The 57,140-nt window shown below is 43.7% G+C and carries 52 protein-coding genes and 1 tRNA gene (1 of these 53 running past the window's edge); 37 read left to right on the forward strand and 16 right to left on the reverse strand.

Going from position 1 to position 57,140, the window contains the following annotated elements:
* Positions 1-281: 281 nt before the first annotated feature.
* Positions 282-1,277 carry an FKBP-type peptidyl-prolyl cis-trans isomerase gene (locus tag HMPREF3216_RS04180; protein ID WP_060787071.1) on the reverse strand — a complete coding sequence of 332 codons (996 nt, stop codon included), beginning with the start codon at positions 1,275-1,277 and terminating at the stop codon, positions 282-284.
* 233 nt (positions 1,278-1,510) lie between these two features.
* Between HMPREF3216_RS04180 and HMPREF3216_RS04185 the strand changes: the two genes are divergently transcribed.
* The 5 genes from HMPREF3216_RS04185 (at position 1,511) to HMPREF3216_RS04205 (ending at position 5,935) form a co-directional block, all read left to right on the forward strand.
* Positions 1,511-3,163 carry a hypothetical protein gene (locus HMPREF3216_RS04185; RefSeq protein WP_060787072.1) on the forward strand — a complete coding sequence of 551 codons (1,653 nt, stop codon included), beginning with the start codon at positions 1,511-1,513 and terminating at the stop codon, positions 3,161-3,163.
* Between the two features lie 16 nt (positions 3,164-3,179).
* Positions 3,180-4,205 (forward strand): hypothetical protein, encoded by a 1,026-nt coding sequence (locus HMPREF3216_RS04190; RefSeq protein ID WP_060787134.1) that lies wholly within the window; start codon positions 3,180-3,182, stop codon positions 4,203-4,205.
* A gap of 55 nt (positions 4,206-4,260) precedes the next feature.
* On the forward strand, positions 4,261-5,310 hold the full coding sequence (locus HMPREF3216_RS04195; RefSeq protein WP_060787073.1) for a tetratricopeptide repeat protein: 1,050 nt from the start codon (positions 4,261-4,263) through the stop codon (positions 5,308-5,310).
* A 95-nt stretch (positions 5,311-5,405) separates the two neighbouring features.
* On the forward strand, positions 5,406-5,660 hold the full coding sequence (locus tag HMPREF3216_RS04200) for a hypothetical protein (protein WP_060787074.1): 255 nt from the start codon (positions 5,406-5,408) through the stop codon (positions 5,658-5,660).
* Positions 5,661-5,662: 2 nt separating this feature from the next.
* Positions 5,663-5,935, forward strand: a complete 273-nt coding sequence (locus HMPREF3216_RS04205) for a CopG family transcriptional regulator (protein WP_060787075.1) — start codon at positions 5,663-5,665, stop codon at positions 5,933-5,935.
* Positions 5,936-5,986: 51 nt separating this feature from the next.
* Here HMPREF3216_RS04205 and HMPREF3216_RS04210 read toward each other — a convergent pair.
* A tRNA-Met gene (locus tag HMPREF3216_RS04210) sits at positions 5,987-6,060 on the reverse strand.
* A 361-nt stretch (positions 6,061-6,421) separates the two neighbouring features.
* On the opposite strand from HMPREF3216_RS04210, the gene atpB reads away from it, so the two are divergent.
* The 19 genes from atpB to HMPREF3216_RS04305 all read left to right on the forward strand — a co-directional run bounded on the left by atpB (position 6,422) and on the right by HMPREF3216_RS04305 (position 28,037).
* A complete protein-coding gene (gene atpB / locus HMPREF3216_RS04215; protein WP_060787076.1) occupies positions 6,422-7,276 on the forward strand; it encodes a F0F1 ATP synthase subunit A in 855 nt (284 codons plus the stop codon).
* 76 nt (positions 7,277-7,352) lie between these two features.
* A complete protein-coding gene (atpE, locus tag HMPREF3216_RS04220; protein WP_004126223.1) occupies positions 7,353-7,586 on the forward strand; it encodes an ATP synthase F0 subunit C in 234 nt (77 codons plus the stop codon).
* Positions 7,587-7,650: 64 nt separating this feature from the next.
* Entirely contained in the window at positions 7,651-8,193 is a 543-nt protein-coding gene (locus tag HMPREF3216_RS04225; RefSeq protein ID WP_060787077.1) for a F0F1 ATP synthase subunit B, read from the forward strand.
* Positions 8,194-8,300: 107 nt separating this feature from the next.
* Positions 8,301-8,882: a F0F1 ATP synthase subunit delta gene (locus HMPREF3216_RS04230; RefSeq protein WP_060787078.1), complete on the forward strand. Its 582-nt coding sequence runs from the start codon at positions 8,301-8,303 to the stop codon at positions 8,880-8,882.
* Positions 8,883-8,898: 16 nt separating this feature from the next.
* Positions 8,899-10,575: a F0F1 ATP synthase subunit alpha gene (atpA, locus tag HMPREF3216_RS04235; protein WP_060787079.1), complete on the forward strand. Its 1,677-nt coding sequence runs from the start codon at positions 8,899-8,901 to the stop codon at positions 10,573-10,575.
* Positions 10,576-10,578: 3 nt separating this feature from the next.
* Entirely contained in the window at positions 10,579-11,583 is a 1,005-nt protein-coding gene (locus tag HMPREF3216_RS04240; RefSeq protein WP_060787080.1) for a F0F1 ATP synthase subunit gamma, read from the forward strand.
* A gap of 6 nt (positions 11,584-11,589) precedes the next feature.
* A complete protein-coding gene (gene atpD, locus HMPREF3216_RS04245; RefSeq protein ID WP_060787081.1) occupies positions 11,590-13,077 on the forward strand; it encodes a F0F1 ATP synthase subunit beta in 1,488 nt (495 codons plus the stop codon).
* A 2-nt stretch (positions 13,078-13,079) separates the two neighbouring features.
* Positions 13,080-13,394 carry a F0F1 ATP synthase subunit epsilon gene (locus tag HMPREF3216_RS04250; protein WP_060787082.1) on the forward strand — a complete coding sequence of 105 codons (315 nt, stop codon included), beginning with the start codon at positions 13,080-13,082 and terminating at the stop codon, positions 13,392-13,394.
* A 293-nt stretch (positions 13,395-13,687) separates the two neighbouring features.
* Positions 13,688-15,172, forward strand: a complete 1,485-nt coding sequence (locus tag HMPREF3216_RS04255) for a hypothetical protein (protein ID WP_060787083.1) — start codon at positions 13,688-13,690, stop codon at positions 15,170-15,172.
* 440 nt (positions 15,173-15,612) lie between these two features.
* Positions 15,613-16,575, forward strand: a complete 963-nt coding sequence (locus HMPREF3216_RS04260; protein ID WP_060787084.1) for a Fic family protein — start codon at positions 15,613-15,615, stop codon at positions 16,573-16,575.
* A gap of 278 nt (positions 16,576-16,853) precedes the next feature.
* Complete coding sequence (locus HMPREF3216_RS04265; protein WP_060787085.1) at positions 16,854-18,104, forward strand: Fic family protein; 1,251 nt, start codon at positions 16,854-16,856, stop codon at positions 18,102-18,104.
* A 23-nt stretch (positions 18,105-18,127) separates the two neighbouring features.
* Positions 18,128-19,168 carry an FAD:protein FMN transferase gene (locus HMPREF3216_RS04270; RefSeq protein ID WP_060787135.1) on the forward strand — a complete coding sequence of 347 codons (1,041 nt, stop codon included), beginning with the start codon at positions 18,128-18,130 and terminating at the stop codon, positions 19,166-19,168.
* A 750-nt stretch (positions 19,169-19,918) separates the two neighbouring features.
* On the forward strand, positions 19,919-21,676 hold the full coding sequence (locus HMPREF3216_RS04275) for an FTR1 family iron permease (protein WP_060787086.1): 1,758 nt from the start codon (positions 19,919-19,921) through the stop codon (positions 21,674-21,676).
* 94 nt (positions 21,677-21,770) lie between these two features.
* Positions 21,771-22,403: an iron transporter gene (locus tag HMPREF3216_RS04280; RefSeq protein ID WP_060787087.1), complete on the forward strand. Its 633-nt coding sequence runs from the start codon at positions 21,771-21,773 to the stop codon at positions 22,401-22,403.
* A gap of 116 nt (positions 22,404-22,519) precedes the next feature.
* Entirely contained in the window at positions 22,520-23,791 is a 1,272-nt protein-coding gene (locus HMPREF3216_RS04285; RefSeq protein WP_060787088.1) for a DUF2318 domain-containing protein, read from the forward strand.
* A 12-nt stretch (positions 23,792-23,803) separates the two neighbouring features.
* Positions 23,804-25,183: an ABC transporter permease gene (locus tag HMPREF3216_RS04290; RefSeq protein ID WP_060787089.1), complete on the forward strand. Its 1,380-nt coding sequence runs from the start codon at positions 23,804-23,806 to the stop codon at positions 25,181-25,183.
* On the forward strand, positions 25,173-26,474 hold the full coding sequence (locus HMPREF3216_RS04295) for an ABC transporter permease (RefSeq protein ID WP_060787090.1): 1,302 nt from the start codon (positions 25,173-25,175) through the stop codon (positions 26,472-26,474). Before HMPREF3216_RS04290 ends, HMPREF3216_RS04295 begins: the two co-directional genes overlap by 11 nt.
* A 53-nt stretch (positions 26,475-26,527) precedes the next feature.
* A complete protein-coding gene (locus HMPREF3216_RS04300) occupies positions 26,528-27,373 on the forward strand; it encodes an ABC transporter ATP-binding protein (RefSeq protein ID WP_081090965.1) in 846 nt (281 codons plus the stop codon).
* A 55-nt stretch (positions 27,374-27,428) separates the two neighbouring features.
* On the forward strand, positions 27,429-28,037 hold the full coding sequence (locus HMPREF3216_RS04305; protein WP_060787091.1) for an FMN-binding protein: 609 nt from the start codon (positions 27,429-27,431) through the stop codon (positions 28,035-28,037).
* 11 nt (positions 28,038-28,048) lie between these two features.
* Here the strand turns inward: HMPREF3216_RS04305 and HMPREF3216_RS04310 are convergent, their stop codons facing one another.
* Positions 28,049-28,285 (reverse strand): hypothetical protein, encoded by a 237-nt coding sequence (locus tag HMPREF3216_RS04310; protein WP_032813307.1) that lies wholly within the window; start codon positions 28,283-28,285, stop codon positions 28,049-28,051.
* Between the two features lie 235 nt (positions 28,286-28,520).
* Here HMPREF3216_RS04310 and HMPREF3216_RS04315 point away from each other — a divergent pair, with 235 nt between their 5' ends.
* Entirely contained in the window at positions 28,521-28,868 is a 348-nt protein-coding gene (locus tag HMPREF3216_RS04315) for a hypothetical protein (protein WP_060787092.1), read from the forward strand.
* Positions 28,869-28,909: 41 nt separating this feature from the next.
* On the opposite strand, the gene HMPREF3216_RS04320 is transcribed toward HMPREF3216_RS04315, so the two are convergent.
* Complete coding sequence (locus tag HMPREF3216_RS04320) at positions 28,910-29,413, reverse strand: hypothetical protein (RefSeq protein WP_060787093.1); 504 nt, start codon at positions 29,411-29,413, stop codon at positions 28,910-28,912.
* A 193-nt stretch (positions 29,414-29,606) separates the two neighbouring features.
* Between HMPREF3216_RS04320 and HMPREF3216_RS04325 the strand changes: the two genes are divergently transcribed.
* Complete coding sequence (locus tag HMPREF3216_RS04325) at positions 29,607-30,347, forward strand: response regulator transcription factor (protein ID WP_060787094.1); 741 nt, start codon at positions 29,607-29,609, stop codon at positions 30,345-30,347.
* Positions 30,341-31,573, forward strand: a complete 1,233-nt coding sequence (locus HMPREF3216_RS04330; protein ID WP_060787095.1) for a sensor histidine kinase — start codon at positions 30,341-30,343, stop codon at positions 31,571-31,573. The genes HMPREF3216_RS04325 and HMPREF3216_RS04330 overlap by 7 nt, the downstream gene beginning before the upstream one ends.
* A gap of 40 nt (positions 31,574-31,613) precedes the next feature.
* On the opposite strand, the gene HMPREF3216_RS04335 is transcribed toward HMPREF3216_RS04330, so the two are convergent.
* Positions 31,614-31,889 (reverse strand): type II toxin-antitoxin system RelE/ParE family toxin, encoded by a 276-nt coding sequence (locus tag HMPREF3216_RS04335; RefSeq protein WP_012913985.1) that lies wholly within the window; start codon positions 31,887-31,889, stop codon positions 31,614-31,616.
* Complete coding sequence (locus HMPREF3216_RS04340) at positions 31,882-32,151, reverse strand: type II toxin-antitoxin system RelB/DinJ family antitoxin (protein WP_016636887.1); 270 nt, start codon at positions 32,149-32,151, stop codon at positions 31,882-31,884. The genes HMPREF3216_RS04335 and HMPREF3216_RS04340 overlap by 8 nt, the downstream gene beginning before the upstream one ends.
* 176 nt (positions 32,152-32,327) lie before the next feature.
* Here HMPREF3216_RS04340 and HMPREF3216_RS04345 point away from each other — a divergent pair, with 176 nt between their 5' ends.
* Positions 32,328-32,639, forward strand: a complete 312-nt coding sequence (locus HMPREF3216_RS04345; RefSeq protein ID WP_060787096.1) for a type II toxin-antitoxin system RelE/ParE family toxin — start codon at positions 32,328-32,330, stop codon at positions 32,637-32,639.
* Positions 32,633-32,920, forward strand: coding sequence for an addiction module antidote protein (locus tag HMPREF3216_RS04350; protein ID WP_060787097.1), 288 nt, complete (start codon positions 32,633-32,635; stop codon positions 32,918-32,920). Before HMPREF3216_RS04345 ends, HMPREF3216_RS04350 begins: the two co-directional genes overlap by 7 nt.
* Before the next feature lie 78 nt (positions 32,921-32,998).
* On the opposite strand, the gene HMPREF3216_RS04355 is transcribed toward HMPREF3216_RS04350, so the two are convergent.
* Positions 32,999-34,249, reverse strand: coding sequence for an ATP-binding protein (locus HMPREF3216_RS04355; RefSeq protein WP_060787098.1), 1,251 nt, complete (start codon positions 34,247-34,249; stop codon positions 32,999-33,001).
* Between the two features lie 275 nt (positions 34,250-34,524).
* Here HMPREF3216_RS04355 and HMPREF3216_RS04360 point away from each other — a divergent pair, with 275 nt between their 5' ends.
* The gene (locus HMPREF3216_RS04360) at positions 34,525-35,976 is read left to right on the forward strand and encodes an ATP-binding protein (protein ID WP_060787099.1); all 1,452 of its coding nucleotides are present in this window, start codon (positions 34,525-34,527) and stop codon (positions 35,974-35,976) included.
* 228 nt (positions 35,977-36,204) lie between these two features.
* Here the strand turns inward: HMPREF3216_RS04360 and nrdF are convergent, their stop codons facing one another.
* The 4 genes from nrdF to HMPREF3216_RS04380 form a co-directional block, all read right to left on the reverse strand.
* The gene (nrdF, locus tag HMPREF3216_RS04365) at positions 36,205-37,284 is read right to left on the reverse strand and encodes a class 1b ribonucleoside-diphosphate reductase subunit beta (RefSeq protein ID WP_081090967.1); all 1,080 of its coding nucleotides are present in this window, start codon (positions 37,282-37,284) and stop codon (positions 36,205-36,207) included.
* 82 nt (positions 37,285-37,366) lie between these two features.
* Complete coding sequence (nrdE, locus tag HMPREF3216_RS04370; RefSeq protein ID WP_060787100.1) at positions 37,367-39,601, reverse strand: class 1b ribonucleoside-diphosphate reductase subunit alpha; 2,235 nt, start codon at positions 39,599-39,601, stop codon at positions 37,367-37,369.
* Positions 39,602-39,666: 65 nt separating this feature from the next.
* The gene (nrdI, locus tag HMPREF3216_RS04375) at positions 39,667-40,167 is read right to left on the reverse strand and encodes a class Ib ribonucleoside-diphosphate reductase assembly flavoprotein NrdI (protein ID WP_060787101.1); all 501 of its coding nucleotides are present in this window, start codon (positions 40,165-40,167) and stop codon (positions 39,667-39,669) included.
* A gap of 57 nt (positions 40,168-40,224) precedes the next feature.
* Entirely contained in the window at positions 40,225-40,485 is a 261-nt protein-coding gene (locus HMPREF3216_RS04380) for a glutaredoxin family protein (RefSeq protein ID WP_004131604.1), read from the reverse strand.
* 432 nt (positions 40,486-40,917) lie between these two features.
* On the opposite strand from HMPREF3216_RS04380, the gene gndA reads away from it, so the two are divergent.
* Positions 40,918-42,378 (forward strand): NADP-dependent phosphogluconate dehydrogenase, encoded by a 1,461-nt coding sequence (gene gndA, locus HMPREF3216_RS04385; protein WP_060787102.1) that lies wholly within the window; start codon positions 40,918-40,920, stop codon positions 42,376-42,378.
* A gap of 102 nt (positions 42,379-42,480) precedes the next feature.
* On the opposite strand, the gene pgl is transcribed toward gndA, so the two are convergent.
* The 4 genes from pgl to HMPREF3216_RS04405 are packed head-to-tail and all read right to left on the reverse strand — an operon-like array spanning position 42,481 to position 48,236.
* Entirely contained in the window at positions 42,481-43,302 is an 822-nt protein-coding gene (pgl, locus tag HMPREF3216_RS04390) for a 6-phosphogluconolactonase (RefSeq protein WP_060787103.1), read from the reverse strand.
* 41 nt (positions 43,303-43,343) lie between these two features.
* Complete coding sequence (locus HMPREF3216_RS04395) at positions 43,344-44,342, reverse strand: glucose-6-phosphate dehydrogenase assembly protein OpcA (protein WP_060787104.1); 999 nt, start codon at positions 44,340-44,342, stop codon at positions 43,344-43,346.
* Positions 44,339-45,919, reverse strand: a complete 1,581-nt coding sequence (gene zwf / locus HMPREF3216_RS04400) for a glucose-6-phosphate dehydrogenase (protein ID WP_060787105.1) — start codon at positions 45,917-45,919, stop codon at positions 44,339-44,341. Before zwf ends, HMPREF3216_RS04395 begins: the two co-directional genes overlap by 4 nt.
* 58 nt (positions 45,920-45,977) lie before the next feature.
* Positions 45,978-48,236, reverse strand: a complete 2,259-nt coding sequence (locus tag HMPREF3216_RS04405) for an acyltransferase family protein (RefSeq protein ID WP_060787106.1) — start codon at positions 48,234-48,236, stop codon at positions 45,978-45,980.
* Between the two features lie 502 nt (positions 48,237-48,738).
* Here HMPREF3216_RS04405 and HMPREF3216_RS04410 point away from each other — a divergent pair.
* Positions 48,739-49,233: an inorganic diphosphatase gene (locus tag HMPREF3216_RS04410; RefSeq protein WP_060787107.1), complete on the forward strand. Its 495-nt coding sequence runs from the start codon at positions 48,739-48,741 to the stop codon at positions 49,231-49,233.
* Positions 49,234-49,346: 113 nt separating this feature from the next.
* Here the strand turns inward: HMPREF3216_RS04410 and HMPREF3216_RS04415 are convergent, their stop codons facing one another.
* Positions 49,347-50,075, reverse strand: a complete 729-nt coding sequence (locus tag HMPREF3216_RS04415; protein ID WP_060787108.1) for a hypothetical protein — start codon at positions 50,073-50,075, stop codon at positions 49,347-49,349.
* Between the two features lie 157 nt (positions 50,076-50,232).
* On the opposite strand from HMPREF3216_RS04415, the gene HMPREF3216_RS04420 reads away from it, so the two are divergent.
* The 5 genes from HMPREF3216_RS04420 to argS form a co-directional block, all read left to right on the forward strand.
* Positions 50,233-51,048 (forward strand): winged helix-turn-helix domain-containing protein, encoded by an 816-nt coding sequence (locus HMPREF3216_RS04420; protein ID WP_060787109.1) that lies wholly within the window; start codon positions 50,233-50,235, stop codon positions 51,046-51,048.
* A gap of 52 nt (positions 51,049-51,100) precedes the next feature.
* The gene (gene nth, locus HMPREF3216_RS04425; RefSeq protein ID WP_081090977.1) at positions 51,101-51,727 is read left to right on the forward strand and encodes an endonuclease III; all 627 of its coding nucleotides are present in this window, start codon (positions 51,101-51,103) and stop codon (positions 51,725-51,727) included.
* A gap of 125 nt (positions 51,728-51,852) precedes the next feature.
* Positions 51,853-53,445 carry an ABC transporter substrate-binding protein gene (locus tag HMPREF3216_RS04430; RefSeq protein ID WP_060787110.1) on the forward strand — a complete coding sequence of 531 codons (1,593 nt, stop codon included), beginning with the start codon at positions 51,853-51,855 and terminating at the stop codon, positions 53,443-53,445.
* Positions 53,446-53,526: 81 nt separating this feature from the next.
* Positions 53,527-56,283 (forward strand): valine--tRNA ligase, encoded by a 2,757-nt coding sequence (gene valS / locus HMPREF3216_RS04435; protein ID WP_060787111.1) that lies wholly within the window; start codon positions 53,527-53,529, stop codon positions 56,281-56,283.
* 121 nt (positions 56,284-56,404) lie between these two features.
* A protein-coding gene (gene argS / locus HMPREF3216_RS04440; protein ID WP_060787112.1) for an arginine--tRNA ligase crosses the window boundary here: on the forward strand, positions 56,405-57,140 show its 5' portion. The gene runs 1,061 nt beyond the window's last position; only the first 736 of its 1,797 coding nucleotides appear in the window; it begins with the start codon at positions 56,405-56,407; its stop codon lies off the right edge, out of view.

The raw sequence follows: 57,140 nt of genomic DNA on the forward strand, positions 1-57,140 counted from the left end.
TTGGCGCATAAAGTCCACTGGACTTTATGTTTAAGCCAAATCACGCTTTGAAGGAGCTTGAAACGCATTATGCAATTTCAAGCTCAGTCAAAGCGCTTTACTTGCGTTGAAAGCACACCGTGCTTTCAACTTTGAGCAAGCTCAGCGCTCCGAATTGCCTTTTCGCGCTACGCTTTAAGCGAAAAGGCAGGTCGGAGCGCGTACAAAAATGCCGCGCAAGATTTATTCAAGCGCGGCATAACATTAATCGCAGTTTAATCGCGAGTTAAATCGCAACTAAATCACGAAGCGTAGAGAATGTCTACAACAAAGTAAAGCGTTGAATTTGCAGGAATTGTTACGTTTCCTTGTGCGTCCTTCTTATCTTCTTTGCCATAGCCATCTTCTGGAGGAATTACCAAAAGAACTTGGGATCCAACTTTCTTTCCAGCCAGACCCTTAGTCCATCCTGGAATCACTTGACCAGCTAGCGAGAAGTCCGCAGGTGTTCCGCGCTTCCATGACGAATCAAACTGATGTAATTTGCCGTCTTTATCGGTAGTCCAGCCAGTGTAATGGGCGGTTACAGTGCTTTCTTTGGTTACCTCTTTGCCAGTTCCCTCAATCAAAGTTTGAGCAACAAGCTTTCCGTCTGGAACATAGTTATTTTTATCTAACGATGGCTCTCCAGATTTACTAAGAGTTACCTTTGGCAAGTTTTCAGGAATATCCGTAACCTTGCTGCCCGTTGCGCGGTCAAGAGTCTTCATTGAAGAAACAAGAGTTAACACCATTACGTACGCGTCTTGCTTAGTTTGAGGATTTGCCGGCACGCCAAAGGCGATTGTGGAATTAATCTTCCTTCCCCTAAGCAGCGTGTAGTAAGACTTGTTTGTAACGCCCTTTTTAACAACGATTGAGCAGTCTGGCTTGCCTTGCTTCCAGGTGCTCATAAGTTCTTTGCCATTTTTAGCGTTGTACACAATGCCATTAGCGCATACGCGACTATTTTCTGGGATTTTAGCGCCATTGCCGTTTTGCAAAATGGCGTAAGAATTTGGCTTAACATCTATAGGGGTTGTTAATTCAACTTTTGGCTGCTTGCCTAAGTCTCCACTTGCCTTAACGCCGTTTAAAACTTGCATTCCAGCAGCGTTTGCGGCAGCATCTGCCATACCATTGCTTGACTCGCTGTTTGCGCTGCAAGATGCCAAGCAGAAGCACATAGAAATCGCGCTTGCGCCACAAATTGCTCGAGCTATAACGGATTTAGTTAAATTTAATCTGGTTTTTGTCATAAGTTTAAGCCTATAACTTGCGCATGATTTTAAATGTTTTAGCGCCAAAATCGCTTAAGCAAAATCGCTTAGTCTTATAAAAGATTAATGAGGATTGTAGAATAGATAAAAGTAGATACAATATAACGAATTTAGAATCAGCTTTAATACGCCTGCGTGCGTTGCTGCGATTAGCGGCAGTGCAGGTTTAAGAAAGAGGTTTAATGCAACATCCTACAAAACGAGCTAAGGTCATGCGGGGCATTGTGGCGCCTATTTTTGGTCTACTCGCTGTTCTTAGTATTGTTCTTGGTGTGCTTAATGCAACGGTTTGGAAGCCGAGTTCGATTGTTTCGGCGCATACAAACGTGTATGGCTCTAGATACATTGTTACGGATCCAGGTGTTTTAAACCTTGTTGATTATCGCGTAAGAATCAGCGTTGCGGCGCTTAATACTCGCAAGCCTATTTGCGTTGCGGTTGGCTTGGCTAAAGACGTGCGCGGATGGGTGCAGGGGCATTCCGTGCAAAGAATAACTGGTCTTGATAATTGGAGTAATCTTTCTACCGCTGTTATGAAGGTAGATAACGCAGGTGCAGATGGAGGCAATGATTCGGCTGCTGCTCAAACTAGTGCGAATGCTACTGATTCTAAGGCTTCTAAAGATGTTGATTTTAAAGATTCAGATTTGTGGACTAATGCCACTTGCCAAATGGGCTTGGCAAAGCTGTTTGTAAATGCTGCCGATTTTGAGCAGGCGGGCAATGCGGCGGATTTGGCTATAAAACAGGAATCGCAAGATAATACGCAATCTCATGTATCGCATCAAAAATTGCCATCGGCTTTGCGGGCAAAAATTGCCCGTAGAGCTTTGATTATTGACCTTGGCAAGAATTCTCCCGAAGCTTTTGTTGAATTGCGCTGGCGCAGGCATAATCTACCTGATTTTGCAACTCCTTTGTATTTTGTAGGTGCGCTGTTTATTCTGCTTTGCGGACTTTCGGCTTCTGTGTTTGCAATGGCGCCGCATCGCAGGCGAAATAAGCGACTTGTTGCAAGCAGAACGGGCTTGATTAGCGTTGAGAATGTTAGCCAAGAAGAAGTTAAGATCTCGGAGGCCTTGGCTGGAACTTTGGCTGGCATTTTTGGCAGCGCAAAGCGCAAAAAGTCTAAGCACAAGGGCAGTTCTGGGGCGCATGCAAGGCACGGAGTTCACGCAAGAACGCGTACCGCAAAGTCTCAAGCGGCTGCTGATTCTTCTATAAGTGTAAAGTCTGGTCTAAATTCTTCCCCTACTGCGGCTTTAGATGAAACAACTGTTATTTCTAAAGACGATTTGCAGTCTTACTTTGCTAGGTTTGCTAGCGAATCTGGGGTTGCTTTTAATGGCGATTTGGCTGGCGAGGCTAAGGTGGCGGTGGCTGGCGATTCTTCCGCGGAGTCTGGCGATGTTGAATCTGCGGGAAATTCAGCGGGTAGCTCAGATGGTAGCTCGGCAAACATCTCATCTGTTAGTTCAGCGGATAGTAAGGAAAGTGCTCAGAAAGAGCCAAACTCACAAAACTCACAAAAAGCACAAAAATCCGAAAATGGCCGCGCAAAAAATCGCTACAAGAATGAGTCCCGTTACGGCAGTGGCAGTAGCAGCGGCAGCGGCAACCGCAATCGCAAGGCCAATCGCGGCAAGGCTGCGGCGGCTGGAGATTCGGCATCTGGCGATTCGGCTAGTGCAAAGCCAGGCAGCAAGCGCGATGCTCGCAGTCAAAAGCAAGGAAGAAATCGCAAGTACAGAGATAGAGGATTTGATAACCGCTCCAACAGGGGCTCCAATAATGGCTCCAACAGTGGCACTAACAACGGCTCCTCCAACACCAACTCAAAATCTTCAAAAAACCGCAAAAAGTAACGTTATTTTGGAAAGTATGATTATGTTTTATGCGCATAAAATCAAGCATTACGCACGTTTTGCATGTGCGTCGGTAATTGCTTCGGCAATGTGCCTTACGCTTTGCGCTTGCGAAGGCCAAGTTCCTAAAGCAGAAGAAGGCTCTAGCATTAAGGAGATTCCAGACGTAACTCCAATCAAAGAAAAAGATATACGTTTAAGAGTTTTGCGCTCCTTAGAGAAGGCCAACGAAGAGAAAAACGCAAGCAACCTTGAGGAATACATGAGCGGCCCTTCGGCTCTTGTGCGTGCAAGCGAGCTGGCGATTGCTGCAAAAACAGGCAAATTGGACGCAAAAACCACTATTCCGCGCGAAGTTGCTCAAACAATTGTGCCAACAAACGCAAGCTGGCCGCGCGATTTAATGACGATTACCACAACAACAAAAGATCAGCAATCTAAGCGCCTGTTGGTGATTCGCCAAGATAGCGCGCGCTCAAATTACAAACTTTGGGCGGTAGCAAGGCTTTTCCCAGGCGTTCACTTGCCAAAATTCCCAGTTCCTTCAATCGGAGCTTCTATGGGGAAAGCCAATGACTCCGGATTGATTATGACTCCGCAGGCGGCTGCAACTGCATATGCAGACGTTTTACAAAGAGGCGAATCAAGCAAGTTTGCAAAGTATTTTGCTGCAGACTACTTGCGATCAAAGTTAGAGGAGCTTTCTAAAACCGTTCAAGCGGGAATGGAGCGAAACAAGGGCTCTCAGGAGCAGGTTTTTGTTCCCGTAACAAATCAGATTAGCGTTATGCGCGCAAGCGATGGAAGTGATTTGGTTGTTGCTCGTATTGATTCAGTCTGGACTAGAAAAGCTGGCGAAGGCCGAGAATCTAGGCCAGCTTCCGATGAAGAAAAAGCCCTGTTTGGCGACGCTAAGGCCACGTCCACAATGCGCGTAACCTATGTGAACGTTATAGCTATGGTTGTGCCTCCTGCTGGGTCTGGTGCAAGTATTATTCCGGTTGGCGCGGAACGTCAGCCTATAAAAGTAGAGGCGTTGTAGAGTTTTAGCATGTACAGCGTTGAATCGCGTACAAAATTCAAGTAAAAGAGGAAATATGGTTGATTCGCAATCCATGGGTATGAATCCGGGTGGATTTTCACTTGCTGGTGCAGTAGATTTAGAAGGCGTAAAGCGCAAAGCGGAGGCCCTTGCAAAGCGCGAAGCCGCCGAAAAATCTGGCAAGCCGCAGTCTAAAATGCCACTTGCAGGCGGGTATGTGATTGATGTTAACGATCAGACTTTCCAGGCAATGGTTCAGACTTCCGTAAGTTTTCCAATTATCTTGCTTGTTTGGCAAAAAAGTGATGAAACTTCTTATGATTTAGCGCAAAATCTTGCGGATTCTATTACTGCCCTAGATGGTCGAATGCAACTTGCGAGAATTGACGCGGATCAAAGCCCATCGATTGCTCAAGCTTTGCGAGCTCAGCAACTTCCTGCGATTTATGGTCTTGTTGGTGGAAGGCCAATGCCTATTTGTCAAGGTTTGCCTAGCGCGGATGAATTGCAGCAAATCTGTAACGAAATTTTGCCGCAGCTGGTTAAGGTTGCAGAAAAGTCTGGTGTAGCTGGAACTGCTCCATATGTTGATTCAGCGGAATCTAAAGCAGATTCTTCAGATTCTTCAGATTCTTCAAATTCGGCAGATGCTGACGCAGACGATAATTCTGCGGATTCTGGCGATTTCTCCAACGTTCCTCCTGAGCATAAGGCAGCTCGTGCTGCGGCTGTTAGTGGCGATTATGCGCTAGCTGCAAGTGAGTATGAAAAAGTATTGCAGGCTAATCCAAATGACTTATTAGCTGCTCGCGAACGTGCTAAAGCCTTGCTTCTTAGCAGGAATACAAACACAAATGTAGAGGCTGTGCGCAAAGCTGCTGGAGATAATCCTAGCGATGTTTCCGCTCAGCTTGCTGTGGCAGATGTAGATATGATTGATGGCCACATTGACGATGCTTTTGGCAGGCTGCTTGATTTTCTTGCTTCTCACAAAGATTGCGCAGATGCGATTAAAGACCGCATGCTCGAGTATTTTGCAATGCTTCCCGCCGGCGATGAGCGTTTGAATCGCGCTCGCCGTCGTCTTGCAATCCTTCTCTATTGATATATCAGATAGCTGTATTACTTGAGTAATTTTTTGGTAATACCTCGGTGATAATCTAGTATCAATAGTCTTCGGCTTATGCGAGGTGTTTGTGAATGAGGGTTTATATATTGCCGCGCGTTCATAAGAGGCATCCAGAACTCACCGATGAAGATGTTCTTACAGCATTTCATAGTGTGATGGTTGATGCGCGCAGAAATAATGAAACCTGGGTATGTATTGGTCTTGATTCTCGTGGTAGAAATGTTGAGATTGTATACAAGCAGATTGGTGAAGATGTGTTGATATATCACGCAATGACTCCGCCAACTAAAAAGATTAAAACTGAGTTAGCTAAAAGAAGGTATTGAAAATGAACGAGGAGAATCTTCTGAGAAAATTTGGAATGACATCCGAACAAATTGATAAGGATGTTGAGGTTTTGGAAGATGAGAACCAAGATGATGGAGTAATAGGACCTGTATACTATGGTCTGCATATGGCTTCTGCACAAGATGAACCTTTAGTTAGTATGACAATAAAACTCCCTAAAGCTCAGCTTGAAAGTATAACGAGGGCATCGAAAAATTATCATATAAGTAGAAGTGAATATGTTCGCCGAAAGCTTGCAGGTGCTGTTAGCTAATAAAAAAGCCAAGACGCGCATTCGTGAGAAGTATGCGATTCTTGGCTTTAGTAGCGGGGCATGGATTTGAACCATGGACCTCTGGGTTATGAGCCCAGCGAGCTACCGAGCTGCTCCACCCCGCGTCGGCTGCTTTTTAGCAGCTCTATCTACGATAGGGGCAAATTTAGATTTGTCAAGTCTTCGGCGTGTTTCCCGCAAAAGCGGTTTAATTCTAAACAAATGTGGAGTACAATAAACAAGTGACTAGAGATTTGCATACTTTATAAGCGCAAAACTCGTTAATAATCAACAATATAACTCAAATGTACAAACCAAGAGTAGAATCAGCATTTTAGAGATATATTTTCGTTTAGTATCACACCAACGAATAGATTTACAGAGTTTGCCGTTTATGCAACCCAGCTTTAAGAGGATTAGTATTAAAGGTTTAGTATTAATTAAACGTGAGTAGCGATATAAACGACGCCTTACAAGGAGGAGCTGATGAGTGGAGCTATTGAAGCGTTAGCTAACACTGTGCATTCGGCAACATTGCTGGCTTCAGAACAGCCAGAGTTGCCTAAGATTGATGAGTTTTTGCCTCCAGAGATTTTATTCCAAGGCACGCCATTTGCAATGAACCGCATTATTTTGGTGCGCGTGCTTATGGCTGTAATCGTTATGATTATTTTTGGCATTGGTGCCGCTCGCGCAAAAGTAGTTCCTACGCGATTCCAAAGTGTGCTAGAAATCCTAATGGATTTTGTGCGATTTAACATTGTGTATGAGATGATTGGCGAAGAACGTGGCAAGCGCTATGTGCCAATGATGTCTACATTATTTATAACAATTTTCTTCTTTAATCTTTGTTCTGTGATTCCAGGATTGAATATGGCTGCAACCGCAACCATTACTGGTCCGCTTGTATTTGCTTTATGGGTTGTGTGCCAATATCTTATTGCTGGCATTCGCGAAAAAGGTTTTTTGCGATTCTTCCGTGAAGCATTATTCCCAGCGGGCGTGCCATGGCCGATTTACTTTATTCTTTCGCCATTGCAGCTCATAGAATTAATAATTGTGCGACCACTTTCGCTTACAATCCGTTTGTTTGCGAATATGATTGCTGGCCATTTGCTGGTGGCCACTTGCCTAGTATTCACCAACTTCTTTGTGGTGGATTCCAGCAATAAACTCCTTGCCTTCGGCGGTGCATTATGGCTGCTTGGTGGCATTCTGTTTACCCTATTCGAAATTATGGTAGCAGGATTGCAGGCATTTATTTTTACCGTGCTTGCGTCCGTCTACATTTCGGAAAGCTACCCAGAGGAAGAAGAAAAATCTGCTGTTGCTGTTGCCTGATAGCATAGCTTAAATCTTCAGATTTTACACATCTTACGGGTTTATACTGGTTACTGTTTTAACAGAAAGGAAACCAATGAATAACATCATCGCTCTAGCAGGATTGGTCGGTAACCTGAGCATCCTTGGCTTTGCTGTTGCAACAATCTCTCCTGCACTTGGTATGGCAATCGTTGTTGCTAAGGCTATGGAGTCCACTGCACGTCAGCCAGAAGTTGGCAATCGTATTCAGCTGTTTATGTTTGTTGGCTTGGCATTTATCGAGGTTCTGGGCTTGCTCGGATTCGTTGCCTACATTATGGGAAAGTGAACCGAACGAAACAACTCGTTCCAGCACAAATACAAAAGTGTTGAAGGAATAGAAAGGACAAGCCATGGCACATGCATCTGAGAGTAATGGTTTGGCGTTGTTCTTGCCTGAGCCTTATGACTTAGTGTGGTCGTTAATTGTTTTGGTAGTTCTTGCAGCATTTTTCTACAAGTTTGTTATGCCTAAATTCCAGGCAATTCTTGATGAGCGTGCAGAAAAAATCGAAGGCGGAATGGCCAAAGCAGCAAACGTGCAGCGTGAAGCGGATGAATTAAAGAGCAAGATGGAAGAAGAGCTTGCTCAGGCTCAAGCAGATGCTGCAAAGACTCGTGAACAGGCTCGTGCACAGGCTTCTAAGATTGTTGATGAAGCAAGACAGCGCGCAGAAAAAGATGCTGCAAAAATCATTAGTGAAGCTCAGTGTTCCATTGAAGCTCAGCATAAGCACGCCATGTCTAGCCTCCAAGGAGAAGTCTCGGTTCTCGCTGCAGCGTTAGCTGGCAAGATTCTTGCATCTAAGCTAGATGACGATGCCGTAGGCTCTAAAATCATTGATCATGTGATTGATGAAGTCTCAAGTGTTAAGGATTCGGGTCAAAACAAGTAGCTAAAACAAGCGGTTTCACTAAGTTTTACATTTTAGTTTTAATCTAAGTTAAATCTTGGTGATGCTTGGTTCCGCTACTTAAGTTTTGCATAAATGAGGAGGTACGGATGCCAGAAAAGGCATCGCGAGTAAGCGAAAACTTGTCGCGTTCTTCGCTTGCGCAAGCCATTTCAGATGCTCACGACGAAGCTCAGCGTATATCTGATGAGCTTTCAACAATGATGGATATGCTGGAAAAATATCCTGAGCTTTCTGACGCCATTACCGATCCAAATAGGTCTTCGGAAGACAAATCAAGATTGATTGATGAGCTTATTGGAGGTAAGGCGCATCCTGTTGTGTTGCGCATTATGCACTATCTTGTAGGAACATGGCATGGTGGCGCTGAAAGCGGCAAAACGGGCAGCTTTGGCGGCGCGTGGTCTGGTTTTGAGCGTGAAGCGGGCGAAACTTTGGTTACTGTTACAACCGCTCAGCCTCTTACAGATAAGCAGATTAAGCGTTTGATTGAGATTTACAGCAATAAGTTGGGTCATCGTGCATACATAAACCCAATCGTAGATCCAAACGTGCTTGGCGGTATGCGTATACGTATCGGCGATCAAGTAACAGATCGCACAATGCTGATGCAGCTTAAGCAGTTGCAGCGTTCTGCGCGCAATGGCGCTTGGACACAGGCAGTGAAATAGTTAAATAAGGAGAATTATGGCGGAACTATCTATTGATCCCGCCCTTATACGCAAGGCTCTTGACGGGTTTGTTGACTCGTACAAGCCGGCAGACATGCCAACGCAAGAAGTTGGCTATGTTGTTACGGCTGGTGACGGCATTGCGCATGTGGCTGGTTTAACTGGCTGCATGGCAAACGAGCTGCTCACCTTTGAGAACGACACCTTAGGCCTAGCGTTTAACCTTGATGCACACGAAATCGGCGTTGTTATTCTAGGCGATTTTACGGGCATTGAGGAAGGGCAGGAAGTTTACCGCACTGGCGAAGTGTTGTCTGTGCCAGTGGGAGACGCCTATCTTGGTCGTACCGTGGATCCATTGGGTAATCCGATTGATGGTCTTGGTGCGATTGAGTGCAAGGAGCGTCGTATTCTTGAAGCCCAGGCTCCAGACGTGATTCATCGTCACCCTGTTGACGAGCCTTTGTCTACCGGTTTAAAGGCCATTGACGCAATGACGCCAATTGGTCGCGGTCAGCGTCAGTTGATTATTGGCGATCGTCAAACTGGTAAAACAGCAATCGCAATCGATACGATTATTAATCAACGCTCAAACTGGGAAAGTGGCGATCCAAAAAAGCAGGTTCGTTGCATTTATGTAGCAATCGGCCAAAAGGGTTCAACAATTGCTTCCGTGCGTCAAAGCCTCGAAGAAGCAGGCGCTATGAAGTACACAACAATCGTTGCAAGCCCAGCTTCGGATTCTGCAGGCTTTAAGTACATTGCTCCATACACTGGTTCTGCAATTGGCCAGCATTGGATGTACAACGGCAAGCACGTTTTGATTGTTTTCGACGACTTGTCTAAGCAAGCAGAAGCATATCGTTCGATTTCTTTGCTTCTTCGTCGTCCACCTGGGCGTGAAGCATACCCAGGCGATGTGTTCTATCTTCACTCTCGTCTGCTAGAAAGATGTGCAAAGCTTTCCGACGATATGGGCGGCGGCTCAATGACTGGCTTGCCAATTATTGAGACCAAGGCAAACGACGTTTCTGCATACATTCCAACCAACGTAATTTCTATTACAGATGGTCAGATCTTCTTGCAGTCCGATTTGTTCAACGCAGGTCAGCGTCCAGCAGTCGATGTTGGTATTTCTGTGTCTCGTGTTGGTGGCGCAGCTCAGGCTAAGGCTTTGAAGAAGGTCTCTGGCATGCTTAAGATTTCGTTGGCTCGTTACAAGTCTTTGGAATCCTTTGCAATGTTTGCTTCCGATTTGGATGCGGCCTCCAAGGCTCAGCTCACTCGTGGCGCTCGCTTAACCGAGTTGCTTAAGCAGAAGCAGTTCTCGCCTCGTTCCATGGAGCAAGAGGTTGTTTCTGTGTGGGCTGGTACTCACGGCAAGCTAGATGACATTCCTGTAAAAGACGTGCTTCGCTTTGAAAGCGAAATGTTGGACTACCTCGATAAGGGAACCGACATTTTGCAAGTGATTCGCGATACCGAGGACTTTACCAAAGAAACAGAAGCAAAGCTTGATGCCGCAATCGAAGATTTCCGTAAGTCATTTAAGACTTCTGCAGGAAAGCCTTTGATTGTTAAGGATTCTTTGCCTCCTGCCGAAAATCCTGCTCCTGTTGAGAAGGAAAAGCTTGTTGCAAAGCCAAAGTCGGATGGTCGCGATTCAAGTAATCACGAGTCTGAGGGGAAGTAGCGTATGTCTTCCCAACTTGCATTGAAATCGAGAATTATTTCCACACAGTCTTTGGGCAAAATCTTTAAGGCTCAGGAAATGATTGCGTCTTCGCATATTGCAAAAGCGCGAGATATTGCGCTTAATGCTAAGCCATACAGTGACGCAATTTTCGATGCCGTGCAGGCGTTGGTAGCTCATCACGAAGCAAACATTAAGCATCCAATCTTTGGAAAAGAGCGTGCGGGTAATCGCGTAGCCGTGTTGGCGTTGACTTCCGACCGTGGAATGGCTGGCGCGTTTACGTCTTCGATTATTCGAGAAACCGAGGCGCTGCTTACAAAGCTAGACGCCGAAGGAAAGCACGCCGAGTTGTACGTGTATGGTCGCCGAGGCGCAACCTACTACAAGTATCGTAATCGCGACGTTGCAGGCACTTGGGAAGGTTCTACGGATCATCCTGATGTAACAATCGCAGAGCGAATCTCCGATACTTTAATGGATGCGTACATGACTCCCGAAGAAGAAGGTGGAGTTAGCGAGCTTTACATTGTGTTCACCGAGTTTGTAAACATGGTGAGACAAAAGGTTCGTACGCTTCGCATGCTTCCAGTTGAGCTGGTTCCGTTAAAAGACGGCGAAGAGTTTGCTATGCATAGGCCAGATTACGAGGCAGCCTCGGGTCCTTCGGCTTCGCTTTCGTCTACGGGTGCGGTTTCGGCTCGAGAAGAAGCGGTTAGTCGCAGCAACCCAGACGCTGTGGAATATTGCTTTGAGCCTAGCCCAGACGAGGTTTTGGATGCGGTTTTGCCAAAGTATATTCAATCGCGTATTCACGAGTGTTTGCTTACATCTGCAGCATCCGAAACAGCTAGCAGGCAGAACGCTATGCATACGGCTACAGACAACGCCCGCAACTTGGTGGATGATTTAACGAGAAAGCTAAATGCTTCTCGCCAGGCTTCCATCACACAAGAACTTACCGAGATTATCGGCAGCGCTGATGCGCTGAACAATGAGGAGGAATAGGAGCATATGGCTGAAAATCAGACCACAGCACCTCCAGAAGATGCAAAGGAAGACGACCCAACGGCTGGTCGCGTAACCCGTGTTCAGGGTTCCGTGATTGACGTTGAGTTCCCAGTTGGCTATCTTCCAGATATTTACAATGCTCTCAAGGTGGATATCAACACCGTTGGAAACACGGAGGGAGATACCGTCCACGAGATTACTCTGGAAGTTGAGCAGCATCTTGGGGATTCAACCGTGCGAGCAGTGGCGCTTAAGCCTACGGACGGTTTGGTTCGTGGCGCTTTAGTTAGAGACACTGGCGGTCCAATTTCGGTACCTGTTGGAGATGTTACTAAAGGTCACGTTTTTGACGTTACCGGCAATATTTTAAACGCCAAACCAGGTGAGCATATTGAGGTGACTGAGCGCTGGCCAATCCACCGCAATCCACCTGCTTTCGATCAGCTTGAGTCTAAGACTCAGATGTTTGAAACAGGCATTAAGGTTATCGATTTGCTTACCCCTTACGTTCAGGGCGGAAAGATTGGTCTGTTCGGCGGCGCAGGCGTTGGTAAAACCGTGTTGATTCAGGAGATGATTCAGCGCGTTGCACAGAACCACGGTGGTGTGTCTGTGTTTGCTGGCGTTGGCGAACGTACCCGTGAAGGTAACGATTTGATTGGCGAAATGGCAGAAGCTGGCGTTTTGGAGAAGACGGCGCTTGTCTTTGGCCAGATGGATGAGCCTCCTGGGACTCGTCTTCGTGTGCCTCTTACCGCTTTGACTATGGCTGAGTACTTCCGCGATGTGCAGAATCAGGATGTGTTGCTGTTTATTGATAACATCTTCCGCTTTACTCAGGCTGGTTCCGAGGTCTCCACGTTGCTTGGCCGTATGCCTTCTGCAGTTGGTTATCAGCCAAACTTGGCAGATGAGATGGGTGCGTTGCAGGAGCGAATCACTTCTACTCGCGGCCATTCCATTACCTCGCTTCAGGCAATTTACGTGCCTGCAGACGATTACACCGATCCTGCACCTGCAACAACATTTACGCATTTGGATGCAACCACCGAGCTTTCGCGTGACATTGCAGCTAAGGGTATTTACCCAGCTGTGGATCCTTTGGCTTCTACTTCTAGAATTTTGGATCCTCGTTATGTTGGCCAGGCTCACTACGATTGCGCTAATCGCGTAAAGGCTATTTTGCAGCGTAATAAGGAGCTTCAAGATATCATCGCTTTGATTGGTATTGATGAGCTTGGTGAAGAAGATAAGACCACTGTGAGCCGCGCTCGTAAGATTGAGCAGTTCCTTGGTCAGAACTTCTACGTGGCCGAAAAGTTTACTGGCCGTCCAGGTTCGTATGTTCCAGCTGATGAGACGATTGAGGCGTTTACGCGCATTTGCGATGGCGTTTACGACGAGATCCCTGAGCAGGCGTTCTCTGGCATTGGTGGCATTGACGATCTTGAGCGTCGTTGGCACGATATGCAGCAAGAGTTTGGTGCGTGATTATGGCAGAAAAGCAAGTGAAAACGCTGCACGTTAGCGTGGTTGCAGCCAGGCATCCTGTTTGGGAAGGTGCTGCTAAGTTTGTTGTTATTCCTTCTGTGAATGGCACAATGGGCGTGCTTCCTGGGCATGAGGCTGTGCTTGCGTTGATTGATCACGGATTTGTAAAGGTTGACGATTTGCAAGGCGTTCGTCACGTTTTTAAGGTGACTGACGGCTTTTATTCCGTTGACAACGATCACATTACGATTGCTGTTGAGCACAGTTGCAACGTTGATAAAGACGGCAACGTTTTGCCTAATGCAAAGGTAATTTAAGCCTGACTCTTACGGTTTTATAAACCTAAGCTTAATCGGCTTGTATATTGCAGGAGTTTGCGATTATTTATCGCAGCTCCTGCTTTTGTTTTATCTGTGTTTTGTTTATGTCTTATTTTTGTTTAATTGGTCTGTTTTATCTGTTATGGAAAGGTTATAACAATACGTTACGGGGGTAGGGTATCTGTATACTTTGTAATGATTTAATTTAAGCCTAAATTGAATCACTTATTGTGCTGTTTTAGCAAATAGGCTCTTCGCACGATGATTCGTGATGGGAGGAAAGGAAAAGTATGTTAAGTAAAAAAGCAATCGCCACATTTGCGGCGATGGCAACTTTTGTTTCGGGAATTGCGTTTGCCATGCCAGCGTTGGCTAATAGTGAGACTAATTTCAATGATAAGTTTGCCGCTAATAGAGATTACGTGAATGCTTTGAGAGGTAAGTCTGCAGACGGTAAAGCTGATAAGACGTATACTCAGCAAGATCTTGATGAGCTTAAGAAGATTGCCGCTTCCAAAAATCCTGTTGAAACTAAAAAAGAGATTGAAGATAAAAAAGAAAGAGAGATGGATACTCTGATCCAAGTTATGGCAGACCTTGGTGTTTCGGAGGAAGATTTTAAGAAGGAATTAGAGAAGAACAACAAAAGCATTGATTCTTCAAAACTTGAAATATTTAAGGAAAAATTGCAGAAGCATCGAAGTGCACAAGAAAAACCTTATGCTAATGCTGTTGAATTAGCAAAGCTTATTAATGGCGGTATGTTTACGCCTACTAGAGATGAGTATGCTGCTGCTGCAGAGTTCCTAGAAGATATAAAGAGTTTTGCCAATAAGCCTTTTGGTGATTTGAGCGCCGCTGAGGTAAACAAAGCTGGTGCTGCTGCTTTGAAATTAAATAATAAGATTTCTGCAGCTCTTAAGAAGTCTGTTAAAGAATATAATGAAGAAAAGGAAGATTTAGCTAAGCAGGCAGAAGCAAAAGGACTTAGCTTTACCGCTAAAATAATTCGCGATTCTAAGAAGTCTAATTTGGATCTTTTAAAGAATCTTCTTGCAGAAGCGGAAAAGATTAAGAAGAGTGAGTCTGCAAAGGCTCCAGAACTTCCTAATGCTGCTGGCCAAGATTCGCCAGAAGTGTCTCCAGAAGCATCTCCAGAAGATAAGTCTGTAGAAGCTCCTGCCGCTCCATCCGTTCCTACTGTTCCTTCTGTTCCTGGTGCTGCTGCTAAGTCTGAGTCCGCCAAGTCTGAGTCTGCTGCAAAGTCATCTCAAGCTAAAGCTGTAGTTCCTGCGGCTCCTGCTAGCGTTGATCAGCTTAAGCCAGAATTAAAGGGCATGCTAACGGTTGGTTCCAACAACATTGCTGTTGCAGGTTCTGCGAACAAGGTTTCTGTGAACGTTAACAACAAGGCGTTCCTTGATCGCTTGCATCGCGAGGGTTCTGCGAAGGCTTACGCGTTCATTTATTCCACTCCTAAGCTTTTGCGTAGCGTGGACGGTAGTGATTTTGTGACTGTTAAGCTTGGCCCTGATGGCGTTCCTTATTTTGATGCGCAATTCCCTGCTGGCTATTCTGGCAAGCATACTGTTGTGCTTGTGGATGAGCAGGGTAGTCAGCTTGCTTGGACGGATATTACTGTTGTGAACAATACAGCTAGCCAGGGTGATGGTAAGGGTGTTTTGCCTGCTACTGGTGTTGGTGGCGCATTTGTGGCTTTTGCTGCTTTGATGTTTGCTGCTTCTGGTGCTGTGTTGCGTAAGGTGCGTAGCTAAGTTTTGCTTGCTACGTGTTAGCGCTAGTGTTTTAGGGCTTTCGTTTGTGTTCGCTTGCGTTCACTCTCGAAGGCCCTTTTGTATTGCATGCTGTTGTTTCGCTTAGTTTGCGTTAAGTAGCCATTGCGCTATGTCTATTACGTGTATTCCTTCAATGTCGTAGGAATCGTGGTATTTTTCACTTTTGAAAGCAAACGCGTATTTCTACTTTCAAAACTGTAATATTTTTTAAGTTTTGAAAGTGGGGCGTCTGTTTGCATAAAATCGCAATTATCTTTACTTTTGTTTATCTTTACTTTTGCGTGCGTAAAATCGCAATTATCTTTACTTTTTATGTTGATTATGGGAAAATAAGTAAAGATTTTAGTGTGTGAGTATTTAGATTCGTCATAATTCATTTCAATAAAACAAGGCAAGCAGAAGAAAGAGAAGTGTTAAAAATGTACGATTACACGGGATTGAACAACAGGTTACAAGAAAAAGGCGTTAAAAAATCGCAGTTAGCAGCCGAGTTGCATATTTCTTCTCGTACGATTGCAAAAATCTCAAAAGGTGAAAAACTATCAAATTTAGTAATCGCAAAAATCAGCAATTATTTACAATGCAAGCCAAGTGAATTGTATCGCGTAATTTCAGGTAACCCTATTTTGCAAAGACTTAGGGAAGAGAAGGAGCATCGTATAGCTGGTGGAATTTATCACGAGCTTCAAATTCGCATGACATACAACTCGAATCATATTGAAGGAAGCCAGCTAAGTGAAGATCAAACTAGGCGAATTTTTGAAACTAATACTATCGGCTCCGAAGAAAAAGCGGATGGTGTAGTTGATAGCGCGGATTCAAGTGTTGGCGTAGTAGGGAATACGGGTATTAAGGTTGACGATATTGTTGAAACAGTGAATCATTTTCGCGCGATTGATTACTGTATTGACGTTGCTGAAGAGCCTCTTAGTGAAGACATGATTAAGCATTTACATTTGCTGCTTAAACGCGGAACAAGCGACGAGCTTCTGCCTTGGTTTAGTGTTGGCGACTACAAGTTGCGTGCGAATGTTGTAGGCGGTTTGCAAACTTGCGATCCTAAAAAAGTGCATGAGGAGATTAGCAAGTTGTTGGCAGAATATCTTTCTAAAACTGATTTGCAGCTAGAGGATATAGTTGATTTTCATTACAGATTTGAGCGAATTCATCCCTTCCAGGATGGTAATGGTAGAGTTGGGCGTTTGATTGCTTTTAAGGAATGTTTAAAGAATAATATTGTGCCGTTTATTATTGAGGACCGAAAGAAATATTACTATTATCGCGGTCTTAAAGAATACGGCAATGAGCGAGGATTCCTAGTTGAAACTTGCTATGATGGTCAAGATACGTTCCGAGCGTTGTTAAAGCTTTTTGGTTTGTGACGCGTTCTGTTTATTGCGTGCTATAGTGCGTTTTTGCCAAAATGTAGGTATAGATGAATGTTTTTTGCGTGCTATGCCTTCATTTTGGCAAAATGTAGGTATAGAATATATTTTTACATTAGCTATGCAATCATTTTGTGATAAATGCGTTATTTGCGTATAGGCAAAAATATCGCAAACAAAAATATCGCAAGCAAAACATTGCAAGACATTACTACAAAATCCTTAATAACGTAAACGCAATAATGTAAACGCAATAACGTAAACGGAGTCGCATTATGGATTACAAAACAATACGCACAATAGTTGCAATGTCTAAAAGTAATGCAAAACCTTGCGATATTGCGGAAGAAGAATATCGATTGCGCATTGATAATCCTGCAACGTATCATTCCGGAATCGTATTTGATGCGCATGAAATTTTTGCAACGTGCGTAACGGATCTTGTAACGCACATGAATGATATTGCGAATGCTGAAAAAACAGTTGAAAAAGCGTGTAACGAGTTGCCGCGGTTTGCTCAGCGCGAGTATTTAATGCAACTTATTGCAAAAGAAGTGCAAAATACCAACATTATTGAAGGTGTTCACAGCACTAGAAAAGAGCTTTCCAAAGCACTTGATGCTGCAAATGAGCAGAATAAGCATACGCGTTTTAGTGAATTTACTAAGCTTTTTCTTGAGCTTGTAGATTCCAATGAATGTGATTCTTCAGTTCCGCAAACATTGCAAGATATACGAAAAATCTACAACAGCATTATGCAAGGCGAATTAGAAGCAAATAATATTCCAGATGGTGAGATTTTTAGGAGCGGGAAAGTAAGTATTCGTGATGCTGCGGATAATGCAGTGCACGATGGCGATGCAACGGAAGCAGAAATTCAAGATCATTTAACGCAGATGTTGAGTTTGATGAATAGCAACGAAGTTCCAACGCTTATTAAGGCGTGCATGTGCCACTATGCTTTTGAGAGCGTGCACCCGTTTTACGATGGAAACGGCAGAACTGGGCGGTTTTTGCTTGCTTTGCAATTACACGAGCAGCTTTCGATGCCAACAATTTTGAGCTTAAGCTCTATAATTTATGCAGAAAAATCTGGATATTATGCTGCCTTTTCCAAATCGCAAGAACTGTTTAATTGCAATGATTTAACTATGTTTTGCTGCACAATGTTGGAATATGTTGAAAAAGCACAGAGCGAAGTATTAAACAATATTAGTGTGCAGTTAAAACAGATTGTTTACTGCTTGAATAAGATATTCGAGTTTTCCAAAAAAACAGCGATTTCTAAAGTGCAGCACGAAGTTCTTTCTATTTTGTTGCAAAATAAGCTTTTTTCGTATAATCCAACTCCGATGACTCGCAAGCAATTAAGCGAATACGTCGGAAATGCAATTGGTGAGCAGGTTGGTGAGAGAAAGATTGTGAGCGCGCTTAACGGTTTGATTGAGCTTGGAATGGTTGATTCTATTGGTGAGCGCCCTCTTCGGTATGAGCTTTCTAAAAAAGCGAATGAAATGTTTGCGTGAGGAAAGCGATGTTTAGAAACGTTGTGGCGATTGAGCATGCGCTTGGCACTGGGATTATTATCTCTAGCAGCGTGCCGATTTCGCAGCGCGTGCAGAAGCGGATTCGCGCGTTTATTGATGATTACGAGCGCACTCTTTCGCGTTTTCGTGCAGATTCGCTTGTTTCGCGCATGGCTTGTGCGGAGCATGGCGGCGATTTTGAGTTTCCAGCGTGGGCGCAGCCGCTTTTTGTGCTTTACGACGAGTTTTACGCTGCCACGCACGGAGCTTTTGATGCTTGCGTTGGCGCGGATCTGCTTGCGCTTGGCTACGATAATTCGGTGCAATTTATTCCAAAGTCGGCAGCTAGCGCGAGTGATGATAGTAACAGTTGGGCTAATTATCGCCGCGCTTTGCCAGTTACGTGGGCAGATATTTCGCAAGATGGCGGCAGCACAACGCTCCACACAAATCAGCCAGTGCAGCTTGATTTTGGTGCAGCTGGTAAGGGCTATTTTGTAGATCTTGTAACACAGATTATTAAAGAGGAGCTTGGTAGTGATTCGCCTGCGGATAGCGATTCGCATGCGGATTTTGATTTTCTTGTAAACGCTGGCGGAGATATGCGCGCTTGTTTTAGCGAAGAGAATAATCAAATAAAAGTGGCTCTGGAAAATCCGTTTGACACAACTCAAGCAGTTGGAGTGGCATCAATCGCAAGCGGAGCGCTGTGTGCTTCGTCTGCTTCAAGAAGGCGTTGGAAAGTAAAAGATGCAAGTTACTTAGGCAAAGATGCAAGTGTCTTTGAATCTAATTTAATTGCGACTCACTTGATTAATGCGCTTGATGGCATCCCTGCTTGCGATTTATGCGCAAGCTGGGCGTATGTTCCTAGCAAAATGCCTAGCAAAACTTGCGATTTTCCAACAGCTTATGCCGATGCGCTCGCAACTGCGTTGTTTGTATCGAAAGAAAGCGATTTGCAAAAAATAGTGCAAAATGTTGGCGCTAAGTTTGCTGTAATGCAGCCAAATCATGCGCTGCGCAAAACGTGTGCATTCCCAGCGCACTTTTTTGTGGACTAATTCCAACTAATGCTGAATAATGCCAACCAATGCGGTTCATGCTGCCTAATCGTCTTATTGCCTAATGCGTTGTTGCGTCGTTGCGTTGTGTAACTCAAGGCTTGCATGCAGAAATCGAATCTAGACGCAAACAATACGAGTACTATCGCGATTAACTCCTTACCTTCAAGCGTGCGTAATATCATTCTTAATGTAGATGTATTTTAAGGTGTTGTATGTCAACTTTTGTTTCCATGTACAACAAGGTATAATAAAAACGTAATTGCGGTGTGCGTTTGCGGACACACACCTGTGGGAGCTGACATAGTTTCGGCTCCCTCTTTTATTTTGTGTCGTTTGATAGAAATAGCGAATATTTAGAAATAGTGATAAACTCACTAGTAACAACAGCCCCCTAAGCCTACTAACAGTGCTCAAACCTGGGGGTTCTTTTTGTCGCTTACCCACTGATTGTCCAAAGATAATTCTCATTATCAATATCATTTTTGTAATATTTGCGAGTTTTTTGCGCTGAACTATATCAATCTACCTGATATATCGATATTATGTTGATGGGGTTACTTGCGAGGTGACTTTAAATAGAACAAAACGGAACAAAGTCCAAATAAAACGGAACAAGCCGCGATAAAGTCGCCAAAAAATTTAAACGATTAAAACTAAAGATAAAACTAAGACTAAAAATTAAGACGAAAACAGAAGAAGTTGGGTGCGCTCGATGGGGATTAGAGCCAAAGGAGATATGGAGACATTATGCACGCGTGTGCAAAAGCGCGCCAAAAAACGTCGCGCTTAGTAGCGCTTTTAGCATCAGTATGCGTTTTTGTATGCTGCGCAACGGGTTTTGCAGGGCTTGCAGGGCTCGCTGGTTTTGCTGGTCTAATCGCAGCTCCAACGCCTGCTTATGCTACGGATGCCAATAAAACATACAACACTTGGTCGGAAGTTTCGTCAGCTGTTGCAAGTCAGCTAGAACAAGGCAAAAGCGAGTATGCAAACGCAAATATGGCAGGAGCAGCAACCAGGTTTCAAGCCGCATATAACTCTGTTTATGTAGCTTCAAACATGATTACAGTTGTGCGAGATACGATTGGCCAGAATAAAGTTCAATCGCAGCAAGATCAGTTCCAACAATTACAAACGCTGGTCTATCAGCAAAATCAGGCCGCGCAAATTAGTGAAGTCGTATCTGCTCTAGAAGAAGACGTTGCGCAAACTGCGGCTCAGCTAGACGCAAACGCAAATCTAGATAAGCCAAATGTTTACGCATCCAAATTGCGCGCGCAAATCGCAAAAGAACGCAAAAAGCTCGATGCTGCAAAAAAGAAGAATCTTGGGCGAAACGGCAGAACTTGGAGCCAAGTAGCGCGAGAAATGAACGTTATACTCGATAAGTCTGCATCAACGTACAAAGCAGCAAAAGCAAATAAGCAAGAAGTTGCCAAGGCCGTTGATTTAGTGAACGAAGCCTACTATCAGTACTACGAAAAGCTCGGCTTTGAAAAGAACGTTATGAACGCAATAAGCGGAAGCCGAGTAAGCACTGTTGAATATCAATTCAAAGAGTGCAGGCAGGCTATGAACAATGGCAAATCTTTTGCTCAAACAAAAAAGTTCGTAACCGACCTTAAGTCAATGCTTATTGAAGATGCTGCAAAACTAGACGGCGGAGCGGCGGCTAATGCCAATGTGTTTATGCAATTTATAACAAGCTCCTTTGGTCAGGCTTTTATAATCTTGTTGCGCGAAGGGTTGGAAGCTCTGCTGGTTGTTGCTGCAATAATCGCGTATCTTATTAAATCTGGGCACAAGCACATGGTTAAGTACATTTACATGGGTCTTGTTGCTGGAATTGCGGCGTCGCTTGTTGTTGCTGCGCTATTTGGATTGTTGTTCAATGGCTCTGGACCGCAGCAAGAGATTACGGAAGGCGTTGTGGCGCTGTTTGCAATGCTCATGCTGCTTTATACAAGCAATTGGATGATTTCAAGGTCTTCCGTGCAAGCGTGGAATGCGTATATTCGCAACCAAACAACGGCAGCTGTTTCTAAAGGCAGCCTAATTTCTCTAGCGTTGCTGAGCTTCCTAGCTGTGTTTAGAGAAGGCGCAGAAACTGTGATTTTCTACCAGGCGATTTTTGCCGTTTCAAGCGGAGCTGACTCCATGATTTGGGGCGGATTTGCAGCAGCGGCCGCCGTGCTGGTTGTAATCTTCTTGCTGATCCGCTTTGCGTCTGTTCGCATACCAATTCGCCCGTTCTTTGCAGGAACCAGTGCGCTTATGTGCATTTTAGTGGTGATTTTTGCTGGCGGAGGTGTGCATGCGCTTATAGAGGGCGATGCGCTCGCTGGCGCGTATATTCAAGGCTTGCCAACTAACGATTGGCTTGGATTCTATCCGTACGTTGAAACGATTGCGGCGCAAGTCGTAGCTGCAATCGTAGTTGTGGCACTGCTGTGCGCGAGTTTTGTGCGCGCGCGAAAGCACAAAGCAACTGCTAGCAACAGTTAGCAACAGTTAGCAACAGTTAACGGATAAGTCAAAACTAAAAATCAAAACTAAAAATCAAGCAATAATAAACAATAACTAATAGAAAAGGTTAGATATGAAGAATAAAAAGATGATGGCAATTGCAGCCTTAGCGCTTGCAGGAATGCTAACACTCACTGGCTGTGGCGCAAACGGAAACGCAGCAAAGTCTGCTGCTAAGCCACAATCATCTGAGCAGAAGGCCGACGATAAGGGTGGAGACAAGGGCTTTGAAGAGGTTCCAGTTGGACCTCACCAAGACCAGAACATTGGCCCGCTTACGATTGGCGCTGTGTACTTCCAGCCAGTCGACATGGTTCCAGCAGGCATGGGCTTAAAGGCAAGCGAGGCAAGCTTCCACCTTGAGGCAGATATTCACGCAAACAAGAAAGGTACACAGCTTGGCTACGGCAAGGGTGAGTTTATTCCAGATTTGACTGTGAATTATCAAATTGTTGATAAGGCGAGCGGTGAAGCCGTTGTAAAGGGTACGTTTATGCAAATGAACGCTTCCGACGGCCCACACTACGGCGCAAATGTTAAGCTCGATAAGGCTGGAAACTACAAGTTAGTGCTTTCGGTTGAATCGCCAGAAAAGAAGGGTTGGATGCTTCACGTAGATCCTGCTACGGGTGTGGATGGCCGATTCTGGACTGAGCCAATTACCGCCACCTTTGACGATTGGAAGTACACTCCACGTCAGTGGTAGTTTTGCCAGTGGTAGTTTTTACGAATAAAAACAACAAATAAATAATGCATAATGCATAAATAATGCATAATGCATAAATAAAAAACAAAAATCATGTAAACAGCAAAGGAGGGAACATGCTCAGGATGTTCGTTACAGTACTTCCAGGGCTGCTCCCTCTTGCGCTGCTTACAATGGGATTAAGCGCAACGCTAAGCGTTGGCGAGGGGCGAGATAAACCAATCAGCTCCCGCTGGCGATTTTTTGGCTTGATTTTTGGAACAGTTGCGGCTCTTGTTTTTGCATTTTTGCGCGCAAGCGTGGTGATTAATCAGCGCAATTTTGTGAATCTTCCAGCGCTTTGCATTGCTGTTCCGCTAGATGTTGCAACAATCGCTTGTATTGCAGTATCTGGAAAAACTGTTGCAAAATGGCGCAAAAATCCGCTGCTCTTGCACATAAGCAATGCAATTGGCGCGCTCTGCCTAGCGTTTACAGTGTTTTACGCGCTCCCAGACGTGATTTTGCAGCTTACGATTTTCGTTGACTCCAGCACGCCTCCGTTTACTTCTAGTATGCTTCTTCGCGCTCTAGGATTTATTCTTGGCGCGGCTGCTGCGATTTGCATAAGTCTTATGGTGCGCTCTTTGCGCACAACCGCGAGTATTGGCGCCTTTAAAATCGCAATTATTCTAAGCTTAATAATTTTGCTAATTCAGCATTTAACGTCTTTGCTGCAAATTATGCAAGGAAGTATTTTGCTGTATATAGACGATTTTTCGTTTAGCATTCTTGTTTGGCTTATAAACAATGCTCCGCTTATAATAATCGCCCAAATATGCGTTTTTTTGATTCCAGCTGTATCTTCTATAATCCGCGGTGCTAGAACAAAAGTTGTGGGAGAAAATCCTGCACAAATCCGCGCAAAGCGAGCGTTTAAGCGCAAGTCTAGAAGGTCCGCGCTCGCGGCGCTAATGGCTGCAATCGTAGTAATACTTACGCTTACCGCTGGCGTGTCTCTTATGAATATTAAGCCAACGCTTACGCCTCCAGAACCGTACGAGTTGCATGATGGCGTAGCAACAATCAACTTTGTGCAAATTAGCGATGGCCACTTGCATAGATTCCAATACAAAGCTAAAGATGGCACTATTATGCGTTTTATAATCATCAAGAAAAATGGTGGAGCGTATGGTGTGGGCTTGGATGCTTGCGAAAATTGCGGAGACGCAGGCTACTACGAAAAAGACGGCAAGATAATCTGCAGAAAATGCGATGTTGCAATAAATTTGGCGACTATTGGATTTAAGGGCGGATGCAACCCGATTCCATTCCCGTACAAGGCTGGTGGCGGCAAAATTACCATTCACACAGCTGATTTAGACGTGCTTAGCTCGCACTTTAAGTAGAGGTGCCTGCAAATGTTTATGATTCGAATGGTTGCGCGCTCCCTTGCTAGGCAGATTAAAAAGCGAGTTCTTATAGCTGTTGTTGTGTGCTTGAGTGCGTGTGTAAGCGTGGCAATGCTTAGCGTTGTGTACGACGTTGGAGACAAAATTAACGCGGAGCTTAGCTCTTACGGATCCAATATTATTGTTCAGCCTAAGTCGAATGCCGTTGTAAACGATTTGTATGCGTCTCGCACAAAGTCAGCTTATAGTAACTCGCAAACTTCGCAAACTTCGCAAACTTTGGCTGATGCGGAAAGCGAAGAATCTACCGCTTTTTTGAAGGAATCGGATGCTGCAAAAATCAAAATGATTTTTTGGGCGTTTAATATAACGAATTTTGCGCCAAAACTAACGATTTACGCAAATCTTAAAGCAAATTCTTCTGCTGAATCTGCTAATTCTGCTAAATCTGTTAATTCAGTAGTCCCGATTGTTGGCACGTGGTTTAATCGCAAGCTTGCGCTCGCTTCTGGAGAAACAACAGTTGTTGGCGTGCAAGGAATGCGGTCTTGGTGGAAGATGCTTGAAGGCAGATTCCCGCGCGATTTTAAGCACGAAGCCGCTGTTGGCACAAATCTTGCTAAAAGTCATAATCTAAAAGTTGGTCAGCTAATAAAACTAACTCGTTCTGGCAGGCAAATCTTACTTAAAATTGTTGGCATCTACGATTCTGGAGATAGCGACAATAACGCGATTTACGCGGATTCCAGCCAGGCACAACGCCTTTCAAATAGGCCAAATATGGTTGAGGCGATTGAAGTTAAAGCATTAACTACGCCAGAAAACGATTTAGCTCGTAAAGCGGCGAAGAATCCAGCGGCTCTTAGCCAAGAAGAGTGGGAGACGTGGTATTGCACAGCCTACCCAAGCTCGATTACTTACCAAATTGAAGAAGTGATTCCAGGAGCTGTTGCAAAGCAAGTGCGGCAAGTTTCGGCTATGCAAGGCAGCGTACTTAACAAGACGCGTGCTGTGATGGTACTTATGACGGCGCTTAGCTTGATTGCGGCGGCTGTTGCGGTTGCGAATCTTATGGCGGCTGCGATTTCGGAGCGCTCGGGGGAGCTTGCGCTGCTCAAAGCGCTGGGTGCGCGCGATGGCGCTGTTGCGCGGCTAATGCTTATGGAAACAGCGGTTATTGCGTGCGTTGGTGCGCTTATTGGTATGATTGCAGGCTTTGGTGTTGCGCAAGTGATTGGATTTAGCGTGTTTGGTTCTGCGATTTCGCTTCGACCAATGGTATTTGTGCTGGTGTTTGTGCTTCTTGCGATTACTGTTCTTGCTGCCGCTGGCTCTTCTATTCGCTCTATTTTGCATGTGCGTCCTGCGGAGGTGCTTCATGGGCGTTAAATCTGGTTCGGGTATGACTTCTAATAGCGCAATGTTTGCGACTATGCTTTTGGGCGCGGTTTTTCGCCGAAAGTCGCGTGCGCTTATGGCAGTAGTTGCAACTCTTGTTGGTGCCGCTACGCTATTTTGCTTGGCTGCAATCTGCATTGTTGTTCCTCAACAAATGAGTGACGAAATGCGCGCATACGGAGCGAATATTATTGTGACGCCGCTTGCAGGCGAGTGGAAAAATGGCATTGATCGCGCAATGGTTTTGCACACTAACGACATGGTTCTTGCAAAAGGTGCTATGCGATCTGCTACCTACCGTTACGAAAATGTGCGCATTAATGCGGCTCCGTACGTGCTTGCTGGAGTGGATGTTTCCGCTGTTAAGTCGCTTAATAAGCATTGGAACGTGGATGGCGCTTGGCCTAGCAGTGGTAACGTTATGGTTGGGCGAGATGTTGCTTCGGCTATGGGATTGAAGATTGGTTCGCGCATTGCAATCGCGTATCGCGCTGGCGATAATTCCCCAGATTCGCACAAGCCCGCGCAAAAATCGCAAGGTAATCAAGCAGAAAATCAAGCAGAAAATCAAGCAGAAAATCAAGCAGATAAATCTTCCTCAAAAAAGCTTGTTGAAGGCAGAGTTTCCACAGATATTATGGATACTCACGGCACAACTTTCCGCGTTTGCGGCATTTTAGATACGGGAGACGCCGAAGATTCCATGCTTTACGCAACTAACGCGGATTTGCGTGCGCTTACAGGCGTTAAGCGCGGCGCGGACGTGATTGCTTACTCGTCTTCTGCGCCGAACGTAGATGCTGTTGTGCGAAGCATTAACGATATGACTTCTATGCGTGTTCGCGCGCAACAAGTAACAAAAGTTACGGCGGCAGATACTGGAATTATTGCTATGCTTCGCAGCCTATTTTGGATTGTTTCGCTGGTTGTTCTTGCGTTGATGATGGTTGGCGTAAGCACTACGATTTCTTCGATTGTACAGCAGCGACGAAATGAGATTGGCTTGCGCAAAGCTTTGGGTGCGAGCGCTAAGAGCATTGGCATTGAGTTCACTGCGGAATCTGGGCTTTATGGTTTTATTGGCGGAATCGCTGGTACGGCAGTGGGGTATGGATTTGCGCGCTTGCTTGCGTCAATGGTGTTTGCGCGAGATTTGAGCGTGAATTGGTGGCTGGTGGCGTTTTCTATTGTGTTTAGCGTTGCAGCGTCTTGCGTTGCCGCTTTGCCGCCTGTTTTGAGAGCCTCAAAAATCGACCCTGCGATTGTGCTTAGAGAAGAATAGTTTTTATGGTGTTTTTAGAATGTTTAGTTAAGGATTTTAGTTAAGGATTTAATATGGCAGAGAATGTAGAAAATAGGCAGGAAAATGCGGATTCCAAGCCAGAAATGCTGTTGACTTTGGACCATGTTTCCAAGATTTACGGCTCTCTTCGCGCTGTTGACGATTTGTCGCTTACTGTGCCGCAAGGCGAGTGGCTTTCGATTGTTGGCTCGAGCGGCTCTGGCAAAACTACGCTAATGAACATTATTGGGTGCATGGACTCGCCATCTAAAGGCTCCGTTGCTTTGCAAGGCCGCAAACTCGAGGATCTGAATGCGGGCCAGCTTGCAGACGTTCGCAAAAACGTAATCGGTCTTGTGTTTCAAAAGTTTTATCTTGTGCCACATTTAACAGCCGTAGAAAACGTGATGGTTGCGCAATATTATCATTCAGTTGTAGATGAATCGCAAGCAATGGAAGCCTTGGAACGCGTGGGATTAAAGGACCGAGCACATCATTTACCAAGCCAGCTTTCTGGCGGTGAGCAGCAGCGTGTGTGCGTTGCGCGTGCTCTTATTAACTGCCCGAAGTTGCTTCTTGCGGATGAGCCGACTGGTAATTTGGACGAAAAGAATGAGCAGATTGTACTTGACTTATTTAAGCAGCTTCATTCCCAGGGCACTACGATTATTGTTGTAACGCACGATTCTTTGGTAGCTCAATGCGCGGATCGTGAAATTATGCTCAACCACGGTGTGCTTGTTGGGGAGCGTTGGAATAATGATAGTGCGCGCAAAGCGTACGAGGCGATTGGTGGCAAGCCTGCGTTTACGAGTGCACATGTTGATGAAAGCGTTGCAGAAGCTTTGCAAAATCATGAGCCTACTAAGTCGCCTAAATTAGCGAATTTAGATGATTAGTTTTTAGATGATTAGTTGCGTATAGTTTTAATTTAAGATTTAAAGGCGATGATTTATGATTTTAGACAATATGTTTCACGATGTTTCACGTGATGATTTGAAGTCTAAAAAAATTGCAAAAACGGTTGCTGCGATTGCGGTTTTGGCTAGCTCAAGTGCGTTTCTTGCGTCTTGCGGTGAGCCGAGTGCTGTGCCGATGAACGATGAGTTTGCAGGAAACTCTGGTCAAAGCGAAAACGATAGTGGCAATTCTTCAAAATCTTATGATTCTGGCGCTAAACAATCGCATGCTTCTGCGCAAAGTGAGGATTCGCAAAATCAGCAAAATCAGCAAAATTCGCCTAAAGCAGACACTGGCAATTACAAAGATGGCGATTACAAAATCAAAGCTACGTATGGCCCAGTTGCAGAAGATAGCATTGACGTGAATTTAAGCGTTGCAAATGGAAATATTAGCAGTGTGCAAATAACGTCTCATCCGTTTACGCCAATCTCCAAAAAACACATGAGCGCTTTTAGCGAGGCTATTCCAGGAAAAATCGTTGGAAAGCCGTTGAAAGATTTGCATATTTCGGTTGTTGCTGGAGCAAGTTGGACTAGTGACGCCTTCAATAAAGCGCTTGATGTTGCTCGCCAAGAGGCTTCAATCGCATCCGCGCAATAATCTTAACTACCTTAATCTTTGACTTCAAGAATAGTGCCTTCGTCGCGAATCATCGCTGCTGCCATAGCTCCAGTTGCTGCCATAAATGGAATAATCGCATTTCTGTATTCGTTCATGAACTGTGCAAAATCATGATTCCAAGATATAAGCGCAACGTACAAAAGAAGGAATTCGATTGCTGTAAATATTGCCCACTTAAGAATCCAAATAAGCGTTTTTTTAATGAGTTTTATAGAGTCCTTGCTCATGAGTTGCCTTCTTTCTAATTTGCTGTTTTGTTTGTGAGCATTGTAGCTAATTCGCGTACGCTGCTTCTCGTTCGTATGCATTTTGTATTTCTAGTATAAATGCTGCAAGTCTTCGAGAAATACTATGTACTCAGAACTTAGTACTCAAGATTGCACGGAAAATGTTTGTAATTAGACTTAAAGCAACGCACAAATATGTTGCGCAAATACGTTACAGATACAAGGAGATGCAAACATGAACAGCGCAAATATGGGTAGTGTAAGCATGAGTGATTTTGGCATAAACTCTTGGCAGCCAAAAGATAACGTAAACAAAATAGGAAAAGTTTGCGAAAATAGCATTAATCAAATTCAAAAGCAGGAAGATAACTTTGCGGAAAATAGTAGCGAAGAGCTTTCACAATATGAAATTGATGAATTAGCTAAGCAATTAGAAGAATTCTTTACAAAATATATTGTGCTAGAAAATGGCTCTTTTGTTGTAAAAGAGGATGCTATTATTGCAGACGGTTATGGCGATCACATAGAATATTTTCGCAATGCTGCAAAAGGATTAAATCTTTCAATGGAAGATCAACAATAAGCTTAGATCCTTAAAAGCTTAAATCCTTAAAGTCTAAATCCTTAAAAATCGCTTTCATCAATAGGGTGACCTTGTGGGCGCTTTATTACTCGCCACAGAATCACCAATGTTACAACGCCATTTGCAATTCCATAGTAATAAATCCAAGGAACGTGAATAAGCCCACAAATAAAGCATGTAATAATATTTATTAAATTATTTAGATAATTGCTACATATTTGCTTATTTTGTGATTCGACTTTTTTGCGCTCTTGCTCAAGAGTAATTATGTAATCTTTGTTGCTTTCTATATTCTCAACATCATTACTTGTTCTGTTAGCGCCTGCGCCATCAATCTTAGATATATTATTTGCGATATACGCATTTTTTTCTTTAATAACGATTTTTCGCAAGAAAAAATATGCATAAGAATACAATGCAACAGAAAGAAGTCCTGGAACAAGCCACAAAACGAAGAAGCCAAAGCTACGCATAAAAGCAGCTGTTGAGGCAAGTGCCACCGCAGCTACCTCTGCGGAGTGCAATACTACTAATCGTTTTGTCATATAATCCTGCTGCAATCATTATTGAAAATGAATTTTCAACGCAACCAAAAGTCACATATTGTTACTTATTATAATCACATTTGATTTACATGCATTACTTGTAATCATTTATTACTACACGATTTGCTCTACTTTGCGCATGATTATAAAGTAGAATATAAGAAAAGTAGCATAAGATTGCAAGAAAGCCATTATGCCAAAAACGTATGCAATAGTAGATAACGACCCATTAGTTTTAGCGGTTATGCGAAACGTGCTCAGCAAGCTTTTGCCAAGCGAGTACGCGTGCAAATGGTGCGTAAAATCAGGCGTGCAAGCTTTGAAATATTGCCAAGTAGCAAAAACTACTCCAGATTATATTCTGATAGATATGTCAATGAAAGACATGTCTGGAGTAGACGTAATACGCGCAATTCGCGAGAAAAACAACAGCATTATTCTAATTGGCATGACTTCTTACGATTGTAGATCCTACGCTTCGATGGTTTCGCAAGTTGGCGGGCAAGCAATGGTTGCTAAAGACAATTTCAAAGGACTAGCAGAAGCTTTGCAATATTGTAATAATCAGCAGGTGTATGGCTGCCGTTGTGTTAAAGATGTTGTTTACGATTTTGCTACTCCGCAAGAATCTTTTATTAGGCTTTCTAAATCAAGGTCGCGTAGCGTTTTGCCGCCTCAAGAACTAAAAATTATGGATCTGCTCGCTAAAGGTTACACAACGAATCAGATTGCGTCTCAACTTGGTCTTATGCCAAACACTATTAACACGCATATTCATAGAATTTACAAAAAGTTGCATGTTTCTAACCGAGTGCAAGCAATATCCGTGTTTGCTGCAATGCAAAATCGTGAGCAAAATAGCAATATGCAATATTTTAATGATTCGCTGCAAAATCATCCGAATCTTTTGCAAGAAACGGATAATGCATGTTAATGAAAACATTTTCGCGCGTTATTGAGTTGGTTAAAAGCTGGAAAATTCAGCGAACTTTATTCATAATATTGGCGATTCTTGTAGTGTCAATGGATGTGCAATCTTGCAATACAGCTGGTCTGTGGCATAACCCGCAGCAATCTGTGTGCCAATACGTTTGGATGTTCGCAATATTTCTTTTGATTGCTTTTTCGCGTCAAATATCCCTCGTAACTCCGATTTTATATTGCGTAACGTTAGCAGTACCAGGTGTAAATGCAACTTGCTTTCTTTTTTCATTGATCGCTAGCATGTTTGTTGCAGGCTTTTATGATTCGTGGAAGTATTTGCTTTGTGCGTACATAGTTTCGCTGAATATTATGTATTTTGCAAAAATGGCGTACATTCCGCTTACTTTCCCTTGTTTTATTCTTATTTCCATGATTTGCGGTTACGCTTTGCGCAAGTATTTGAACATGTTGGAGGAAAATAATCGCGCAAAAATGGATATTGTGCGCAGTGAGTTCCAGTCTTATATTGCGTCTGTTGCATTGCAATTGCATGACGATGTGAACAATGAGATTGCGGATATTACATTGCTTGCGACTGATGCTTTGTATGCCGAGAAAAGTGATCATACAAAAGAGTCGCTAGAGCAGATTGTTGAGCATTCTCGTAATGCTCTTTCTAAAACGCGACTTGTTATTAATCTACTTGAGCAAGCTGAGCATAAGTATGATGATTCTTTAGATTCAAATATTGCTAGTATTGCTGGCACGCAGTTTATTTATGGTTCTAATGGTAATAATTGCATGACTTTGGCTGATTTTCTATGCAATATTCGCGCGCGCTTGCAGGCTGAACGTAAGATTTGTGAGCAGCTTGGGTACTATGGCTCTCTAACAGTAAATGATGAAAGTTCGGGAAGTAACGATTTTACTGCATCTGCAACTGTTAGTACTGAAAAGGCTCAATGTGCTATTCGCATGTGCAGCGAGTTGCTTACTAATATTCGCAAGCATTGCAATACTAGCGTTGATTTTTCTATGAATGTTACGGTTGATGAGCGCGAATGCAAAATAATGTGTATGAATTCAATTTCAATGTTGAACAAGTTTGGCGAAAGGCTTGTTTTTGGCAAAGGGCTACTGTTTCATAAAAAATCTGTGGAACGCTTAGGTGGATCTTTAAGCGCGCAAAAAGATGATGACACTTGGCTGGTCAATGTTGTTATTCCGCTAAACTAACATCACTCAAATCGCGCGTTATCGCGTCAGTTTTTGCTAGCTAGAATAAGTCGTCGTGAGATCCTAAGCGTAGGAATATAATGCAATCTTCTTTAACTTGATACAACAGTAGAACATCTGCAGACACATGCAATTCATGCACGCCTTTGTATGAGCCTTTAAGAATATGATCTCTATAAGTTGCAAGCTCGCGAGAGTCTGCACCATTGCAAATAAGTCTCACAATATTGATTACCTGTTCAATATCGTAATGCTTCTGCTTATATTTCTTAACATCTCGCAGATAGATTGGACTATAAAATGGCGGTTTAGGCATTGCGCATCAGCTCAGCAAAATCGTCTACAGTGCCTGCAGCTATTGGTTTTTCTTTCATAGCTTCATCAATAGAGTGCTCATATGGAGAACTTTCAAGTGAAAATGGGAAACGTTGCGTATTTACAATCTGATACAAAAATAAGTTGACTGCTGAACTCATATCAAGACCATAATGTTCAAGAACTTGCGATGCGCTATCTCGTATTTCTGGATTAACTCTTACACTTAATCTGCTTGTTTTGGCTGTTTTTGTAGAAGTCATGTTGTTTCCTTTAAGCTTAAAATCATAAATTTGTTATTCAGCTTTGCTTTATTGTAGCAGACATGTAGCACCCAATGTAATGCCAAAGTAGCACCATTGTGTACACAATTATTACTAAATCGTGCGTTATCGTGGCAAAAATTGCAAAATTGTATCCTACAGGATAAAATATTTTTATGGAGATACTTAAAACAGATGAGTATCGCAATTGGATGAAAAAACTTCGCGATACGCAATCTAAAGCTCGAATTAACGCGAGGCTGAGATTATGTGAAATTGCAGGTAAGCCAGTAGGTGATTTACATCCAGTTTGCAATGGCATTAGTGAACTGCGTTTCGCTTTTGGACCAGGATATCGTGTGTATTTTGCACAAAAAGGCTCAAAGTTAATGCTATTACTTGCTGGTGGGGATAAAAGTAGTCAAAGTAAAGATATTAAGCAAGCGAAGATACTTCTTGCACAGTTAATTGAGGAGAAGAAATGGTAAATATAAGTAAATGGGATGCGAGTGAGTATCTTGAGAACGATGATGATGTTATTGCATATCTCAATGCCGCAGCAGAACTAAATGATCCTCGCTTGTTGCAAGCTGCTATAGGCGATATTGCAAAAGCTAAAGGAATGAAAGAGATTGCTCAAAAAGCCGAGGTTGGAAGGGAAAGTCTTTACAAAAGCTTAAGACGAGACGGCAATCCCAGCTTCCAAACTATTGCGAAGGTTGTTCAAGCGTTAGGTGGGCGTATTGCAATAGAACCCGCAAATGCGTGACATACCCAGTTATCGTGGCAGATTTTGCTAGATTTGCAATTTTGCCACGATAACACACAGATTATTTATTCTAGTTTTCTAAAAAATCTGCTTATTTTTAATAAAATCTGCAATATTTACGTGCTTAACGCCGTTACGTTTTTGTATAAGTGAATCCATGGTCATAACATATTTTTCATAATTATCATGAATAGCTTCTAAAGCCCTATACTCGCGGTCTTCTGTTTCTCGACTCAACAAAATCGTATAAGCTACTTGCGCGTAAGCATAATCCATATCTGCATTGCGCAGAATGAAATCACACTCCAACTTTCCAATACGCCCAACGCTTACAGAGTATCCAAAGCTTTTAGCATATAAGTACACAATATTTTCCAAAGTAGGACCATAGTTTATGCGATTATCCGTATTGAGAGCGTAATAAAAACTTAAATCTGCTAAGTAATACTTCTTTCCCCCCGAAAGAGCACGCTTTGATTTCATGTCGAAACGTGGGCATTCATAAATGATTTTCGCATCTAAAAGAACACGAATATATCTTGCTAAAGTAGTACGACTTATAGCTAATCCATTCTTCTTTAAAGATTCGCACAAGCTATTGATGCTAGTTGTAGCGCCAAAATTGTTAATAATATAGTTACGTACAGCTTCAAACGCTTGCGTATCTTTAATTTTTACTCTAGTTTTAATATCTTTATCAAAAATTTCTTTAATAACATTACTTACATACGTTCGTTTGTCACTCATATTATCTATGGCAATAGTACGAGGGAAACCACCTTCGAGAATATAATTATTAAGCTCTTTACTAATGTCGGAATCTACTGGTTGATCATAGAATTTTTTGAAATCTTCATATTCATCAAAAGTTAGCGGAAACATCTCAAATTCAAGATATCTTCCAGTTAATTTTGTTGCTAATTCGCCACTTAACAAGTAGGAATTGGATCCCGTTATAAAAATAGAATATTCGCCTTCTTCTCGAAAGCCGTTTACTACTTCTTCAAATCCTTTAACATTTTGTATTTCATCTAAAAACACGTATTTTAAGCCGCTAGCATTAGTAAGTTTTTCTATAAGAGAGTCAAGCTGATCGGCTGTTTTTACGTTTCTATATTCACGCTTATCAAGATTTATATAAATAATATTAGATTCTGCAACTGGATTACTTCGTTCTTTAAGCTCATCAATAATTGTGCGCATAAGACTTGATTTACCACATCTGCGAATGCCAGTAATCACTTTTATAAGATCGCTATCATCGTAGAACGCGCGAATTTTGCTAAGATACTTTTCGCGGCGATACAGTTTTTCTTGATTCACGGTCATAGCAAAATCCTTTTACAAGAGCCAAACGCCTTTTTGCATTGGCATATTAGTCATATTATACCGCAAAAAACCGAGTTATCGTGGCAAAAATTGCAAATCTAACAAAATCTGCCACGATAACGTGCGATTGTGTTGAGCATATTGCAAAATAATATAATTTAGATTATTATAATTATGATTATAATAATCGCGATTATATTAACTAGAGCGCAGATTCAGCAGCAATAAGATGCGCTGAAAAGTATTACAATTATTGGCGTAACGGCAGGTGGAATATGGTTTTTGTTGGCAGACAAGACGAGTTACAAGTACTTGAAAAATTATATGAGAACAGCAAACACTCGTTCCAGATGGCAATAGTTTATGGTAGAAGACGAATAGGAAAAACTTCGCTTATTTCACAATTCTGTAAAAATAAGCACGCAATACTTTTTACTGCTCGCGAGCAAACTAATATCGAGAATTTGCGTGATTTTTCGCGCGTTGTGTACGACTTCTTCAATCTACCGTCAACTACAGGATCGTTTAATAATTGGAACGACGCTCTCGCTTTTGTTGCGCAACAATCTAACGCCGTAGACCAGAATGCTCCTAAATCTCCACTTATTCTAGTTTTCGACGAATTTCCGTACGCGGCTCAAGCAGATAAATCCTTAGCGTCAACATTCCAAGTCGCAATAGATCATAAGTTTAAGAACACGAACATGACTCTTATTTTGTGCGGCAGTAACGAAGGATTCATGGAAAGTGAAGTGCTTGGCAAAAAGAGTCCACTTTACGGAAGACGTACCGCGCAGATTCGCCTGCGACCATTTAATCTTTTTGAAGCATCTGAGCTTATGCCAAATAATTCTACTTGGGAAGATAAAATCAACTATTTTGCATCCCTTGGAGGAACACCATACTATATAGAGCAGTTAGATAATAAGTCTTCGTTTGCGGAAAATCTTGAGCAATTATGCTTTAACATATCGGGAATTTTGTACGCTGAACCAGACATGCTCATGCGCCAGGAATTGCGCGATCCTTCAACATACAATAGTGTGCTAAATGCTCTTGCTACGGGATGCAATACTCCGACTTTAATATCGGATCGCATTGGATTGCCAGCTACATCAGTGAACGTGTATTTGAAAACACTAGAAGGCCTTGGATTAATTGAAAGAAATATTCCATTTGGCATGAATCCACTTCATTGCAAAAAAGGATTATGGCAGATTTGTGACCCATTCTTTGCGTATTGGTATAGGTTTGTAGCACCGAATAAAGGATTGATCGAACGCGGACTTTCACACGCTGCCGCAAGTAGTGTTCTCGGCGGTGAGCATGAAGTGTTTAGTACTTTTGTAGGTCAACAGTTTGAGAAAATGTGCGAACAGTGGATTGTGCACCAATGCAAAGTTGGCGGAATGGACTTTTTGCCAACTAAGTTAGGTAAATGGTGGGGTGCGGATCCTATTGCTCGTGAGCAAACCGATATTGATATTGTTGCAGAAGACGATATTAACAAGCAGCTTCTTATTGCAGAATGTAAGTGGCGTAATAATCTTAACGAAGCTGAAGCGGTGAGCAAGTTGTTGCAGCGCGCAACTTTAGTTGAGAATGCAAAAAATAGCGATTATAAGAAAATATTTATGTTGTTTACAAAACATCCAACTTCTTACAATCCTCGTCATGCTAAAACAAGCATCAACTTTGTTGACGCACAAACAATGTTTTTTAACTGATTACGAAACAATAGTTACGACCATATCGCGCAGCCGAAATCGCGCGTTATCGTGGCAAAAATTGCAAAATTAGCAAAAACTGCCACGATAACTCGGTAAGTACGCGGATATTTAAAAATAGTTCCAAAACGGAAATATTCTTAAATAATTAAATAAAAAAGGTTGCTTATGAAAGTACATAAGCAACCTAATTAATTAGTAAAGCGACTAGCGACTAGTGACTAGCGACTAGAAATCCCAATCGTCGTCGTCGGTTTCAACAGACTTGCCCATAATGTAGCTGGAACCAGAGCCAGAGAAGAAATCGTGATTTTCGTCGGCTGCAGGAGAAAGAGCCGCAAGAATCTCAGGGCTTACGTGAGTTTCTTCTTCGCTGTACTTAGCAGGGTAGCCAAGGTTCATCAAAGCCTTGTTAGCGTTGTAACGTACGAAGTCAAAAACGTCATCGTGGAAGTCAAATCCTTCATAAATCTGACCAGAATACTCAACTTCCAAATCGTACAAAGTATCGAGCAAGTTCATAGTGAACTTTTCAAGATTCTTCTTATCGTTCTCGCTTCTAAGCTCCAAACCGCGCTGGAACTTGTAGCCAGAATAGTAGCCGTGAATTGCTTTATCGCGCAAAATCAAGCGAATCATATCGGCAGTGTTCATCATCTTGCCGCGAGAAGCAAAGTAAAGTGGCAAATAGAAACCCGCGTAAAGAAGCAACGAAGAAAGCATAGTTGCAGCAATCTTGCGCTTAAGTGGATCTTCGCTCTCATATTCGCAAAGCACGGTGGTAACGCGCTGCTGCAAAACGTCGTTTCCAACAGCCCAACGGTAAGCCTCATCAATTTCTTCGCTAGAGCAAAGAGTGGAGAAAATAGAGGAGTAGGAGCGAGCGTGAATCGACTGCATAAAAGCAATATTCGTGTAAATAGCCTGCTCGTGCTCTGTGCGAGCGTGCTCAATCTGGCAAAGCTCGCCAATAGTTGCTTGGCTGGTATCGAGTAAAGTTAAGCCAGTGAAAACGTGAGTAGTTGTCTTGCGTTCAAGATCGGTGAGAGAACGCCAAGAAGGAATATCGTTGCTCAGCGGCACCTTTTCTGGAAGCCAGAAGTTAGCAATAAGACGATTCCAAACGTCCAAATCCTTGTCGTCAACAATATTGTTCCAATTAACTGGGCGCACACGCGAACCGTGATGGTAGCGGTATTGAGCTGGTGTGATGGAAGCTGCCATCATAGAGTCATCTGCGATTACGCGATTCGTGCCGAAAGGCTTATCGAGACTACTGCGTAGTGCTGTTGGATCGAGTTCTGTCATAATTACTCCTGATTCTGTGTTTACGTTTTATAAAATTTTTAAGTTTTTGATTTAATTTGCGAAAGATTTACAACCATAAGGTTTACAGCGTGCAGCTTACGCAACCTTCGATTTCTGTACCTTCCAAAGCTTTTTGGCGAATACGAATGTAGTAAAGAGTCTTAATGCCCTTACGCCATGCGTAAATCTGAGCCTTGTTCAAATCGCGAGTAGTCGTAGTGTCTGGGAAGAACAAAGTAAGAGACAATCCCTGATCCACATGCTGAGTTGCCTCCGCATAAGTGTCAATAATTGCCTTCCAACCAACTTCGTATGCATCCTTAAAGTACTGCATATTGTCATTCGTCATGTATGCAGCAGGGTAGTAGACGCGACCAACTTTGCCCTCTTTGCGAATCTCAATGCGAGAAGCAATCGGGTGGATCGAACTCGTGGAATGGTTGATGTAAGAGATTGAGCCAGTTGGAGGAACAGCTTGCAAATACTCGTTGTAAATGCCATCGCGCAAAATCTCGTTGCGCAACTGCTCCCAGTCGCTAACTGTTGGAATTGCAACGTTAAAACGAGCAAACAAATCGCGAACCTTTTGAGTGCGAGGTTCAAGCGAGCGGCTGCCATCAGTGTACTTATCGAAGTAGTTGCCTTTTCCTGCAGGCTTAGCGTAAGCGCTAGTCTTAAAGCTTGCAAAAGCGTGGCCGCGCTCTACAGCCAAAGCGTGAGAAGCCTTATAAGCGTGGTAGGCAACCGTCATAAAGTACATGTCTGTAAAGTCAAGAGCTTCCTCGCTTCCGTACTGCATGTGCTCGCGAGCAAGGAAACCGTGCAAATTCATTTGGCCCAAGCCAATAGCGTGTCCTTCTGCGTTTCCGCGACGAATCGAAGGCACAGAATCAATCGAAGTGTGTTCCGAAACAGAAGTGAGCGCGCGCACAGCCAAATCAACGCTTGTACCCAAGTTTCCATCCATTGCCTTGGCAATATTAAGCGAGCCAAGATTGCAAGAAATATCGCGACCAACGTGGCTGTAAGATAAGTCGGCGTTATATGTGCTTGCTTCTTGAGTTTGCAAAATCTCGGAGCACAAGTTGCTCATAGTAATGCGGCCCTCAATAGGATTCGTGCGATTAACAGTATCTTCAAACAAAATGTAAGGGTAGCCAGACTCAAACTGAATCTCCGCAAGCGTCATAAAGAATTCGCGAGCATCAATATACTTCTTGTGAATACGAGGGTTTGCAACCATCTCATCGTAATGCTCAGTAACGGAGATGTCTGCAAAAGGCTTTCCGTACTCGCGCTCAACGTCGTAAGGGCTAAACAAAGCCATCTTTTCCTTACGCTTAGCAAGCTCAAAAGTAATATCTGGAATCACAACGCCCAAAGAAAGCGACTTAATACGAATCTTCTCGTCCGCGTTCTCGCGCTTAGTGTCAAGGAAACGCATAATATCTGGGTGATGCGCGCTAATGTACACAGCACCAGCGCCCTGACGAGCGCCAAGCTGATTAGCATAAGAGAATGAATCTTCCAAAAGCTTCATAACAGGCACAACGCCGCTGGACTGATTCTCAATGCGCTTAATTGGAGCGCCAAGCTCGCGCAAATTGGTAAGAAGCAGAGCCACGCCGCCGCCGCGCTTAGAAAGCTGCAAAGCGGAATTAATTCCGCGCGCAATAGACTCCATGTTGTCTTCCAAGCGCACTAGGAAGCAGCTCACGGCCTCGCCGCGCTGTGCTTTACCAAGATTCAAGAACGTTGGAGTTGCTGGCTGGAATCGGCCTGCAAGCATCTCGTCCAAATAGTTGAGCGCTGCTTTTTCGTCTCCGTCTGCAAGTTCCAAAGCCACTGCAGCTGCGCGCTGAGCGAAGTTTTCTAAATATTGCTTGCCGTCAAAAGTCTTTAAAGCGTAAGAAGTGTAGAACTTAAAAGCACCCAAGAATGTGCCAAAAGTGTGGTGTGCAGACTCCGCATGCTCGTAGAATTTATCGAGAAACTCGCTGCTGTATTTGTGGAAAACGTTGCCGTTGTAGTAGTAATTGTTAATCAAATAATTCAAGCGCTCGCGAGTAGAAGCAAATTTCATGCTGTGCTCTTGCACGTAACCCGAAACGTAAAGCTTTTCTGCTTCCCTGTCTTTATCAAACTGAATGCCCTTTTCTGGGTCAAAAAGACCGAGCATAGCGTTAAGAACGTGGTAGTCGCGGCTGTTGCGAATGCGCTCTGCTGTGCTGCTAGCAGCTGTGTTTGCAGTTTCGCTGGCATCAGTGTGATCAAGATTAAGCGAAGTGGATTCACTCATCGGATCCGTGCTGTTCATTTGATTAATTCCTTTCTTTGGGCGTTATTTTGCTTTCAAACGCTGATTGTTTTTGATTGTTTTGCTTATTTAATTTTTTCTGTTTCTTTTAATTGCCGTAAAAATCTTGGTATTCCCTGCGCTACTTTTTCTATATCTTCTTGAGTTCCCGTAAGTTCAAACGAGTACATATTTGGGATTGCGCACTTGCCTGCGATTTGACCGCCTGCAGCGCAATATGCGTCTCCAAAATTCGTGTTTCCAGAAGATATTACGCCGCGAATAAACGAACGATTTTCGCGATTATTTAGGAATTTTCGCACCTGCATTGGTATTGCTTTAGAAATATTTCCGCCGCCGTAAGTTGGCACAATCAAAACGTATGGCTCGCGAACGTGCAATTCTGGCTCTTTTGGTCGAAGCGGTATGCGATACACGTTTACGTTATTGCTTGGAAAATCGCAATTTTTTACGAATCGTAGTGTGTTTTCGGAGACGGAAGAAAAATAGACTACAGCTCCGATTGATTCGCCTTGTGCGCGCGCTTCTGGCTCGCTTGGTTGTGACATATTTTCTTGATCACACATTTTTATGCTTCTTGATTGCTTTGATTATTTTGCGTATCTTGCTTATTGTTGATTGCTTTAATCGTTTTTATCGTTTTTATTTTCGTCTTCTAGTTGACTTGCGATTTGTGCAATCAAATCTGGGCGATACCCACTCCACGACGAGTTTGGCGTAATCACCACTGGCGCTTGGCGGTAGCCTGCTGCGCGTAATTGGTCTAGCGTAGAAGGGCTTTGAGTTAAGTCTACTGTTTCAAAATTCACGCCAAGCTTTGTAAATTGACGCTTTGTGGCATCACATTGTGGGCAATGTGGCTTGGTGAAAACTGTAATAGTCATGGTTCTTCTCCCTTCGTTGTGTGTATTGTGCGTATTTAACGCTTTTTCTTTATGATTATTTAAGTTTGTGCTTTTGGGCACGATTTAACAGTCTACTACCACTTAACACTATTTGTAGTGGCGTGTTGTATGGATAATCCCTATATTTAGTGTGTCCAAATTTTGGCTATCACGCGTGTCTATAAGATTTAAGCGGTCTTTATGCTTTCTAAATAGCGACTAATAAAAGTAAAAATGTAATCTTTATCACAAAATTGCCATTAATGCGCGAGATATGCAGTACGCCTTGTGATCGTGACAAAAACGCTTGTGCATATAAAACGATAAACTTAAAAAAGTGTGTTTTTGTTAGTCAAATGGTAAAAATAAAAGCAAAACAATAAGACGGTTAAAACAACAAACGGTACAAATATTAAAAGATAGAGGTATAAAATGGCGGAAACTCAAGCTAGAGCAAATATTGGCGTTGTTGGCTTGGCTGCAATGGGGTCTAATTTAGCGCGAAATCTTGCGCATCACGGAAATACTGTTGCTGTTTACAATCGTCATTATTCGCGCACAGAAACGCTGATGAATCAGCATGGCAGCGAAGGCGAGTTTGTGCCATCAAAAACCGTTGAAGAGTTTGTGGCTTCGCTTAAGCGCCCACGCACTGCAATCATTATGGTAAAAGCTGGTGCTCCTACGGATGCTGTGATTGAAGAGCTTGCAAACGCTATGGAGCCAGGCGACATAATCGTTGACGGCGGAAACTCCTACTTTGAAGATACGATTCGCCGAGAGAAAAACATTCGCGCGCGTGGCCTTCACTACGTTGGTTGCGGTGTTTCTGGCGGAGAAGAAGGTGCACTTCGCGGTCCTTCGATGATGCCAGGTGGCACGGAGGAGTCTTGGAAAACGCTCGGCCCTATCTTAAAGTCGATTGCGGCTGTTGCAGAAGGCGAGCCTTGCGTAACGCATATTGGCACCGATGGCGCTGGACACTTTGTAAAGATGGTTCACAACGGCATTGAGTACTCGGACATGCAACTTATTGCCGAAAGCTACGATTTAATGCTTCGCGGCTTGGGCATGAAGTCTGACGAAATTGCGGACGTGTTTAGCGAATGGAACAAGGGAGAGCTTGATTCTTATTTGATTGAGATTACTGCGGATGTGCTTCGTCAGAAGGATGCTAAGACTGGTAAGCCTTTGGTGGAGGTGATGGTGGATCACGCTGGCATGAAGGGTACGGGTACTTGGACTGTGCAGTCTGCTCTTTCGCTTGGAATCCCTGTAACTGGTATTGCAGAAGCTGTGTTTGCTCGCGGACTTTCTAGCCAAGTTGCTTTGCGAGAAGCTGCAGAAAACCAGGGTTTGACTGGGCCAGATATGCATTTTGATTTTAGCGATTCTGAGCGTAAGGCGTTTATTGAGGATATTCGCCAAGCTTTGTACGCTTCTAAGATTGTTTCTTACGCTCAGGGCTTCGATGAGATTGCGGCTGCTGCGATTGAGCATGATTGGAAGATTGACCAGGCTGCTGTTGCTCGTATTTGGCGTGGCGGATGCATTATTCGCGCGCAATTCTTAAACCGCGTTTCCGAGGCATTTGAATCTGGGCAGGCAAGTGTTTCCTTGCTTTTTGCGCCGTACTTTAAAGACGCTATTGAAAAGTCGCAAGCTGCTTGGCGCCGTGTTATTGCGCGCGCAGTGGAGCATGGTGTGCCTGTTCCAGCATTCTCCAGCTTGCTTGCATACTACGATGGCTTGCGATCCAAGCGTTTGCCGGCTTCGCTTATTCAAGCTCAGCGCGATTTCTTCGGCGCGCACACCTACGGTCGCATTGACGAGTCGGGCGTATTCCACACTTTGTGGGCAGAGCCTAATCGCCCAGAAGTAAAGCAAGATTAAATCAAATAATATTTAGAATTAACAGGCCTTTGCGTTATTATGCATAGGCCTGTATTTTTTATTGTGCTAAATATTATGCACGATGTTAGAAGGCTATGCAGATTACTGAATTGCAGCTTGCAAGGTTTCGGTGGTAGTTAGCCATGCGATTTCTTCCGTGCCGTTGGCAAAAGACGCAGGATAGTCTGGATTATTGTCTGCCGAAAGCGCGTCCATTAAAGCTTTTCCTTTTTGCTCGCCAGCAGTTAAGAACCAGGTACGTCGGCTATGAGCCAGCACGGGTGTGCTAAGCGTTAATCGCATTGGCGGCTGCTTAGGGGAGTTATTTACGCCTAAGACTATGCGATCTCGATTATGAATTTGCGGTAATCCTGGGAAAAGCGAGGCCATATGTGCGTCTGGGCCCATGCCAAGAATTGCCAAATCAAACACCGGCTCTGGCCCAAGCAGTCCTATAATCTCTTCTTCGTATTCGCGCGCTGCTGCGTCTAAAATCGCATTATTTTCAGCGTCGCTGGCTGCTGCAATTTCCTCCGCATTGCGATCATCTGCAGGCATTTCGTGAATATGAGACTCCTGCAAAACTTTGTTATCGCTAAGCATGTTAAGAAGTAACTCGCGAGCCTTGCGCGCATTACGGTCTTCGCTGTTATAAGCTACAAAACGCTCATCTGCCCACCAAATATGCACATTAGACCAGTCGATTGCTGGAAGTAACGGGTTGCTAGCTAACATTTGAAACATGCGAATCGAATCTGTTCCACCTGTTAGCAAAAGATGGAATGGCTTATTAAGATTTTCAACATTGTTTTGCCATTGCATAATCAAAGTCACAAGTTTTTGTGCAGCAACAGCAGCTAGAATATCTTGATTATTGTATCCATACACTGTTGCGTTATGCGCAAATCTAAAATCTTTAGCCATAATGAATCCTTTTATTATTTTTACACGTGTATTAAAGTTCGTTATTCTGCAAGTTCGTTATTCTGCATTGCGCAACAATTTTCGTTAATAAGCTGCGCGTAAATCTCGTCTGGGTCAATTCGGCGCAATTCTTCACTTAAACAGTCTTGTAAAGAACGAATCGGCATAGAAATAGGCTGAGCTGCTTGCCCTGGAAGACTTATTATTGCTTGGCTGCTGCCAGAAGGACGAGTTAAAGAAAGCTCGCCGTCTTGCCGCTTAAGACTTACCTCCGTAATTGCATGCGCTTTAGAATCTTCAACAATTTCCACAGGAACATTAAGCGAGATTTTTAGCCATTGCGCAAGCAAATGTAGTGGAACGTAGTGCTTGGCTCCGCTAACTTTAACGCTAAGAATTGGTAAGTGCGGCGGCTGGTCGAGCATAGAGGCGAGCATTGCACGCCAAGACGTAATGCGAGTCCAAGAAAGATCAACGTCTTTAGAAGACCAATTTTTGCGCAGATTTTGTACGGTTTCAAGAGTGTTGCTGGCTCGCTGAGCGTCTGTGATTCTGCTGCTTGCCATAGCTCCAAGCAAGTCTTTAGCAGGATTTTCGGGCGCGTTTGTAGGCCACCATGCAACAATCGGGGCATCTGGCACAAGAAGCGGAATAACAAGCGTATCTGGGTGGCGAACAAGGTCATTATGCGGATAGAGAATAATGATTTCGCCTGCGCCCGCATCTGCTCCAAATCGCACTTGAGCGTCTAAGTTTGGTGTTTCTTCTTCTTGATTTGCTTGATTTGCTTGATTGTCTTGATTTTGATTATGCAAATTTGCACTAGCGCTTTGCCAATCGCGAACAATCGCAATAACTCTGCAAGGATGCTCGCGACTAGCCGCGTTTGCTGCATTCAGCGCGTTTTCAAGCTCTTTAAGAGTGGTATCAATAAGAAGAGTGAGCACGCGACCAGTGGCGGATTCTCCTCGTTCTTCGTGAAGCTCGTCGATTTTTGCGGATATTTTAGACGTGTTTGTGTTAGGAAGATTAATAATCATGGCAACCTCCAATGGCGATTATCGCGAGCAAGCATTTGATCCGCTTCTTTAGGTCCCCAAGTTCCAGCGCGATACGGTTGCGGACGCGTGTTAAGAGAAGCCCAAAAATCTTCAATCGGATCCAAAATTTTCCAGCTTAAATCAACCTCTTGCGTTGTTGGGAAAAGCGGAGGTTCGCCAAGCAAAACGTCTAAAATAAGACGCTCGTAAGCTTCTGGAGAGTTTTCTGTAAAAGACCTTCCATAGCTAAAGTCCATAGAAACATCGCGAACTTCCATAGACGTTCCGCCTGGCACTTTTGCGCCAAATCGCATTGTTACGCCCTCGTCTGGCTGAACGCGAATCACAATTGCATTGTTTCCAAGTTCGCGCACAGCAGTAGTCTCAAAAGGCAAGTGTGGAGCGCGCTTAAAAATCACGGCAATCTCTGTAACTCGCTTGCCTAAGCGCTTGCCAGTTCTCAAGTAGAATGGCACTCCAGCCCAGCGGCGAGTGTCTACATCTAATCGCACAGCAGCATACGTTTCTGTATTGCTATCTGGGCTAATTCCTTGCTCTTGCAAATATCCAACGGCTTTGTATGACCCTTGCCAGCCTTCTGCATACTGGCCTCTGGCAGTGTTTGCAGCTAAATCTTTAGGCAAGCGTATAGCAGACAAGACCTTAGTTTTTTCCGCTGTTAAATCGCCAGCGCTAAAGCTTACAGGCTCTTCCATAGCGGTAAGTGCCATTAGCTGCAACAAGTGGTTTTGAATAACATCTCGCGCAGCGCCAATGCCATCGTAATATCCAGCTCTGCCGCCTATGCCAATATCTTCTGCCATGGTGATTTGCACGTGGTCAACATAATTAGCATTCCAGATTGGCTCATACATTGCGTTTGCAAAGCGCAAGGCGAGCAGATTTTGCACAGTTTCTTTGCCTAAATAGTGGTCTATGCGGAACACGGAATTTGGGTCAAAAACCTCGGAAACTACGCGATCCAGTTCTTGCGCGCTAGCTAAATCGTGGCCAAACGGTTTTTCGATTATTACTCGTCTCCATGCGTTTTCTGATGAGTGCGAAAGCCCAGATGCGGCCAATTGTTGCGCTACAACAGGGAAGCTGGATGGTGGAACAGACATGTAGAACGCATGATTTCCGCGAGTTCCACGATCTCGGTCTAGCTCGCTTACCGTTTTGCTTAAGCGCTCAAACGCGCTTGCATCGTCGAATGTTCCGCGAACAAAACGTATGCCTTTTGCAAGATTAATCCATGTGGATTCGCAAAATGGCGTACGGCAATGCTGCTGAATATTTTCTCGCACAAAGTTTACAAAATGCTCATCGGTCCAGTCTCGTCTAGCGAAGCCAGTAAGACCAAATCCAGGCGGCAAAAGTCCGCGATTTGCTAAATCGTATACAGCTGGCATTAGCTTTTTTCGCGCTAAATCGCCCGTGATTCCAAATATAACAAGGCTGCACGGGCCTGCGATTTTGGCTAGTCGCAAGTCGCGTGGGTCTCGCAGTGGATTCTTCCATCCCGCGAGCGAATCGCCCTTATTGCTTTGGGAAAATGGGGTTATTAACTCACTCATATGTACCATCGTAATATTTTGGCGTGATTTGGGCGGTTTGCGCTTTGCCTTTTGCAGGTTATCCGCCGCACACGGCTAGTCGTATCATTCGTGCGTATTGAGGGCCACCAATAGGTGTTAGGTGTATTCCGTCGTCTGTTAGAAACTCGCTATGGCCTGCGCTTAGGCCGTTCCAGTCGATTATTCCAACGTTTTTGCGCTTTGCTGCAAATGCACGCAATTTTGCGTTTGTTTCGTCTTGCCAAGGTTGAGGCACGCGAGTTGTTACAAAATACACTGGTTTTCCGCCAGTAATATTTACCATGTTTTGTAAAACTGACTCGTCTCTAGGCGGCCCGTTGGTTCCAAGTTCGTAGATTACAACGCTTCCAGGGTGTTTTTCGGCTATGTCTTTTTGGTAGTCTTCGGCTCCGTGGAAAATCTGCCTACTAACTTTTCCGTCAATCCAAGCGTTTGGCAAAGCCTTTAAAAGGTACGGCTTTGCGCCTTCGGTTACGGAGTCTCCAACCATTGTTATGTCTGCCGTGCAAACGTCTTGTTTTGAGTTGATTTTCCAAGCTTTTGTGTTTATATTTGCTGGCACTTTTTCTGCGATTGGGTTTAGAACCCTATGAGCGCTTGGCTTTGTAGGAAGCGTTTGTTTTGTTATGTTTTGACGCCTTCCGCCTATTTTTCTTTTTGGCTTTCTTTTTGGCTTTTGGCTTTCTTTTTGGTTTGGCTTTTGGCTCGGTTTTGACTTTGGTTGTGTTATCTCTTTATTTTGCTTTCCATTTTTAGCATGAGTTTTAACGTCTTGTTCTTGACTTGTTAATTCTGGCCTTAATTGTATTGACCTTTCTTGCGCAATGCTGCTCCAATTTAGTGGAGCTGCGATTAGCGCTATGCAGGCCGCTGCGCACACAGTAGTCGCAAGCCTTCGTAGAACAAATGGTAGCTTAATGTTTTTGCTTTTAACGTTTAAAGTGTCAAACGAAAGATCAATGTTCTTTGCTTCTTGCGATTCTTCTTGCGATGCGTCTTGTGCCTCTTTTTGAGCACTGTCTTTCTTTGCGCTAATGCTAAAAGTCATATGCTTGCTGGCAAATGGTATCTCAAAAATTCTGTAAAATACTTCGGCCACAGCAACAACTACCACGCATTGCAAAATCTGCTCAAATAGCGTTATGTGAGTAGTTCTTGTTGCTGGGTTTAATACTTCGAGTATTGGAAAATGAACAAGATAAATCGCAAAAGCCCTTGTTCCTAAATAACTTAGAGGAGCTATGCCAAGTATACGCGCGCAAATGTTGTTTTTTTGCATGCAAGCGTGCATTAAGATTGCGCAAACTACAGCAAAAATCGCGTAGCCACCGTAAACAATCCACGTTTTTGACCCGTCTTGTTTAGTGAAGCAGAATAAAATAAACGCTAACGCAATTAACCCTATAGCAGACTCTAAAATCGGCTGTCTGCCTTGGATTTTGCCCTCTTGTGCTTTGTTATCTTGGTTCTCAATCTGCGCTTTTTTGCTTTTGCTTCCAACAATGTATTGCCATGCGTCTGCAATAATTTTTATAACGGATTTTCCGCTAAACCACGTGCAATACATTGCTAGAAGAGCGCCGATTATAAATTCTCCAGCGCGTGTGTCTAAAGCGTAATACACGCGAGCAATGGTTTGCCCTTCTCCGCAAAGAATTGTGATTGTAATATTTGCAATAGTGGACGCAATCGCAAGTATTGCTGTAGCAAACATTCGCGCAAACTTAGATTTAAAGATTTTAAGAATTACGCCTAGAATAATCGGCCAGCAAACAAATATTTGCATAATAAGGCCCAAATACCACAAATGCTTAATAGGGGAAGGCAGCCCCGACTGTTCAAAGTACGAAACTTTTCGCAGAATATACGCCATGTTGCTGCTAAATGTGGATCCAGTTAGTGCGTCTGATTGCAGTTTTGTTAAAAGACTTGGCGAAAGCAACCACATAAGTGGGGCGCTTAGTGCAATAATGCCTAGCGTAGAAGGCCATATTCGTTTTATGCGTTTAAGCAGGTACTTAAAGTAGATAATAAGTTTTGATTTTTTCTTCTGACTTTCTTGGTTACCATCTAAATGTGAATTTTTATTGTTATTCTCGCTGAACATTTTTAGCAAAGATACAGTGCTAAAGTATCCCGCCATAACAAGAAACATCGTTACGCCCAAAAATCCACCGTTGAATACGATTGGGCGCAAGTGGAACGCTACAATCCCAATAATAGCAATCGCGCGCATGCCGTCTATTGCAGCGTTGCGTTTGGTTGCAGCGTTTGCCGCGTTGTTCAATTCTGCCATCTTGCCTACAACTTAATACGTGTTTGTTGTTTTTGTGTTCAGTTTTCTGTTTAGTTTTGTGTTCAGTTTTACAAGTGTTTATGTTCGATTTTTTTCATTAGTATCGCTCCAAAACGTAGTCATATTATCTACGTATTAAGACACTCAATATGCTTATAGCGTGTCTTAGATTTCCCTTGATTTTTCGCGTATTTTTGTGTGATTTGCACGATTTTTTTAATGTAAATCAAAATATTTTTCAAATGTTTTACTATTTTTATTAATATTTTTTCTTTTGTGTTTTTCTGCATGGTTGCTTGCTGCTTTTTACGATGGCATTTTATGTTGAATTTTATGTGTAGTTTTATATGGCGTTTTATATGCTCTTTGCTGCGCGCTAAAGTTAGACTGAACAGTCTAAGTTAGATGTATAAACGTTAGATTGATAAACAAGTGTTTAAATGCGTTTAGCATTAGGTTTAAGAATGCATTTAAGCATTAAGTTTTACGTTAAGGAGTAAAAATGGCAGAAACATTTAACGTTGTGGTAGAGATTCCACGCGGCTCTAAGAACAAGTACGAAGTAGATCACGAGACTGGTCGCGTATTTTTGGATCGTACCTTGTTTACCGCAATGGGTTACCCAGATGATTATGGCTACATTGATGGCACTTTGGGCGAAGACGGCGATCCACTCGACGCTCTTGTTATGATTCCAAATTCTGTGTTCCCAGGCTGTGTTGTTGAATGCCGCGCTGTTGGCTTGTATCACATGGTTGATGAAGCTGGTGGAGATGACAAGGTTTTGTGCGTGCCAGCAGACGTTCGCTTTGATGACATTAAAGATATTGACAATGTTAGCGAATATCACAAGGCAGAAATCAAGCACTTCTTTGAGCAGTACAAGGCTTTGGAGCCAGGCAAGGAAGTTCTTCCTGGTGACTTCTGGGCTGGCGTTGAGCAGGCAGAAAAGGAAATCGTTGCAGCTCGCAAGCGTTTGGAAGAAAGCGAAAAGTAGTTTTTGCGATTAATCGCAAGCTTCCAATCGTTTTAACAACGCATTTATTTTATTAGTGTCTAACGCATTTTATGTGTTAGACACTTTTTAATATGTAATTCTTAAAATCGCGTTTACGCTACAAGCAGCATTGCTAATCCAGCTCCGTAAACAACCATTCCGCCCATCATAACTGGAATCAAAGCTGTTCCAATCTGCGGGAAAATCATTCCAGAGTTGTATTTTGCATCTTTAACCCAAAGGTGTGAAAGACCTGCAAGTATAATCACGGCAAATAGACCAATCACGCCCACCAATACGCCGAGCTCTAATATGCGTACAGAAAAAGTGAAGCGAATGATCGAAGGCAAGAAAAGCCAACCAGGCAATGCGGCGCATGCAATGCTTGCAGTAAGGCAATGAGATAGGTTTCGCACAAGATTGGATCGATTTTCTCTAAACATCTGTCTTGCAAAACTAATAAATGTTGCCGCAACAAGAATTAGCGCAAAGTTTACTGCCCATCGTTCGTATGGCCTAATTGCTGCAACAAACTTATGAATGCTAACTTCTGATTCTCCGTCGATTACGCTGCTTGGAAGCCATCCTTTTAAAGCCAGAGTTGCACACCACATAGATGCCAGGCCTGCAAGAAAAGGAATCGCTTTGTCTGCTGTGGAGCCTTGCAAAGGCCAAAAAGTTATTAAAGCAAGAAGAATAAGAACACAAACAGTTAAAACGGCTTTTGCTGTTGCAAATGGAAGCGCGGCTGCTGCCACTAAAAGAGCCAGGGCAATAAATTGAGTTACAACAATAGTAATGTGATTATGCATTGCGTTGCGCTGAATATTGTTGATGCTCATTTTGCGCTCCTATCGCGTTTACACTGTGATTTACCCCATTTTATATGCAAGCGTACACTTGCGCTTTTTTGATTCTTCTTAAGCATGGATTACAATTTTCTTTTAACAGCTTGATTTTGAATTTTCATTCAATTCTATGCGCTACGGAGGTGTCAGTATGACGGATATTACATTGATGACCTCTTGCCCTGCGCCTGCAAAAGTTTTGCCATCGCTAACGCTGCTTTCTCATCGCGTACGCGTGCTTGCAATGGAACCATCTAGCATGCTTAAAATGCCAGAAAACACCATTCTTCTTATTGATGCTAGAGAAGACTTATCTTTAGCAAAATCCCTATGTTCTCTTGTGCGCGCGTCTAATTTAACAATGTCTATTATTCTAATCCTTACAGAGGGCGGCTTTACTGTTGTAAACCCATCTTGGGGTGTTAGCGATGTTATGTTAACAACTGCTTCTCCTGCCGAAGTAGAAGGTAGACTGCGATTGGCCGCCAAAAAATCTGTTTCTACCGATTCTTCTTCTAGCTCTACTGTTGCCGATTCCACAAGCGTTGAGGTTAACAGCAACGGTCAAATGTGTTCTGGAGACTTGGTTGTAGATACGCAAAGTTACACGGTTAGCTTGCATGGAAAGCCTATCGATTTAGCGTATAAGGAGTTTGAACTACTAAAGTATTTTGTTCAGCATCCTCGTCGCGTTTTTACGCGTGCGCATTTGCTTCAAGAAGTTTGGGGCTACGATTACTACGGCGGAACTCGCACGGTTGACGTTCATATTCGTAGGCTTCGCGCAAAGTTGGGCGTTGAATACGAGCATGTTATTGGAACGGTTAGAAACGTTGGATATCGTTTTGATCCACTAGAGGCTCAAGTTGACGAAGTGGAAAATGACGATTACGCAGAAAACAGTAATCACGCGGAGGCTGGCGATTCGCGTGCCGAGGCTCCAAGCATCTCCAACGATTTAGACTAGGCTTATATTGGCTAAGATAGATAAAACAAATAAAACAAACAAAATAAATAAAATGCACGAAGAATATAGGATTTTGTGCCAAGAAATCCCAAATCCAAAGTGTGCATTAAATTTTACTAATCCGTTTGAGCTTTTAATCGCCACTGTTCTTAGCGCGCAAACAACCGATAAGCGCGTAAACGTAGTGACCAGCGAGCTTTTTAAGGCCTATCCAACACCTGGCGATTTAGCCAAAGCGCAAATATACAATGTGCAAGAAATAATTCATTCGCTTGGATTTTATAGAGTAAAATCGCAGCATATTATTGAGCTTTCTCAAAAACTTGTTAAAGATTTTAATGGCGTTGTTCCAAACAATATGGCCGATCTTACAAAGCTTCCTGGCGTTGGTAGAAAAACTGCGAACGTTGTTTTAGGAAACGCTTTTAAGATTCCAGGATTTCCCGTAGATACGCATGTTATGCGAGTTACAGCAAGGCTTGGCTGGGTGAGTGATTCTAGCGCTAAGGCTAAAGACGCGGCGAAAATCGAGCGAGAAGTCACGGCTTGTTTTGCGCCAGAAGAATGGACGAATCTTTCTCATCGCCTTATTTTGCACGGAAGAATGTTTTGTACGGCTAGGAATCCTCGTTGTGCTGATTGCCCACTTAGGTTTTTGTGTGCCTCGGTGCGATTGTAGAGTGGCTTTACGCAAGGATTAATGGCCTCTAAATAAACTCTTTTAGAATATTCTTAGAATATTTTTAGACTATTTTGTGCATAAATTCGGTAAGCAAATTCAAGCTATGATATAGACTTTTAAGCATGTCTGAATTTGGAAGATACTCATCTGCTTCGCATGTGCGCAGTGCAAAATATGCGCATGGGCATAGAAGAGGGGCTAAACCCTGGGTTGTGTTTATTGTTTTAATCGGCATTCTATCTGCTGCAATTTGGGCTGGATGGCGATTTGTAGATGGAAGATCTTTAAGGTCTTTAATGCCAACAAACATTTTCCCAGCATCAAATTCAACTTTAACAATCGGCTTACGCACAGCTCCAGCATCATTAGACATTAGAACAGATGATAGTGATTCCCTGCAGCAGGCCCTTTTAGAAAACGTTTACGAAACACTTGTAAAACGAGACGAAAACAATGCGTTGCATCCAGGGCTTGCGCAATCGTGGAGCGTTTCTGCCGACGGATTAAACTACAAGTTTAGGCTGCGTGGCGGAATCAAATTTGCTAATGGCGACCCAATGGATTCAAGCTCTGTTCTTAAATCGCTTCAGCAGGGCATTACAAAAGGATATCCTGGCTACGAAAAGCTAACAAATATTACAAGCGTATCTAATTCTGGCCCGAGCGTTTTAAATATTGCACTAAAAACTCCAGACCCACTTTTGCCAAGGAGATTAGCTGGCAGAGCTGGAATTGTTTACAACACAAACATTTTTGTTAACTATGCTTCCGACGCTATTGGAACTGGCCCATTTACCGCAAAGGGTTACAACAAAGGCGGTGATCTTGTTCTTGTTCGAAACAACAAATATTGGGCAGGGCCTTCTGGTTGCGAAAGCATAACTCTTAAGTATTTTAACGACGACACATCTTTGGCAAATGCTGTTAAAGATGGCAGCGTGCAAATGGCAATTCCACTAGACGGAAATGAAAACAAGCGCATGGCTGCAATGCCAAACACTAAGCTTGTTGAAGGCAAAAGCACAAGATTAAGAATGTTTGCTTTTAACACGGGAATGTCATCTATGTTCTGCGATCAGCAAATTCGTAGAGCTGCAAGGCATGTAATTGAGCCTAATGTTATTCTTGCTTCCGATCCTTTTGGAGGCCAGCTTGTTGGTGGGCCAATCGACCCTATGTCTCCTGGGTATGAAGATTTTAGTAACACATATCCTCATGATGTTAAAAAAGCCTATGGTATGTACCACTACTTTGCTGCAGGATATTTGCGCGGAATCACAATGCTTGTTCCAACTGGAATGGCTAGCGTTTGCGATCAAATGGCAAAAAACCTAAGCTATGCAGGTGGATTCCCAGTAAAGCTAGAAGAATTAGACCAGAGCGTAATCGATCAGCGAATTCGCGAAGGTAACTACGATTTAGCTCTTACTTGGACTAATCACACTCTTGACTCTGGAATGTATGCGGACACTAAGTCCAACTATTTGTTCCAAGACCATGAGTCGCAAAAGTATTTTGCAGACGCAATGAAGTCTACAAGCCCGCAAGAGTACGAAGCAAACATTAAAAAGTATGCTAAGGAATTGTGCGATTACGCCGTTTCTGGGTGGCTGTACGCAAGAAATAGCGTTGTTGTTGCTAAGAATAATGTGAGCGGATACCCTACAAACATGACCGACCAGCTGCTTCCTTTGCACGACGTGACTGTTAAGTAGTGCTGGCTTGTGCTGTATTAGTGGGTTGGCATAGTGCCGTGTTACACTGCGATGTCTCGCTAAGTTTCTAATATTCAGTTCATGAGTGAACAGGATAATACAGTAAAACACGCACATTTAACACCATTGCCTAATAAGGTTGGTGTTGATGGTCTTGAAGACAAATGGCGTAGCAATTGGGACGAAGCTAAGACTTACGCGTTCCACAATTCTCGCGACCGCAAAGCCGTGTATTCAATCGATACACCACCTCCAACAGTTAGTGGCCATTTACACGTTGGCCACGTATTTTCTTATACGCATACAGATGTGATTGCACGATATAAGCGCATGAAAGGCTTTGACGTGTTCTACCCAATGGGTTGGGACGATAACGGCTTGCCAACAGAGCGCCGCGTACAAAACTATTACGGCGTGCGAGTAGATACTTCGCTTAAGTATGACCCTGATTTTAAGCCGCCATTTGAAGGCACAGAAGGCAAGAAGATTGAAGCAAAAGATCAGGTTCCTGTAAGCCGCCAGAACTTTATCGAGCTTTGCGAGCGCTTAACTTCCCAAGATGAAAAGCTGTTTGAAGCTTTGTGGCGTAGGCTTGGTCTTTCTGTTGATTGGTCGCAGACCTACCACACGATTGGTGAGCAGCCTCGCCGAGTTGCGCAAAAAGCATTCCTTCGTAATCTTGCTCGCGGAGAAGCCTATCAAAAGGATGCTCCAGGCTTGTGGGATGTTACTTTCCAGACTGCTGTTGCTCAGGCAGAGCTTGAAGCGCGCGAATACCCTGGTTTTTATCATAAGATTGCGTTCCGTTTTGAAGATGGCACGCCAATCTACATTGAAACTACGCGACCAGAATTGCTTGCAGCTTGCACATCTTTGATTGCGCACCCAGACGATGAGCGTTACAAGAAGTATTTTGGCAAGGAAGTTTACTCGCCGCTGTTTAAGGTGAAGGTGCCAATTTTGGCTCATCCTGCCGCTCAAATGGACAAGGGTGCTGGCATTGCAATGTGCTGCACTTTTGGTGACGTAACAGACGTTGAGTGGTGGCGCGACTTGAGTTTGCCAACTCGACCAATTATTCAGCGTAACGGCCGCATTGTTATGACTACTCCTGATTGGATTACGGACGAGTCTGGCCGTGAAATGTTTGAGAAAATTGCTGGCAAAACCACGTTCTCTGCTCGCAAGGAAGTTGTTGAAGCTTTGCAAGCTGCTGGAGATATGGAAGGCGATCCAAAGCCAACAAAGCGTATGACGAACTTCTACGAAAAGGGCGATAAGCCTTTGGAAATCGTCACTTCTCGCCAGTGGTACTTAAAGAACGGCGGCACGGACGAAAAGCTGAATGCTGAGCTTATTGAGCGCGGCAAGGAACTTAACTTCCACCCAGACTTTATGCGCGTGCGCTACGAGAATTGGGTTCATGGCTTGAATGGTGATTGGCTTATTTCTCGCCAGCGCTTCTTTGGTGTTCCATTCCCACTTTGGTACCCAGTAAACGAAAATGGGGAAGTGGATTATGAGCATCCTTTGACGCCTAGCGAAGATCGTTTGCCAATTGACCCAACTATTGACGTTCCAGAAGGATTTGATGAATCGCAGCGAGACCAGCCAAATGGTTTTACTGCTGAGCAAGACATTATGGACACTTGGGCTACATCTTCCTTAACTTCACAAATTGTGACTCGTTGGGAAGAGCCAGGCGAAGAAAATCAAGCTTTGTTTAAGGCCACTTTCCCAATGGATTTGCGCCCACAAGGCCAGGATATTATTCGTACTTGGCTGTTTAGTACGGTTGACCGCGCGCATCTTGAAAACGGCTGCTTACCTTGGAAGCACGCTGCGCTTTCTGGATGGATCTTGGACCCAGATCACAAGAAGATGTCTAAATCTAAGGGCAACGTGGTTGTGCCAAACAAGCCAATTGAAGAATTTGGTGCGGATGCTGTGCGCTACTGGGCAACTTCTGCAAAACTTGGCTTGGATGCCACTTACGACGAAGGCCAAATGAAGATTGGACGTCGCCTTGCGATTAAGCTTTTGAATGCAACGAAGTTTGCGCTCGCAATCGGCCGTGAAGATGAGGAACATCAGGTTCTTGAGTCTGCTAGTGCGGATTGGGATTTTGCAGACGTTACGGAAGTTTTGGATCGCTCTGTTATGGCAAAGCTCGCATCCGTTATTCGTACCGCAACTGATGCGCTTGAATCTTACGAGCATTCCAAGGCTTTGGAAGCAATCGAAACATTCTTCTGGGAGTTCTGCGACGATTACATTGAGCTTGCAAAGAATCGTGCTTACGGTACTGCAGAATCCACTGGACGCACTCCAAGCGAAGCTGCTGTAAAGTCTGCTCGTACAACTCTTGGTCTTGCGCTCGACGCTTTGGCTCGCTTGCTTGCTCCTTACTTGCCTTACGCTACGGAAGAAGTGTGGAGCTGGATGCACGAAGGCGAAGGTTCCGTGCATCGCGCTAGCTGGCCATGCGCTAAGGCGTATGAGGCTGCTGCAAACGGCGTTTCTGCAGACACTTTGGCTTACGCGGGTGAGGCTTTGGCTACTTTGCGAAAGATTAAGTCTGAAGCAAAAGTTTCTATGAAGACTCCTATTTTGCAAGTGACTTTGAACGTAGCAGAAAATGCTTATAAGGCTGTTGAGGAGACTTTGGATGACGTTGCCGAAGCGGGACGCGTTACTGGAGAAGTGAAGCTTAACGCTGTTAAGGCTGCAGATGATGGCGATTCTTCTGAATCTGAATCTGCGGAATCTGATGCAACTAACGTAAACGTTTCTGTTGCTCAAAGCGAACTCGGCGAAGCTCCTGCAAAAAAGAAGTAGTTTGCAAGTAATCGAAAATAATTAATCGCAAAACAAAATGCGCTGGAAGTCAATCTTCGACTCCAGCGCTTTTTGTGTATTTAATCGCGAAGCATCGCGCGGTAACGCTAGACTGTAAACCATGAATCCAGAAAGCTTAAGTGAATTAATTGAAAAAATCGCTAAAGATTTAGTGGCAAGCGGTAAAGCCGGCAGTCTAACAGAAGATTTGATTCCTGCTGCCGAAAAACTTGCAGTTATGAGGCCAAAAGATCGCGCGCACGGCGATTGGGCCACGAATGTTGCTATGCAGCTTGCTAAAAAAGCAGGTATGAAGCCTAGCGATTTAGCGGAACTTTTTGCAGAACGTTTGCAAGAAGCGCAAGGTATTGCAGGCGTAGAAGTGGCAGGCCCTGGCTTTATTAACATAACGCTTGATTCGGCTTCTGCAGCGGCTGTTGTTGACGAGGTCTTAAATCAGGGTGCTGATTTTGGCAAGAATACGCATTTGAGTGGCAAAACTTTGAATCTTGAGTTTGTTTCCGCAAATCCAACTGGCCCAATCCACATTGGTGGCACTCGCTGGGCTGCGGTTGGCGATTCTATGGCTCGAGTTTTGGAAGCGAACGGCGCAAAAGTTGTGCGCGAATACTACTTCAACGATCACGGTGAGCAAATCAACCGTTTTGCAAAGTCTTTAGTTGCTGCAGCTCACGGCGAAGAAACGCCTGCAGATGGCTACAAGGGCGCGTACATTAACGAAATCGCGGATGCGGTTATAAAAGAAGCGCAAGCAGACGGCGTTGATGTTCTTTCTTTGCCTAGAATTGATCTTGGAAAAGACGAGGAAGGTTTGCCGCTTGGCGAAGGCGATTCCG

Source organism: Gardnerella vaginalis (assembly GCF_001546455.1).
Lineage (GTDB): Bacteria > Actinomycetota > Actinomycetes > Actinomycetales > Bifidobacteriaceae > Bifidobacterium > Bifidobacterium vaginale_B.

Excerpts from the sequence above, each read along its gene's own strand:
- HMPREF3216_RS04180 (WP_060787071.1), bottom strand. The coding sequence starts at position 1,277 with ATGACAAAAACCAGATTAAATTTAACTAAATCCGTTATAGCTCGAGCA.
- HMPREF3216_RS04185 (WP_060787072.1), top strand. The coding sequence starts at position 1,511 with ATGCGGGGCATTGTGGCGCCTATTTTTGGTCTACTCGCTGTTCTTAGT.
- HMPREF3216_RS04190 (WP_060787134.1), top strand. The coding sequence starts at position 3,180 with ATGATTATGTTTTATGCGCATAAAATCAAGCATTACGCACGTTTTGCA.
- HMPREF3216_RS04195 (WP_060787073.1), top strand. The coding sequence starts at position 4,261 with ATGGTTGATTCGCAATCCATGGGTATGAATCCGGGTGGATTTTCACTT.
- HMPREF3216_RS04200 (WP_060787074.1), top strand. The coding sequence starts at position 5,406 with ATGAGGGTTTATATATTGCCGCGCGTTCATAAGAGGCATCCAGAACTC.
- HMPREF3216_RS04205 (WP_060787075.1), top strand. The coding sequence starts at position 5,663 with ATGAACGAGGAGAATCTTCTGAGAAAATTTGGAATGACATCCGAACAA.
- atpB (WP_060787076.1), top strand. The coding sequence starts at position 6,422 with ATGAGTGGAGCTATTGAAGCGTTAGCTAACACTGTGCATTCGGCAACA.
- atpE (WP_004126223.1), top strand. The coding sequence starts at position 7,353 with ATGAATAACATCATCGCTCTAGCAGGATTGGTCGGTAACCTGAGCATC.
- HMPREF3216_RS04225 (WP_060787077.1), top strand. The coding sequence starts at position 7,651 with ATGGCACATGCATCTGAGAGTAATGGTTTGGCGTTGTTCTTGCCTGAG.
- HMPREF3216_RS04230 (WP_060787078.1), top strand. The coding sequence starts at position 8,301 with ATGCCAGAAAAGGCATCGCGAGTAAGCGAAAACTTGTCGCGTTCTTCG.
- atpA (WP_060787079.1), top strand. The coding sequence starts at position 8,899 with ATGGCGGAACTATCTATTGATCCCGCCCTTATACGCAAGGCTCTTGAC.
- HMPREF3216_RS04240 (WP_060787080.1), top strand. The coding sequence starts at position 10,579 with ATGTCTTCCCAACTTGCATTGAAATCGAGAATTATTTCCACACAGTCT.
- atpD (WP_060787081.1), top strand. The coding sequence starts at position 11,590 with ATGGCTGAAAATCAGACCACAGCACCTCCAGAAGATGCAAAGGAAGAC.
- HMPREF3216_RS04250 (WP_060787082.1), top strand. The coding sequence starts at position 13,080 with ATGGCAGAAAAGCAAGTGAAAACGCTGCACGTTAGCGTGGTTGCAGCC.
- HMPREF3216_RS04255 (WP_060787083.1), top strand. The coding sequence starts at position 13,688 with ATGTTAAGTAAAAAAGCAATCGCCACATTTGCGGCGATGGCAACTTTT.
- HMPREF3216_RS04260 (WP_060787084.1), top strand. The coding sequence starts at position 15,613 with ATGTACGATTACACGGGATTGAACAACAGGTTACAAGAAAAAGGCGTT.
- HMPREF3216_RS04265 (WP_060787085.1), top strand. The coding sequence starts at position 16,854 with ATGGATTACAAAACAATACGCACAATAGTTGCAATGTCTAAAAGTAAT.
- HMPREF3216_RS04275 (WP_060787086.1), top strand. The coding sequence starts at position 19,919 with ATGCACGCGTGTGCAAAAGCGCGCCAAAAAACGTCGCGCTTAGTAGCG.
- HMPREF3216_RS04280 (WP_060787087.1), top strand. The coding sequence starts at position 21,771 with ATGAAGAATAAAAAGATGATGGCAATTGCAGCCTTAGCGCTTGCAGGA.
- HMPREF3216_RS04285 (WP_060787088.1), top strand. The coding sequence starts at position 22,520 with ATGCTCAGGATGTTCGTTACAGTACTTCCAGGGCTGCTCCCTCTTGCG.
- HMPREF3216_RS04290 (WP_060787089.1), top strand. The coding sequence starts at position 23,804 with ATGTTTATGATTCGAATGGTTGCGCGCTCCCTTGCTAGGCAGATTAAA.
- HMPREF3216_RS04295 (WP_060787090.1), top strand. The coding sequence starts at position 25,173 with ATGGGCGTTAAATCTGGTTCGGGTATGACTTCTAATAGCGCAATGTTT.
- HMPREF3216_RS04300 (WP_081090965.1), top strand. The coding sequence starts at position 26,528 with ATGGCAGAGAATGTAGAAAATAGGCAGGAAAATGCGGATTCCAAGCCA.
- HMPREF3216_RS04305 (WP_060787091.1), top strand. The coding sequence starts at position 27,429 with ATGATTTTAGACAATATGTTTCACGATGTTTCACGTGATGATTTGAAG.
- HMPREF3216_RS04310 (WP_032813307.1), bottom strand. The coding sequence starts at position 28,285 with ATGAGCAAGGACTCTATAAAACTCATTAAAAAAACGCTTATTTGGATT.
- HMPREF3216_RS04315 (WP_060787092.1), top strand. The coding sequence starts at position 28,521 with ATGAACAGCGCAAATATGGGTAGTGTAAGCATGAGTGATTTTGGCATA.
- HMPREF3216_RS04320 (WP_060787093.1), bottom strand. The coding sequence starts at position 29,413 with ATGACAAAACGATTAGTAGTATTGCACTCCGCAGAGGTAGCTGCGGTG.
- HMPREF3216_RS04325 (WP_060787094.1), top strand. The coding sequence starts at position 29,607 with ATGCCAAAAACGTATGCAATAGTAGATAACGACCCATTAGTTTTAGCG.
- HMPREF3216_RS04330 (WP_060787095.1), top strand. The coding sequence starts at position 30,341 with ATGTTAATGAAAACATTTTCGCGCGTTATTGAGTTGGTTAAAAGCTGG.
- HMPREF3216_RS04335 (WP_012913985.1), bottom strand. The coding sequence starts at position 31,889 with ATGCCTAAACCGCCATTTTATAGTCCAATCTATCTGCGAGATGTTAAG.
- HMPREF3216_RS04340 (WP_016636887.1), bottom strand. The coding sequence starts at position 32,151 with ATGACTTCTACAAAAACAGCCAAAACAAGCAGATTAAGTGTAAGAGTT.
- HMPREF3216_RS04345 (WP_060787096.1), top strand. The coding sequence starts at position 32,328 with ATGGAGATACTTAAAACAGATGAGTATCGCAATTGGATGAAAAAACTT.
- HMPREF3216_RS04350 (WP_060787097.1), top strand. The coding sequence starts at position 32,633 with ATGGTAAATATAAGTAAATGGGATGCGAGTGAGTATCTTGAGAACGAT.
- HMPREF3216_RS04355 (WP_060787098.1), bottom strand. The coding sequence starts at position 34,249 with ATGACCGTGAATCAAGAAAAACTGTATCGCCGCGAAAAGTATCTTAGC.
- HMPREF3216_RS04360 (WP_060787099.1), top strand. The coding sequence starts at position 34,525 with ATGGTTTTTGTTGGCAGACAAGACGAGTTACAAGTACTTGAAAAATTA.
- nrdF (WP_081090967.1), bottom strand. The coding sequence starts at position 37,284 with ATGACAGAACTCGATCCAACAGCACTACGCAGTAGTCTCGATAAGCCT.
- nrdE (WP_060787100.1), bottom strand. The coding sequence starts at position 39,601 with ATGAACAGCACGGATCCGATGAGTGAATCCACTTCGCTTAATCTTGAT.
- nrdI (WP_060787101.1), bottom strand. The coding sequence starts at position 40,167 with ATGTGTGATCAAGAAAATATGTCACAACCAAGCGAGCCAGAAGCGCGC.
- HMPREF3216_RS04380 (WP_004131604.1), bottom strand. The coding sequence starts at position 40,485 with ATGACTATTACAGTTTTCACCAAGCCACATTGCCCACAATGTGATGCC.
- gndA (WP_060787102.1), top strand. The coding sequence starts at position 40,918 with ATGGCGGAAACTCAAGCTAGAGCAAATATTGGCGTTGTTGGCTTGGCT.
- pgl (WP_060787103.1), bottom strand. The coding sequence starts at position 43,302 with ATGGCTAAAGATTTTAGATTTGCGCATAACGCAACAGTGTATGGATAC.
- HMPREF3216_RS04395 (WP_060787104.1), bottom strand. The coding sequence starts at position 44,342 with ATGATTATTAATCTTCCTAACACAAACACGTCTAAAATATCCGCAAAA.
- zwf (WP_060787105.1), bottom strand. The coding sequence starts at position 45,919 with ATGAGTGAGTTAATAACCCCATTTTCCCAAAGCAATAAGGGCGATTCG.
- HMPREF3216_RS04405 (WP_060787106.1), bottom strand. The coding sequence starts at position 48,236 with ATGGCAGAATTGAACAACGCGGCAAACGCTGCAACCAAACGCAACGCT.
- HMPREF3216_RS04410 (WP_060787107.1), top strand. The coding sequence starts at position 48,739 with ATGGCAGAAACATTTAACGTTGTGGTAGAGATTCCACGCGGCTCTAAG.
- HMPREF3216_RS04415 (WP_060787108.1), bottom strand. The coding sequence starts at position 50,075 with ATGAGCATCAACAATATTCAGCGCAACGCAATGCATAATCACATTACT.
- HMPREF3216_RS04420 (WP_060787109.1), top strand. The coding sequence starts at position 50,233 with ATGACGGATATTACATTGATGACCTCTTGCCCTGCGCCTGCAAAAGTT.
- nth (WP_081090977.1), top strand. The coding sequence starts at position 51,101 with ATGCACGAAGAATATAGGATTTTGTGCCAAGAAATCCCAAATCCAAAG.
- HMPREF3216_RS04430 (WP_060787110.1), top strand. The coding sequence starts at position 51,853 with ATGTCTGAATTTGGAAGATACTCATCTGCTTCGCATGTGCGCAGTGCA.
- valS (WP_060787111.1), top strand. The coding sequence starts at position 53,527 with ATGAGTGAACAGGATAATACAGTAAAACACGCACATTTAACACCATTG.